General features: G+C 68.5%; 59 protein-coding genes and 1 other RNA gene. 3 read left to right on the top strand and 57 right to left on the bottom strand.

Annotated elements, in window-relative coordinates:
• Positions 1-49: 49 nt before the first annotated feature.
• The 23 genes from KL771_RS18165 to KL771_RS18055 all read right to left on the bottom strand — a co-directional run bounded on the left by KL771_RS18165 (position 50) and on the right by KL771_RS18055 (position 30,577).
• On the bottom strand, positions 50-1,096 hold the full coding sequence (locus tag KL771_RS18165; protein WP_315901510.1) for a methyl-accepting chemotaxis protein: 1,047 nt from the start codon (positions 1,094-1,096) through the stop codon (positions 50-52).
• 298 nt (positions 1,097-1,394) lie between these two features.
• Complete coding sequence (gene recN / locus KL771_RS18160; protein WP_261969937.1) at positions 1,395-3,086, bottom strand: DNA repair protein RecN; 1,692 nt, start codon at positions 3,084-3,086, stop codon at positions 1,395-1,397.
• Positions 3,087-3,282: 196 nt separating this feature from the next.
• A complete protein-coding gene (locus tag KL771_RS18155) occupies positions 3,283-4,110 on the bottom strand; it encodes an outer membrane protein assembly factor BamD (RefSeq protein ID WP_261969936.1) in 828 nt (275 codons plus the stop codon).
• Between the two features lie 800 nt (positions 4,111-4,910).
• Positions 4,911-5,861, bottom strand: a complete 951-nt coding sequence (gene lpxC, locus KL771_RS18150) for a UDP-3-O-acyl-N-acetylglucosamine deacetylase (protein WP_261969935.1) — start codon at positions 5,859-5,861, stop codon at positions 4,911-4,913.
• A gap of 304 nt (positions 5,862-6,165) precedes the next feature.
• Positions 6,166-7,998, bottom strand: a complete 1,833-nt coding sequence (gene ftsZ, locus KL771_RS18145; protein WP_261969934.1) for a cell division protein FtsZ — start codon at positions 7,996-7,998, stop codon at positions 6,166-6,168.
• A 139-nt stretch (positions 7,999-8,137) separates the two neighbouring features.
• Entirely contained in the window at positions 8,138-9,424 is a 1,287-nt protein-coding gene (gene ftsA / locus KL771_RS18140) for a cell division protein FtsA (protein ID WP_261969933.1), read from the bottom strand.
• Between the two features lie 32 nt (positions 9,425-9,456).
• A complete protein-coding gene (locus tag KL771_RS18135; protein ID WP_261969932.1) occupies positions 9,457-10,371 on the bottom strand; it encodes a cell division protein FtsQ/DivIB in 915 nt (304 codons plus the stop codon).
• Positions 10,368-11,291, bottom strand: coding sequence for a D-alanine--D-alanine ligase (locus KL771_RS18130; protein ID WP_261969931.1), 924 nt, complete (start codon positions 11,289-11,291; stop codon positions 10,368-10,370). The genes KL771_RS18135 and KL771_RS18130 overlap by 4 nt, the downstream gene beginning before the upstream one ends.
• A gap of 80 nt (positions 11,292-11,371) precedes the next feature.
• Positions 11,372-12,319: a UDP-N-acetylmuramate dehydrogenase gene (murB, locus tag KL771_RS18125; RefSeq protein WP_261969930.1), complete on the bottom strand. Its 948-nt coding sequence runs from the start codon at positions 12,317-12,319 to the stop codon at positions 11,372-11,374.
• A gap of 11 nt (positions 12,320-12,330) precedes the next feature.
• Positions 12,331-13,767, bottom strand: a complete 1,437-nt coding sequence (murC, locus tag KL771_RS18120) for a UDP-N-acetylmuramate--L-alanine ligase (protein WP_261969929.1) — start codon at positions 13,765-13,767, stop codon at positions 12,331-12,333.
• A 131-nt stretch (positions 13,768-13,898) separates the two neighbouring features.
• On the bottom strand, positions 13,899-14,993 hold the full coding sequence (gene murG / locus KL771_RS18115) for an undecaprenyldiphospho-muramoylpentapeptide beta-N-acetylglucosaminyltransferase (protein ID WP_261969928.1): 1,095 nt from the start codon (positions 14,991-14,993) through the stop codon (positions 13,899-13,901).
• Entirely contained in the window at positions 14,990-16,171 is a 1,182-nt protein-coding gene (locus KL771_RS18110) for an FtsW/RodA/SpoVE family cell cycle protein (RefSeq protein ID WP_054357600.1), read from the bottom strand. The genes murG and KL771_RS18110 overlap by 4 nt, the downstream gene beginning before the upstream one ends.
• A gap of 254 nt (positions 16,172-16,425) precedes the next feature.
• The gene (gene murD, locus KL771_RS18105) at positions 16,426-17,823 is read right to left on the bottom strand and encodes a UDP-N-acetylmuramoyl-L-alanine--D-glutamate ligase (protein WP_261969927.1); all 1,398 of its coding nucleotides are present in this window, start codon (positions 17,821-17,823) and stop codon (positions 16,426-16,428) included.
• A 4-nt stretch (positions 17,824-17,827) separates the two neighbouring features.
• Positions 17,828-18,910: a phospho-N-acetylmuramoyl-pentapeptide-transferase gene (gene mraY, locus KL771_RS18100; protein ID WP_054357602.1), complete on the bottom strand. Its 1,083-nt coding sequence runs from the start codon at positions 18,908-18,910 to the stop codon at positions 17,828-17,830.
• 20 nt (positions 18,911-18,930) lie between these two features.
• Complete coding sequence (locus KL771_RS18095; RefSeq protein WP_261969926.1) at positions 18,931-20,358, bottom strand: UDP-N-acetylmuramoylalanyl-D-glutamyl-2,6-diaminopimelate--D-alanyl-D-alanine ligase; 1,428 nt, start codon at positions 20,356-20,358, stop codon at positions 18,931-18,933.
• A complete protein-coding gene (locus KL771_RS18090; protein WP_261969925.1) occupies positions 20,355-21,812 on the bottom strand; it encodes a UDP-N-acetylmuramoyl-L-alanyl-D-glutamate--2,6-diaminopimelate ligase in 1,458 nt (485 codons plus the stop codon). Before KL771_RS18090 ends, KL771_RS18095 begins: the two co-directional genes overlap by 4 nt.
• A gap of 61 nt (positions 21,813-21,873) precedes the next feature.
• Positions 21,874-23,616, bottom strand: coding sequence for a peptidoglycan D,D-transpeptidase FtsI family protein (locus tag KL771_RS18085; RefSeq protein ID WP_261969924.1), 1,743 nt, complete (start codon positions 23,614-23,616; stop codon positions 21,874-21,876).
• 15 nt (positions 23,617-23,631) lie between these two features.
• Positions 23,632-24,099: a cell division protein FtsL gene (gene ftsL / locus KL771_RS18080; RefSeq protein ID WP_261969923.1), complete on the bottom strand. Its 468-nt coding sequence runs from the start codon at positions 24,097-24,099 to the stop codon at positions 23,632-23,634.
• A complete protein-coding gene (rsmH, locus tag KL771_RS18075; protein WP_261969922.1) occupies positions 24,096-25,166 on the bottom strand; it encodes a 16S rRNA (cytosine(1402)-N(4))-methyltransferase RsmH in 1,071 nt (356 codons plus the stop codon). The genes ftsL and rsmH overlap by 4 nt, the downstream gene beginning before the upstream one ends.
• Entirely contained in the window at positions 25,163-25,615 is a 453-nt protein-coding gene (locus KL771_RS18070) for a division/cell wall cluster transcriptional repressor MraZ (RefSeq protein WP_261969921.1), read from the bottom strand. The genes rsmH and KL771_RS18070 overlap by 4 nt, the downstream gene beginning before the upstream one ends.
• A gap of 397 nt (positions 25,616-26,012) precedes the next feature.
• Positions 26,013-27,269 carry an ATP-binding protein gene (locus KL771_RS18065; RefSeq protein WP_261969920.1) on the bottom strand — a complete coding sequence of 419 codons (1,257 nt, stop codon included), beginning with the start codon at positions 27,267-27,269 and terminating at the stop codon, positions 26,013-26,015.
• 174 nt (positions 27,270-27,443) lie between these two features.
• An RNA gene (gene rnpB / locus KL771_RS18060) (RNase P RNA component class A) lies at positions 27,444-27,838 on the bottom strand.
• 33 nt (positions 27,839-27,871) lie between these two features.
• Complete coding sequence (locus KL771_RS18055) at positions 27,872-30,577, bottom strand: cation-translocating P-type ATPase (RefSeq protein ID WP_261969919.1); 2,706 nt, start codon at positions 30,575-30,577, stop codon at positions 27,872-27,874.
• Between the two features lie 204 nt (positions 30,578-30,781).
• On the opposite strand from KL771_RS18055, the gene KL771_RS18050 reads away from it, so the two are divergent.
• Both KL771_RS18050 and KL771_RS18045 read left to right on the top strand, forming a co-directional pair.
• A complete protein-coding gene (locus KL771_RS18050; protein ID WP_261969918.1) occupies positions 30,782-32,542 on the top strand; it encodes a cation:proton antiporter domain-containing protein in 1,761 nt (586 codons plus the stop codon).
• A 211-nt stretch (positions 32,543-32,753) separates the two neighbouring features.
• Entirely contained in the window at positions 32,754-33,767 is a 1,014-nt protein-coding gene (locus KL771_RS18045) for a PfkB family carbohydrate kinase (protein ID WP_261969917.1), read from the top strand.
• Positions 33,768-33,906: 139 nt separating this feature from the next.
• On the opposite strand, the gene KL771_RS18040 is transcribed toward KL771_RS18045, so the two are convergent.
• The 6 genes from KL771_RS18040 to KL771_RS18015 form a co-directional block, all read right to left on the bottom strand.
• Positions 33,907-34,092, bottom strand: coding sequence for a hypothetical protein (locus tag KL771_RS18040; protein WP_261969916.1), 186 nt, complete (start codon positions 34,090-34,092; stop codon positions 33,907-33,909).
• A gap of 113 nt (positions 34,093-34,205) precedes the next feature.
• Complete coding sequence (locus KL771_RS18035) at positions 34,206-35,270, bottom strand: methylenetetrahydrofolate reductase (RefSeq protein ID WP_261969915.1); 1,065 nt, start codon at positions 35,268-35,270, stop codon at positions 34,206-34,208.
• Entirely contained in the window at positions 35,267-35,785 is a 519-nt protein-coding gene (locus KL771_RS18030) for a methylenetetrahydrofolate reductase C-terminal domain-containing protein (protein WP_261969914.1), read from the bottom strand. Before KL771_RS18030 ends, KL771_RS18035 begins: the two co-directional genes overlap by 4 nt.
• A gap of 93 nt (positions 35,786-35,878) precedes the next feature.
• On the bottom strand, positions 35,879-36,178 hold the full coding sequence (locus KL771_RS18025; RefSeq protein WP_261969913.1) for a virulence factor: 300 nt from the start codon (positions 36,176-36,178) through the stop codon (positions 35,879-35,881).
• 13 nt (positions 36,179-36,191) lie between these two features.
• The gene (locus tag KL771_RS18020; RefSeq protein ID WP_261969912.1) at positions 36,192-37,262 is read right to left on the bottom strand and encodes a hybrid-cluster NAD(P)-dependent oxidoreductase; all 1,071 of its coding nucleotides are present in this window, start codon (positions 37,260-37,262) and stop codon (positions 36,192-36,194) included.
• 7 nt (positions 37,263-37,269) lie between these two features.
• Positions 37,270-38,526, bottom strand: a complete 1,257-nt coding sequence (locus KL771_RS18015) for an aromatic ring-hydroxylating oxygenase subunit alpha (protein ID WP_261969911.1) — start codon at positions 38,524-38,526, stop codon at positions 37,270-37,272.
• 313 nt (positions 38,527-38,839) lie between these two features.
• Between KL771_RS18015 and KL771_RS18010 the strand changes: the two genes are divergently transcribed.
• A complete protein-coding gene (locus KL771_RS18010; RefSeq protein ID WP_261969910.1) occupies positions 38,840-39,223 on the top strand; it encodes a hypothetical protein in 384 nt (127 codons plus the stop codon).
• 116 nt (positions 39,224-39,339) lie between these two features.
• Here the strand turns inward: KL771_RS18010 and rplQ are convergent, their stop codons facing one another.
• The 28 genes from rplQ to KL771_RS17870 all read right to left on the bottom strand — a co-directional run.
• Positions 39,340-39,750: a 50S ribosomal protein L17 gene (gene rplQ / locus KL771_RS18005; RefSeq protein WP_261969909.1), complete on the bottom strand. Its 411-nt coding sequence runs from the start codon at positions 39,748-39,750 to the stop codon at positions 39,340-39,342.
• Between the two features lie 254 nt (positions 39,751-40,004).
• Positions 40,005-41,027, bottom strand: a complete 1,023-nt coding sequence (locus KL771_RS18000) for a DNA-directed RNA polymerase subunit alpha (protein WP_054357621.1) — start codon at positions 41,025-41,027, stop codon at positions 40,005-40,007.
• Positions 41,028-41,277: 250 nt separating this feature from the next.
• A complete protein-coding gene (rpsK, locus tag KL771_RS17995) occupies positions 41,278-41,667 on the bottom strand; it encodes a 30S ribosomal protein S11 (protein ID WP_054357622.1) in 390 nt (129 codons plus the stop codon).
• A gap of 105 nt (positions 41,668-41,772) precedes the next feature.
• Positions 41,773-42,141: a 30S ribosomal protein S13 gene (rpsM, locus tag KL771_RS17990; protein ID WP_261969908.1), complete on the bottom strand. Its 369-nt coding sequence runs from the start codon at positions 42,139-42,141 to the stop codon at positions 41,773-41,775.
• Between the two features lie 297 nt (positions 42,142-42,438).
• Positions 42,439-43,020, bottom strand: coding sequence for an adenylate kinase (locus KL771_RS17985; RefSeq protein ID WP_261969907.1), 582 nt, complete (start codon positions 43,018-43,020; stop codon positions 42,439-42,441).
• Positions 43,017-44,351, bottom strand: coding sequence for a preprotein translocase subunit SecY (gene secY / locus KL771_RS17980; protein WP_261969906.1), 1,335 nt, complete (start codon positions 44,349-44,351; stop codon positions 43,017-43,019). Before secY ends, KL771_RS17985 begins: the two co-directional genes overlap by 4 nt.
• A gap of 210 nt (positions 44,352-44,561) precedes the next feature.
• Entirely contained in the window at positions 44,562-45,035 is a 474-nt protein-coding gene (rplO, locus tag KL771_RS17975; RefSeq protein ID WP_261969905.1) for a 50S ribosomal protein L15, read from the bottom strand.
• A gap of 21 nt (positions 45,036-45,056) precedes the next feature.
• A complete protein-coding gene (gene rpmD / locus KL771_RS17970; RefSeq protein WP_054357627.1) occupies positions 45,057-45,248 on the bottom strand; it encodes a 50S ribosomal protein L30 in 192 nt (63 codons plus the stop codon).
• A gap of 82 nt (positions 45,249-45,330) precedes the next feature.
• Positions 45,331-45,882, bottom strand: coding sequence for a 30S ribosomal protein S5 (rpsE, locus tag KL771_RS17965; protein WP_054357628.1), 552 nt, complete (start codon positions 45,880-45,882; stop codon positions 45,331-45,333).
• A 61-nt stretch (positions 45,883-45,943) separates the two neighbouring features.
• The gene (gene rplR, locus KL771_RS17960; RefSeq protein ID WP_054357629.1) at positions 45,944-46,303 is read right to left on the bottom strand and encodes a 50S ribosomal protein L18; all 360 of its coding nucleotides are present in this window, start codon (positions 46,301-46,303) and stop codon (positions 45,944-45,946) included.
• Positions 46,304-46,315: 12 nt separating this feature from the next.
• Entirely contained in the window at positions 46,316-46,855 is a 540-nt protein-coding gene (gene rplF / locus KL771_RS17955) for a 50S ribosomal protein L6 (protein WP_054357630.1), read from the bottom strand.
• Positions 46,856-46,874: 19 nt separating this feature from the next.
• On the bottom strand, positions 46,875-47,273 hold the full coding sequence (gene rpsH / locus KL771_RS17950) for a 30S ribosomal protein S8 (RefSeq protein WP_054357631.1): 399 nt from the start codon (positions 47,271-47,273) through the stop codon (positions 46,875-46,877).
• Between the two features lie 10 nt (positions 47,274-47,283).
• Complete coding sequence (gene rpsN, locus KL771_RS17945) at positions 47,284-47,589, bottom strand: 30S ribosomal protein S14 (protein WP_054357632.1); 306 nt, start codon at positions 47,587-47,589, stop codon at positions 47,284-47,286.
• 26 nt (positions 47,590-47,615) lie between these two features.
• Complete coding sequence (gene rplE / locus KL771_RS17940; protein ID WP_054357633.1) at positions 47,616-48,176, bottom strand: 50S ribosomal protein L5; 561 nt, start codon at positions 48,174-48,176, stop codon at positions 47,616-47,618.
• Complete coding sequence (gene rplX, locus KL771_RS17935; RefSeq protein ID WP_054357634.1) at positions 48,169-48,486, bottom strand: 50S ribosomal protein L24; 318 nt, start codon at positions 48,484-48,486, stop codon at positions 48,169-48,171. The genes rplE and rplX overlap by 8 nt, the downstream gene beginning before the upstream one ends.
• Positions 48,486-48,854 carry a 50S ribosomal protein L14 gene (gene rplN, locus KL771_RS17930; protein WP_054357635.1) on the bottom strand — a complete coding sequence of 123 codons (369 nt, stop codon included), beginning with the start codon at positions 48,852-48,854 and terminating at the stop codon, positions 48,486-48,488. The genes rplX and rplN overlap by 1 nt, the downstream gene beginning before the upstream one ends.
• 36 nt (positions 48,855-48,890) lie before the next feature.
• A complete protein-coding gene (gene rpsQ / locus KL771_RS17925) occupies positions 48,891-49,136 on the bottom strand; it encodes a 30S ribosomal protein S17 (RefSeq protein WP_054357636.1) in 246 nt (81 codons plus the stop codon).
• Positions 49,137-49,150: 14 nt separating this feature from the next.
• Positions 49,151-49,339 carry a 50S ribosomal protein L29 gene (gene rpmC / locus KL771_RS17920; RefSeq protein ID WP_054357637.1) on the bottom strand — a complete coding sequence of 63 codons (189 nt, stop codon included), beginning with the start codon at positions 49,337-49,339 and terminating at the stop codon, positions 49,151-49,153.
• A gap of 12 nt (positions 49,340-49,351) precedes the next feature.
• Complete coding sequence (rplP, locus tag KL771_RS17915; protein WP_054357638.1) at positions 49,352-49,765, bottom strand: 50S ribosomal protein L16; 414 nt, start codon at positions 49,763-49,765, stop codon at positions 49,352-49,354.
• Positions 49,766-49,802: 37 nt separating this feature from the next.
• A complete protein-coding gene (gene rpsC, locus KL771_RS17910; protein ID WP_054357639.1) occupies positions 49,803-50,582 on the bottom strand; it encodes a 30S ribosomal protein S3 in 780 nt (259 codons plus the stop codon).
• Positions 50,582-50,959 (bottom strand): 50S ribosomal protein L22, encoded by a 378-nt coding sequence (gene rplV / locus KL771_RS17905; protein WP_261969904.1) that lies wholly within the window; start codon positions 50,957-50,959, stop codon positions 50,582-50,584. Before rplV ends, rpsC begins: the two co-directional genes overlap by 1 nt.
• Positions 50,960-50,962: 3 nt before the next feature.
• Complete coding sequence (gene rpsS / locus KL771_RS17900; RefSeq protein WP_054357641.1) at positions 50,963-51,241, bottom strand: 30S ribosomal protein S19; 279 nt, start codon at positions 51,239-51,241, stop codon at positions 50,963-50,965.
• 8 nt (positions 51,242-51,249) lie between these two features.
• A complete protein-coding gene (rplB, locus tag KL771_RS17895) occupies positions 51,250-52,083 on the bottom strand; it encodes a 50S ribosomal protein L2 (RefSeq protein WP_054357642.1) in 834 nt (277 codons plus the stop codon).
• A gap of 19 nt (positions 52,084-52,102) precedes the next feature.
• Positions 52,103-52,396, bottom strand: a complete 294-nt coding sequence (locus KL771_RS17890; RefSeq protein ID WP_261969903.1) for a 50S ribosomal protein L23 — start codon at positions 52,394-52,396, stop codon at positions 52,103-52,105.
• A 5-nt stretch (positions 52,397-52,401) separates the two neighbouring features.
• Positions 52,402-53,031 (bottom strand): 50S ribosomal protein L4, encoded by a 630-nt coding sequence (rplD, locus tag KL771_RS17885; protein ID WP_261969902.1) that lies wholly within the window; start codon positions 53,029-53,031, stop codon positions 52,402-52,404.
• Positions 53,031-53,747, bottom strand: a complete 717-nt coding sequence (gene rplC / locus KL771_RS17880; protein ID WP_261969901.1) for a 50S ribosomal protein L3 — start codon at positions 53,745-53,747, stop codon at positions 53,031-53,033. Before rplC ends, rplD begins: the two co-directional genes overlap by 1 nt.
• Before the next feature lie 102 nt (positions 53,748-53,849).
• The gene (rpsJ, locus tag KL771_RS17875) at positions 53,850-54,158 is read right to left on the bottom strand and encodes a 30S ribosomal protein S10 (protein WP_054357645.1); all 309 of its coding nucleotides are present in this window, start codon (positions 54,156-54,158) and stop codon (positions 53,850-53,852) included.
• Between the two features lie 73 nt (positions 54,159-54,231).
• The coding region (locus KL771_RS17870) for an EF-Tu C-terminal domain-related protein (RefSeq protein WP_261970155.1) at positions 54,232-54,351 on the bottom strand (120 nt) is incomplete at its 5' end.

The raw sequence follows: 54,351 nt of genomic DNA, 5'->3' as shown, positions 1-54,351 counted from the left end.
CCGCGCAGCGGACGCAAAGCGGCGGTCAGGATTCTCGCGAAGCGCCGGATCAGGGGCGCTGCTGGATCACCCCGTACCAGCCGAGGCCGCGATAGGTCTCGTAGCCGGGCGTGTGATGGAAGGCGACCAGCGTACCGTCCGGGGCGAAGAGGCTGCCGGCCTCCTGGCCCGCCGGCAGGTCGATGCGGTCGCGCAGGATGCCTTGCCGGTCGGACGCCGCGATCACGCGACGGTCCGCGTCGACCAGAAGCACCCGGGTTCGCGATTTTTCGTCCTCGGTCAGCCGCACGCCCTCGACGATCGCACGGGCCTGCGGGGCCCAGTCGAACTGGATGCCGAGGATGCCGATGAGCCGGCCGCGCGGGTCGCCGCCCTCACGCACGCCGGCCGCATAGGTGGCGACATGCGCGCCGCCGAGCAGAGGCTCGGCCGAGATGTCGGCGACCGCATAGTCGTTGCCGTCGGCCAGCCCGCGGGCCGCGGTGAACCAGGGCCGCGCGGCGACCGACTGGCCGGCGACCGGAAAGCGACCGGGCCGCCCGGATGCCACGATCTGGCCGGAGGGATCGCACAGCCAGAGATCGAGATAGACCGTGTAGGCATCCAGGATCACGCCGAGCCGGTGCGCCGCGAAGGAAGCGGTTTCGGAACCCGGACGGGCCAGGGCGTCGATCATGGCCGAGTCGGTCGCCCACCAGCGCACGTCGCAGCTGCGTTCGTAGAGATTGCGGTCGATCAGTTCGACGGCGTTGAGGGCGAGGTCGATCAGGCGGCGCCCCTGGGCGGCCGTCGCCATGCGCCGCGCAGTCTCCTCCAGCCGGGCGATCTCGCGGATCAGCTCGGTCGAGAAGTCGCCCGACAGGGCTTCGACCTCGGCCGATATGGCGCGCACCTCCTGGGCGACGACCGCAAAACCGCGGCCCTGATCGCCGGCCTGGTTCGCCTCGATCATCGCATTCAGCGCCAATATGCGCAGGCGACCGGTGACGGCGCGGATGCCGGCGATCTTGGTCTCGGTCAGGCTGCGCGCCTTCACCGCCCCCGAGACCACCATCTCGACCGATACATCCTTCTGATCGAAAGGCACTGCCGCCATGACCCATCCCCGCCCGCGAACCTGCGTTGTACACATCGCGGCGGGAATGTATCGGGATTGCCATATTCCGAAAGACTAAGTTGCAGGCAATTGATTGTTTTCACGCATCCGAAAAGATACGAATAGATGGTGCCTTCAGAAGCCATCCACAGCCGAGACTTGTGTTATCAATTCGACATCTCCGACTTTGGAATAATCCGATCATCTCGATCATGGCGGTGCCAATGCCTCATGACCCATGCGATTCACTCCAAAACGCTTTGATGTTCGAAGATTTGACAAGCAGGGTGCCGAACGATCAGGCGCCGGCCATCAGCCGCGCGGCGGCGGCGCGGGCCTCGTCGGTGACCACGGAGCCGGCCAGCATCCGCGCGATCTCCTCGCGCCGCGCCTTGGCTTCGAGCGGGACGACCCGGGTCGCGACCCGGTCCTCGGCGCCGCCGGGGACCGGCTCCTTGGCGATCAGCAGATGCGAATCCGCGCGCGCGGCGACCTGCGGCGCGTGGGTCACCGAGATCACCTGCACGCGCTCCGCCAGTCGCGCCAGCCGGACCCCGATCGCCTCGGCGACCGCGCCGCCGACGCCGGTATCGATCTCGTCGAAGATCAGGGTCGGCGCCGAGCCGCGATCGGCGAGCGAGACCTTGAGCGCCAGCAGGAAGCGCGACAGTTCGCCGCCGGACGCGACCTTGAGGATCGGACCCGCGCGCGTGCCGGGATTGGTCTGCACATGGAATTCCGCCCGGTCGATCCCGGAGGCTGCGGCCGCGCTGGGCTCCGCGGCGAGATCGACCAGAAAGCGGGCGCGTTCGAGCTTCAGCGACGGCAATTCGCCAGCGACCGCCGCTTCCAGCGCCTTGGCGGCCGTGACGCGCGCCGCCGAGAGCGTTCCCGCGGCCGCCATATAGGCGGTCTCGGCCGCCGCGGCTTCCTCTTCCAGGCGGCCGAGCCGCTCTTCGCCCTGGTCGAGATCGGCCAGATTGGCCGCCATGGTCCGGCGCAGCGCGGCGAGCGCATCCGGCGTCACATCGTGCTTGCGGGCGGCTGCCCGCAGGGCAAACAGGCGCTCCTCGGTCTTTTCCAGAACGCGCGGATCGAAATCGGCCGCCCTCAGCGCCTCGTCGAGGCCGCCGCGCGCCTCCTCCAGGAGATCGAGCGCCTGGCCGAGCGCCTTGACGACGCCGTCGAGCAGGCTCGGCGCGCCCGGGCGGCCGGGCACGCCGCCGGCCTTGCGCTCCAGCCGGCGCATCAGGCCGGCGACCGCCGGCACCGGCGAACCCGGCCCGTCGAGCGTGTCGACGGCCTCCTTGAGGTCGGCCGCGATCTTCTCGGCCTGCATCATGGCATGGCGCGCGGCCGCCAGTTCGGCTTCCTCGCCCGGGACCGGCTTCAGGGCGTCGAGTTCTTCCAGCGCGGCGCGCAGATAGTCGGCCTCACGGCGCGTGGCGTCGATCCGCGCGCGCATCTGATCGCGCTCGCGCGCCGCCTTGCGCCACCGTGTCCAGGCCGCCCCGACCGCGGCGACCTCGCCTTCGAGCCCGCCGAAGGCATCGAGCAGACGGCGGTGCTCGTGCTCGTCGACCAGCGCGCGGTCGTCGTGCTGGCCGTGGATTTCGACCAGTTGCGCACCGATCTCGCGCAGCAAGGTGGCGCTGACCGCCTGATCGTTGGCAAAAGCGCGGGTGCGCCCGTCCGCCGACTGGATGCGGCGCAGGATCACCTCACCCTGGGCGTCGATCTCGTTGTCGACCAGGACCCGGCGGACCGGATGGTCGGCGGCAACGTCGAAGACCGCCGTCACCTGTCCCTGCGTGGCACCGGCTCTGACCAGGCCGGCATCGCCGCGGCCGCCGAGAGCCAGCGACAGCGAATCGAGCAGGATGGACTTGCCCGCGCCGGTCTCGCCGGTCAGCACCGTCAGGCCGCGGACGAAATCGATCTCCAGCCGTTCGATGAGGACGATGTCGCGGATCGAAAGGGCGGCGAGCATGAAGGAACCGAGATCTCCTGAGGATCATGGCGGTCCGGAACCCGGACCGCCGCTCCGGTGCGGTTGCCGGACCCGCCGCCGGCGCCCGTCCCGGGCGGAATGCCGGGACAGCCCGCAGGATTCGAGCCTTGCATGCTTCTCTAGCAGAGTCCGGAATGGAACGGAACAGGAACCGTCCCACGGACCCGCCGACGGCTCAGATCACGTTGATCTTGCCGAGCGCCTTCGTGATCCAGCTGCCCGAGGCGACTTCCGGCTCGTAGCCGCCGCTCTTCAGGAGCGCGTAGGAATCCCGGTACCACTGGCTGTCCGGGAAGTTGTGGCCGAGCACGGCCGCCGCGGTCTGCGCCTCCTTGACGACGCCGAGCGCATAGTAGCTCTCGACCAGACGCGACAGGGCCTCCTCGACATGACGAGTGGTCTGGTAGTCGGAGACCACCTTCCGGAAGCGCGAGATCGCAGCCAGATACTGCTTCTTCGACAGATAGAAGCGGCCGACCTCCATCTCCTTGCCGGCGAGCTGGTCGCGGGCGAAGTCGATCTTCTTCTGCGCATCCTTGGCGTAGGGGCTGTCCGGATATTTCTTGATCACGTCGCCATAGGCTTCCAGCGACTTGTTGGTGATGTCCTGGTCGCGCGTGATGTCGGGGATCTGCGCATAGTAGGATTCGCCGATCAGATACTGCGCATAGGCCGCGTCCTTGTGGCTCGGATAGAGCGTCACGAAGCGCTTGGAGGCCTGGATGGCGTCCGTATAGGCACCCTTCTGAAAGTTCGAATAGGCCTGCAGCAGGATCGACTTCTTGGCCAGCTCCGAATAGGGGTGCAGCCGGTCGACATCCTCGAAGCTCTTCACCGCCGAGGTGGTCTTGCCGGCTTCGAGCTGGGCGAGGCCGGTGTTGAAGAGCACGTCCGGCGGCGTGGTCTTGTCGACGGTGTCATCGGTCGACGAACAGGCCGCCAGCGCCAGCCCGGCCGCGGCGACCGCCGCGAAGAGGCGCAGGCGGCGGACACTGCCGCCCATGCCCGCGGTGCGAGCACGATCGGATGAAAGGCGGGTCCGGCAGAGAGAAATCAACACGTCACCCATCGTTCCTGAAGCCAGGCGCGCGTTCCGGCGCATCCCTGCTCTAGAGCATGCCGCGCGCGAAGGGAAACGCAACCTGCTCTTCTCTGACACCGCGCGCCGCACCCGGAATCGGCACGAGGCCCCACCGGGTCGGCGCAAGTTCTGAGCGGCCATCCGACCCGATGCGAGATCGGATCGAAGCCCGCGGCATTCCGGTCGCCCGGTTCGCTCGAGCGCCCGCTTCGATCAGGCGCCCGCTTCGATCAGGTACCCGGTCTGATCAGGCGCCCGGTTCGTTCTGGCGCCTGGCCGGGTCCGGGTCCGACCGTCCCCGAGCCTGGCCGTCCCCGAGCCTGGCCGTCCCCAAGCCTTACCGGCCGGTTCATGCGCCTGATCCCGTGGTCCGTTTCGCCGCGCCGCCGTTGCCGGACCGATGCCGAGCAGGCGCCGGCACCGGAGGGGATTCGGCGCCGCGCACCGGAGCCTCAGCCCTCGCGCCGGAATGGTCCGAATTTGTGACCGATCCGGATTGCCGCCATGATCTCCCGCGGCTGATGCCGGAAGATCACGGATCATGCCGCCGGACGAGACGGGCCACCGGCGCCGGACCATAGAGCGGACGATGACAAAACACAAAACCGGCCGGCGCCGCACGCCAACCGGTTTCTGAACCGCCCTGCCCCGGCCACATCGACCTGCGGCCCGGAATGGAAATCGTCGGAGAAGCACGGCCACCCGGCCGGTCGGCAGTCCGCTCAGCGCACCACCGGACCGAAGGCCGGGGCCACCATCCCGGTGCCGATCTCGGCAGCCGGAGCCTCGCGCCGCGTCGGCGCCTCGACCATCGTCCAGGCGGACGGGTCCGAGAAGAGAGCATTGAGGGTCTGGAAGTTCAGGCGATGGCCGCCGCGATAGGAGCGGTAGTGGCCCAGGATCGGCGCGCCGGCCAGAGCGAGATCGCCGATCGCGTCGAGCGTCTTGTGCCGGACGAATTCGTTGGCAAAGCGCAGGCCTTCCGGATTGAGCACCCGGTCGTCCTTGATGGCGATCGAGTTTTCCAGCGAAGATCCGCGGCACAGGCCGAGCGGAAGCAGCCGCTCCAGATCGGAGACGAAGCCGAAGGTGCGGGCGCCGGCGATCTGGCGACGGAACACATCGGGTGTCAGATCGATCTCGAATGTCTGCTGGCCGATCGCCTTGCAGGCGAAATCGATCGAGATCTCGAAGCGCGAGCCGTCATAGGGCCGCAGTTCTGCGAAGCCCGCGCCGTTCTCGATCCGGATCGGCTTCAGCACCTTCACATAGCGGCGCCGGGCCACCTGCGAGATCACGCCGACCTGATCGATCGCCTCGACGAAGGCGCGCGCGCTGCCGTCCATGACCGGAACTTCGGCGCCGTCGATCTCGACCAGAAGATTGTCGATGCCGAGGCCGCGGATCGCCGCCATCAGATGCTCGATCGTGGCGATGCTGGTCTCGGCCGGATTGCCGATCACCGTGCAGAGTTCGGTCGCCGAAACGTTGCGCCATTCTGCGGCGATCTCGACATCCCGGCTGTTGCGGGCGGTCCGCAGAAAGGTGATGCCGGTATCGATATCGGAGGGATGCAGGGTGACCCGGACACGCTCGCCACTGTGAACGCCGACCCCGATCAGGCTAACCGCCTCGGCGATCGTCTTCTGGGCGTGCACCCCGTTTCGTGCCATCGTGTCCACCCGCTTGCCGTCTCGACCCCGGCTTTGCGCCTGCGATCGGATCGGAATGCCTTGGCCCTGGTTTCGCCGAATTCAGCCCGCTGACGTGAGCGACTCGATCCAGGCCCGTCCCGTTGCGAGGCAAGTTATCGACCGGACCGGCATTCACAAAATCACGCTTGGTTACACATTGTTACCACTCCGGTCACCGATAACTCGTTGACAGGATTATTGAATACGACCCACCGGAAGACACGTGGGAACCCGGGTGCGAGCACCCGGGTTCCGCCGGTTGGGACCCGCCCGAATTGTGGCGTCAGTTCGCCTGACGCCGTAGGAAGGCCGGGATTTCGAGATGCTCGTCCTCGGCGGACCGGGACGGACGCACCTGCTGGTCGTGCTGGGCCGGGGCCTGGCGGCCATGGCCGTCATGGTTGCCGGCCGGCGCACGCAGGCCCTGTTCGGCGAAGGACGGGCGCTGCGGCGGACGCTTGGCGTAGTCCTGGGCAGGCGGCTGCTGGTAGGTCGGCTGGGCCTGCGGAGCCTGGGTCAGCGCCTCGTCGTGATCCTCCCGACGCGAGCCGAAGCCGTTGGCGAGACGCTTCAGGAGGCTGAGCGGACGACGGTCGTCGTCGTGATGCTCCGCCTGCGCCTGCGGTTGGGCGACACGCTGGGCGACCGGCGGAAATTCGTCGATACGCGGCATCCGATGCGGACGCGGATCAGCGGGCCGCTCGGCGGTCGGCGGAATGTAGGGACGGCGGTCGATGGCCGGTTCGGCACGCATCGCGCGCGGCTGATCGATCTCCTGGATCGGATCCGCCATGTCGTCGTAGCGGCTGGTGACCGGCGGCTCGTAGCGCTGGATCGTGACCGCGGGATCGTCCGCCACGGCGACCGGCGCCATTTCGGTGACGATCTGGGTCGGCGCCTCGGGCAGCTGCATTTCGCGGTCGAGGCGCGCCTCGGCCTCGCTCTGGTAGGCCATCGCCGACGGCTCCAGACGCGACTGGATCACCGGCGGCTGCATGACCGGACGGAACGCCGGCTCGGCGGTCGGGCGCAGCGCCGTCTCGGGCTGCTGACGCAGGACCGGGGCCGGAGCTGCGGCCGGGGTCGCCGAGCGGATGCGCACCGGCGGCTCAGGCTGGCGATAGTCGCCCGGCATCGGCATGTCGCCGGCGACCTGGTCGATGCCGGTCGCCACGACCGACACGCGGACCACGCCTTCCAGGCTGTCGTCGAAGGTGGCGCCGAGGATGATGTTGGCGTCCGGGTCGACCTCCTCGCGGATGCGGGTGGCGGCCTCGTCGACCTCGAACAGGGTCAGGTCCTTGCCGCCCGAGATCGAGATCAGCACGCCGCGGGCGCCCTTCATCGAGGTCTCGTCGAGCAGCGGATTGGCGATCGCCGCCTCGGCCGCCTGCAGGGCGCGCTTCTCGCCGGTCGATTCGCCGGTGCCCATCATCGCCTTGCCCATGCCGCGCATGATCGAGCGCACGTCGGCGAAGTCGAGGTTGATGAGGCCTTCCTTGACCATCAGGTCGGTGATGCAGGCGACGCCCGAATAGAGCACCTGGTCGGCCATCGCGAACGCATCGGCGAAGGTGGTGCGCTCGTTGGCGATGCGGAACAGGTTCTGGTTCGGGATGACGATGAGGGTGTCGACCTGCTTCTGCAGCTCGGAAATGCCGGCTTCGGCGATCCGCATGCGACGGGCGCCTTCGAAGTGGAACGGCTTGGTCACCACGCCGACGGTCAGGATGCCCTGCTCGCGGGCCGCGCGGGCCACGACCGGCGCCGCACCGGTGCCGGTGCCGCCGCCCATGCCGGCGGTGATGAACACCATGTGGGCGCCCGACAGGTGATCGGCGATCTCGTCCATCACCTCTTCGGCGGCGGCGCGGCCGACCTCGGGCTGCGAACCGGCGCCGAGGCCCTCGGTCACCGCGACGCCCATCTGAATGACCCGGTCCGACTTGGTCAGGGTCAGCGCCTGGGCATCGGTGTTGGCGACCACGAAATCCACCCCGTGGAGGCCGGTCTGGATCATGTTGTTCACGGCGTTGCCGCCGGCGCCGCCAACGCCGAACACGGTAATCCGCGGCCGCAACTCCCGAATGTCGGGCATCTTCAGATTCAACGTCATGGCACCCTCGCCTGCTCGACGGCCCGCCGCATCAGCGGTCGCGTCCCCGTGTTCCGTTCCCGACCCGGCTGCGTTTCTCGCATCCGGAGCGGGCGCCCTCGCCTCTTCGCGCGCAACGGCCGCCCGGCCGCCGCGCGCCTTACCAACTGTCCTTCAGCCACTGACCGACGCGGGCGATGTAGCCGCCCGTTCCGGTCAGGAGCCCGCCCCGGGCGCGACTCTCGAACTGCTCGATCTGCGCGACCTGCGGATAGATCAGAAGCCCGACCGACGCCGCGAAGGCCGGCCCCTTGGCCGCCTGCGGCAGCCCGGCGATGCCGAGCGGACGGCCGAGCCGGACGTTCCGGCCCATGATCCGCCGCGCCACCTCGACCACGCCGGTCAGTTGGCTGGCGCCGCCGGTCAGCACGACCCGGCGGCCGACGCGCCCGGCAAAGCCGGAGGCGGCCAGACGGTCGCGGGTCAGCTCCAGGATTTCCTCGATGCGCGGCCGGATGATCCGGGTCAGCGAGCCGCGCGGGATGTTGATGATGTCGTGGCTGTCCTCGCCCACCGACGGCACGCCGACGATTTCGTGATCGTCCGACGAGGTCGCGAGCGCCGAGCCGTGCAGCGTCTTGATCCGCTCGGCATCGGCGAGCCGGGTCGACAGGCCGCGCGCGATGTCCATGGTGACGTGCTGGCCGCCGATCGCGATCGCGTCGGCATGGCAGAACTGGCCGTCGGCGAAGACCGCGATCGAGGTGGTGCCGCCGCCCATGTCGACGCAGGCACAGCCGAGCTCGGCCTCGTCGTCGACCAGCGTCGACAGACCCGCCGCATAGGGCGTCGCCACCATGGTCTCGACCTCGAGATGGCAGCGGTTGACGCAGAGCTCCAGATTGCGGATCGGCGCGGTCTCGGCGGTGACCACATGCATGTCGACCGACAGCTTGCGGCCGAGCATGCCGGTCGGGTCCTTGATGCCGCGCGAGCCGTCGAGCGCATAGCCGATCGGCAGCGAATGCAGCAGCGAACGGTCGTCGGTGACCGAATGCGAGCCGCCGGCCGCGAGCACGCGCTGGATGTCGCTCTCGTCGACCTCGACGCCGGCGACATCGACGCTGGCGCGGAAGATCTCGCTGCGCAGGCGTCCGGCGGTCAGGTTCACGATCAGCGATTCGATCGTCAGCCCGGCCATCCGCTCGGCGGCGTCGACCGCGAGCCGGATCGACTGCTCGGCCTCGTCGAGGTCGATCACCATGCCGGACTTCATGCCGCGCGCGCGCTGCATGCCGTAGCCGAGCACCGACAGGTCGTGGGTGCGGCCGGGCAGGATCTTGTCGGGCGTGCGCGGCGTCAGCTGCGCGATCAGGCAGGCGACCTTGGAGGAGCCGACGTCGAGCACCGAAACGACGGTCGGCCGCCTTCCGGAAAGCGGCCTCATGCGCGGAACCGATTGGCCTGGGGTCGAGCGCTTCATGTGGCAGCCCCCTTCTTCTTGGCCGAACGCAGCTTGAGGGCCTCGCGCCGCGCCGTTGCTGCCGCATCGGAAAGCTTCACATAGAGCCGGTCCGGCGAACGCAGATCGATGGCGGTGATGTCGCGGTCGAGCAGCTTCTTGGTCTCGTCGAGACGGGCGACCTGGGCGAGCGCGCCGGCCGGCGCGTCCTCGGGCAGCCGGATCTCGACGCCGTCGACGGTCACGAGATTCCAGCGCCGCTCGGCGACCAGCACCGCGGCGCGAATCTTGGCACGGATCGAGGGCGCCGATTCGATCAGGCGGGTCGCCTCCTCGGCGCGCAGGTTGGCACCGATCCCAACGACGAGCGGCAGGTTGGCGTGGCGCGGCTCCAGCGTCTCGGCCATCACGGCGCCGGTCTTGTCGACGACCCGGATGCGGCCGTCATCCTGCCAGAGCGCATAGGGCCGGCGCTCGCGCAGACTGACCACGACCTTGTTGGGGTAGATCTTCTTGACCGAGACATCGGCGAGCCAGGGGATCTCGGCGATCCGCGCGCGCGCCTTCTCGGCATTCATGAAAAGGAGCGACGAGGTCGGCGTCAGGTCGATCCGATCGACGATCTCGGTCGAATCGGATTCGGCAAGCCCGCGAATCTCGATCTGCTGGACGCCGAAGCCGGCCGCGGAGGTCAGTTCGTCGGCGACCAGCTTGTACTGACCGCCCAAAGCCATCCCGTAGCCGATCCAGCCGCCCAGGAAGGCGAGCGCCAGCACCGTGCCGTTGCGCCGGTCGAGGCTCTCTGCGATTCGCCCGACCGTACCGGAGACGCGACGGACAAGCCGGCCCGCGCGCGACCGGCGGAAGCTCGACGCCGTAGCGGCCGCTCCCTCCGAAGTCGCGGCCCGGTCGGCCCGCCCCTGTCCCGTCAACGATCGCAACTCGCGTCCTCCACGATCCATTTCGCCAACGCCGCGAAGGACATGCCCTCGTGTGCTGCCATCTCGGGCACCAGGGACGTTGCGGTCATGCCGGGCTGAGTGTTGACCTCGAGCACGATGACCTCGCCCTCCCCGTCACCCCGGTCGTCGAAGCGGAAATCGGTTCGTGAAATGCCGCGACAGCCGAGCGCCAGGTGCGCCTTCACGGACATCATTTGGATACCTTGGTAAATAAATGGTTTAAGCCGAGCCGGAAGAATGTGTTCTGAACCCCCTGGCGCATACTTGGCGTCGTATCCGTAGAAGGATTCGCTCTTCGCGATTATCTCGGTGACCCCGAGGGCCCTGTCGCCCATGACCGCGCAGGTCAATTCCCGTCCGGGCACGTAGCGTTCGACGATCACCCGGTCGCCATAGGGCCAGTCTTCGCGCAGAAGTTCCTGCGGCGGATGGGTGCGGTCTTCCTTCACGATGATGACGCCGAAGGAGGATCCCTCCGCGACCGGCTTGACCACATAGGGTGCCGGCAGGACGTGCTCGCGCGCCGCCTCGAACCGGCTGACGGTGCGGCTTACCGCAACCGGCAGCCCGACCGCCTCGAATACGATCTTGGCCTTGTCCTTCTGCATGGCCAGCGCCGAGGCCAGCACGCCCGAATGGGTGTAGGGGATGCGCAGCGTCTCCAGGAGGCCCTGGATGTAGCCGCCCTCGCCGAAGCGCCCGTGCAGGGCGTTGAAGGCCACGTCGGGGCGCAGGGCCGCCAGCTTCTCGGCGATATCGTGTCCGACATCGATCTCGCTGACCCGGTAGCCGGCCTCGACCAGCGCCGCCGCACAGGCCGCGCCCGACTTCAGCGAGACCGGCCGCTCGGAATCCCAACCGCCCATCAGCACCGCGACGTGCTTCGTCATTTCCATCCCTCCGGTCGAATCGGGATGGCCCGGCCGATCGCGGCCGGGGCACATCCGCCCAGGACACATGCGATTTCGCTTCAGATCAGACCGTGAAACGGCAGGATCTCGCGACCGGGCGCGAAATGCCCGAACCGCTTGATTTCCCATTCCAGGCGCTCGCCGGTCGCCTCGTAGACACGGGCGCGCACGGTCTCGCCGAGGGATTCCACGTCATGGGCGGTGGCGGCGCCGAGATTGATCAGGAAGTTGCAGTGCATCTCGGAGACCTGGGCGTCGCCGACCCGCAAACCCCGGCAGCCGGCCGCGTCGATCAGCTTCCAGGCGCTGTGACCGGCCGGGTTCTTGAAGGTCGAGCCGCCGGTGCGCGACCGGATCGGCTGTGCCGCCTCGCGATGCGCCGTGACCGCCGCCATGGCGTCGCGGATCTCGGCCTCCGGCGTCGGCACACCCTCGAACAGGGCGGAGGTGAAGATCAGATCGGCAGGTGCGGACGAACCCCGATAGGCATAGCCCATATCGGCATTGGAAAGGACGTGCAGCTGGCCCTGCCGGTCGACGGCACGCACCTCGACGACGCGCTCGCGCGTCTCGCCGCCATTGGCGCCGGCATTCATCCGGAGCGCGCCGCCGATGCCGCCCGGGATGCCGAAATAGAAGGCGAAGCCGCCGAGCCCGGCGGCGAGCGCGGCCTCGGCCAGCTTCTTGTCCGGCACCGCCGCGCCGGCTCGGAGCCGGTTCGGCGCGACCGGCTCGATCTGGCCGAAGCCGCGCGCCGACAGCCGGATGGTGACGCCCGGAATGCCGCCCTCGCGCACCAGGAGGTTGGAGCCGAGGCCGATCACCGTGACCGGCACGCCGGCCGGCACCCGCCCCATGAAGGCGGCGAGATCGGCCTCGTCGGCCGGCTGGAACAGAAGCTCCGCCGGGCCGCCGACGCGGAACCAGGTCAGCCCGGCGAGGTCGTAGCCGGGCTGCAGGGCGCCGCGGATGCCGGTCGTGTCGATCTGGGCGAGGAGGTCGCTCATGGCCGGGCCGCTCACGCCACCGTGCCGGGCGCGTCGAGCGCGGCCAGCTGCTTCGGCAACGCGTAGGCCCACTGCGTGATGTTGCCGGCGCCGAGGAAGACCACGTAGTCGCCGGGCTGGAGCCTGCCGCGCAGGAGGTCGGCAATCTGATCGGCGCCTTCGAGCGCGAGCACGTTGCGATGGCCGCGCGCGCGCAGGCCACCGACTAGGCCGTCACGGCTGATGCCCGGGATCGGCGCCTCGCCGGCCGCATAGACGTCGGCGACGATGACCGTGTCGGCATCGTTGAAGGCCTGGCAGAATTCCTCGAACAGCGAGGACAGCCGCGAATAGCGGTGCGGCTGCATGATGGCGACGACCCGCCCGCCCCGGCCCTCGCCGGTCACCGATGCGCGCGCCGCCTTGAGCACGGCCATGATCTCGACCGGGTGGTGACCGTAATCGTCGAAGATCTGCACGCCGTTCCATTCGCCGGTCAGCGTGAAGCGGCGCTTGACGCCCGCGAAGCCGGCCAGCCCCTTGCGGATCGCCTCCGGCTTGATGCCGAGCTGGTCGGCGACCGCGATCGCCGCGGTGGCGTTGGAGACGTTGTGGATGCCCGGCATGTTGACGACGAGGTCGTCGATGGTCTTCTCCGAACCGGTGACGCGATCGCGGATGACGACCGAGAACTGCGACGCGCGCCCCTTGGACTCGACCTTCTGGTAGCGCACGTCGGCCTGCGGATTGGTGCCGTAGGTGATCACGCGCCGGTCCTCGATGCGGCCGATCAGGGCCTGCACCTCCGGGTGGTCGAGGCACATCACCGCGAAGCCGTAGAAGGGCACGTTCTCGACGAACTGCTTGAAGGCGTTGCGCAGCGGATCGAAGGTCCCGTAGTGGTCGAGATGCTCGGGGTCGATATTGGTGACCACCGCCACGTCGGCCGGCAGCTTGACGAAGGAGCCGTCGGATTCGTCGGATTCGACCACCATCCACTGGCCGCCGCCGAGCCGGGCATTGGTGCCGTAGGCATTGATGATGCCGCCGTTGATGACGGTGGGGTCCATGCCGCCGGCGTCCAGCAGGGCGGCGACCATTGAGGTCGTGGTCGTCTTGCCGTGGGTGCCGCCGATGGCGATGGCCGACTTGAAGCGCATCAGCTCGGCCAGCATCTCGGCGCGGCGAACGACCGGCAGCAGCCGGTCGCGCGCGGCGGTCAGTTCCGGATTGTCGCGCCGGATCGCCGAGGAGACCACCACCACGCGCGCCTCGCCCAGATTGGCGCCGTCATGGCCGACCGAGACCGGGATGCCCTTCTCGCGCAGGCGCAGCACATTGGCATTCTCGGCCACGTCCGAACCCTGGACCTTGAAGCCGAGCGTGTGCAGCACCTCCGCGATGCCGCTCATGCCGATGCCGCCGATCCCCACGAAATGAACGGGGCCGATCGTGGAAGGCATCTTCATGGGTCGTCTCTCCTGTGCGGCCCCTTCTGGGGCATGTCTGTCCGATGGTCCGGGCGGACCGTCCGGTTCGCGCACCCTCTCGGGATGAGGCGCCAACCGCTTGTGGTATCGGGCCTTTCGACCCCGCGAAATCAACCCTGCGCGACCGCCTCGACGAGGTCGGCGAGCCGGGCGACCGCATCCGGGCGCCCCTCAGCCCGCGCCGCCGCAGCCGCCGCGGACAGCCGTTCCGGGGCGCGCATGAAGCCCGCCAGGGTCTCGGCAAGGCGCTCCGGCGTCAGGTCCGCCTGCCGGATCGTCCAGCCGCCGCCGGCCTCCTCGAGCACGCGCGCATTCTCGGCCTGGTCCTGGTCGAGCGCATGCGGCAGCGGCACCATCAGGCCCGGCCGGCCGATCACGGCCAGTTCGCCGACCGTCGACGCGCCGGAGCGGCACAGCACCAGATGGGCCTCAGCGATCCGGGCCGGCAGGTCGACGAAGAAGGGCGCCGTCTCCGCCGCGATGCCGAGCCCGGCGAGCGCCGCCCGGGTCCTGTCCATATCCTCGGCGCGGACCTGCTGGACGAGCTTCAGCCGCGCGCGCAGGTCGGCCGGCAGCAGGGCCAGGGCCGGCGGCACGGCGTCGGAGAAGAAGCGTGCGCCCTGACTGCCGCCGAAGACCAGGAGACGGAACTCGCCCCCGGCGACCGGCGGATCATACGGGATCGTCGCCGCCTCAATGACCATGTCGCGCACTGGATTGCCGGTATGGACGTATTTCGCGGCGAAGGGCTCGGCATGGCGGGTGTGCGCGAAAGACAGCGCGATCCGGGTGACATGCTTGGCGAGGCCACGATTGGCGCGGCCCATGACGGCATTCTGGTCATGAAGGACGGTCGGGACATGGCGCATGACCGCCGCGAGCAGCGGTGGCACAGTCGGATAGCCGCCGAAGCCGACCACGGCCGCCGGATTGAGGCCGGAGATCAGCTTCCAGGACTGCCGCAGCCCGCGGATCATATGCCAGGCGGTGCGCATCACGGCGATCGGCGACCGGCCGCGATAGGTCTCGGAGTCGATGATATGGATCGCCCGGGCCGGGAAGGCCCGGCCATATTTGTCGGCGCGCTCGTCGGTGGCCAGATCCACCGTCCAGCCGCGCCGGCCGAGTTCGGCGGCGAGCGATTCGGCGGGAAAGAGATGGCCGCCGGTCCCTCCGGCGGCAACCAGGATCGTGCCGCTTCTCACGCCAGGGCCTCCAGGGGCTGCTCGTCATGGATCGAACGCGCGATGCGCGTGGTCTGCGCCCGGCGGCGGGTCAGCGCAAGCAGCCAGCTCATGCCCAGCGCGACCGCGATCAGCGACGAGCCGCCATAGGAGATGAAGGGCAGCGTCATGCCCTTGGAGGGGACCAGATGCAGGTTCACGGCGAGGTTGATGGCGCTCTGCACCCCGAACAGGGTGACGAGCCCGGTGACGGAGAAGCGGATGAAGGGATCGTCGGTGGCGAGGGCATGCCTCAGGCCGCGCAGCACCACATAGGCGATCACCGAGGCGAGGATGAGGCAGGCCAGGATACCGAATTCCTCGCCCATCACGGCCGCGATGAAGTCGGTGTGGCTGTCCGGCAGGATCCATTTGACCGTGCCCTCGCCCGGGCCGCGGCCGAGCCAGCCGCCGCTGGCGAAGCTGTCCAGCGCCTTGTCGGCCTGGAACGCGGTCGAGTTCGCCTTGGCGCCCTCCATCCCGTTGAACTTGGCCAGGAACTTGTTGATGCGCGCGGTCACGTGCGGCAGCATCGTATAGGCCGCGTAGATGCCGCCGACGCCGGCCGCGCCGAGCACCATCACCCAGAAGATCGGCACGCCGGCGACGAAGAAGATCGATCCCCAGGCGATCACCGTCAGCATGGTCTGGCCGAAGTCGGGCTGCGCGACGAGCAGCCCGATCATCGCGATCAGCAGCAGGACGGCGAACAGGATGCCGGGGATTTCGGGCCTACGCTGGCGCTCCGCGAACAGCCAGGCGACCACGATCACGAAGGCCGGCTTGACGAATTCCGACGGCTGAACGGTGATGCCGGCGATCGTCAGCCAGCGCCGCGCGCCCTTGATCTCCTGGCCGAAGAACAGCGTCGCGGCGAGCAGCGCGATGCCGCCGATCAGCGTGACCAGCGCCATGCGCCGCACCAGGCGGGGCGTGAAGAAGGAACCGACGAACAGCACCAGCAGGGCCGGCAGGAAGAAGGCCGCGTGCCGCTTGACGAAATGGAACTGGTCGGCGCCGATGCGTTCGGCGACCGGCGGGCTCGCCGCGAAGGACATCACCAGCCCCGTCACCATCAGGGCAACGAAGGCGGCGAGCAGCGAGCGGTCGATGGTCCACCACCATTCCGCAAAGCTCGAGCGATCCGTACGGGCGACCATGATCTCTCCCCTGCGAGAAGCGGCCGGGCAGCGCGGCGAAGCACCTGCGGGACGCATCGGCAGACCAATAAAGTCTTAACCTTTACACTTCGTTAGCCAGGCGCTTCGAACGGCGCCGGACGTCTCGGAATACGCTTGGACGCGACTGGAAACCGATAGCCGGCCTGAAACCCGCCGGCGACGCAGCGAATGCCCGACGTGAGGACGCCCGGTCATCCGCCTGGAACCACGGACTTTCCCCGGCAGACACGCATCTATGCCCCCTCGCGCAGGACGAGCCCGTCGATCTGACGCACGAGGCTGCGGAAATGATCGCCGCGGACCTCGAAATTCTTGAACTGGTCATAGGACGCACAGGCCGGCGACAGGAGCACGACCGATTCCGGCGCGCCGTCCTCGGCCGCATCACGCGCCGCCGCCTCAAGCGCGGCCGCGACGGTGCCGCTCTTCTCGTAGGCGACCTTGCCATCGAGGGTATCGGCGAACTCCTCGGTCGCCACGCCGATCAGATAGGCCTTGGCAACGCGCGGGAAGAAGCTTTCGAGCGACGTGATGCCGCCGGTCTTCGGCTTGCCGCCGGCGATCCAGTAGATGCGCTCGAAGCTGGCCAGGGCCTGGGCGGTCGAATCCGCGTTGGTCGCCTTGGAATCGTTGACGAACAGGACCCGGCCGCGCCGGCCGATCAGCTCCATGCGGTGGGCGAGCCCCGGAAAGCTGCGCAGGCCCGCCATGATGGTGCGGTGGTCGAGGCCGAGCGCGCGCACGGCCGCGACCGCGGCAGCGGCATTCTGGCCGTTATGGGCGCCGCGCAGCGCAGCGATGCCGCCGAGATCGCCCGCGACCGTCGCCGACGCTGTCGCCGCCTCGATGATGTGGCCGGCCTCGTAGTAGTAGCCGTGGGCGACCGGATTGCGGTTGGAGATGCGCACCACCCGCGTGCCGCGCTGCTCGACCCGGTCGGCGATCGCGGCTGAGAGCGGATCGTCGACGCCGACGATCGCGGTTGCCGCTCCCGCGACCAGCCGCTCCTTGATGGCCGCATAGTTGGCCATGGTGCCATGGCGGTCGAGATGGTCCTCGCTCAGGTTGAGCAGGATGCCGACGGTCGGATCGATCGACGGCGTCGTGTCGATCTGGAAGGACGAACACTCGATGACGTAGTGGCGGCCCGGCTGCGGCGGATCGAGCGACAGCACCGCACGGCCGATATTGCCGCCCATCTGAACGTCGCGGCCGGCATGGGCGAGAAGATGCGCGATCAGCGCCGTGGTGGTCGACTTGCCGTTGGTGCCGGTGATCGCGATCAGCGGCGCATCCGGACAGCGCGCGCGCCGTTCCCGGCAGAAGAGCTCGACATCGCCGAGGATCGGAACGCCGTGCGACAGGGCGAGGTCGACGCTCCAATGCGGTCGCGGATGGGTCAGCGGCACGCCCGGCGCCAGCACCAGGGCCGCAAGGCTCCGCCAATCGACATCGCGCAGCGGGTCCGTGGCGAAGCCGGCCGCCGCCGCGCGCGCCATCGCCTCGGCATTGTCGTCGGCGAGGATCGGCACGGCACCGCCGGCGCGCAGGGCCTCCGCCGTGACCATGCCCGAGCCGCCGAGCCCGACCACCGCGACCTTGAGACCTCGGAAGCTCTCGACCGGGATCATCGGCTCACCTCAGCTTCAGGGTCGACAGGCCGATCAGGGCGAGCACGAAGGCGATCACCCAGAACCGGATCACGACCTGCGGCTCCTTCCAGCCGAGCTGCTCGAAGTGATGATGGATCGGCGCCATCTTGAACACGCGCTTGCCGGTCAGCTTGAAGCTGGTCACCTGGATGATGACCGACAGCGCCTCCATCACGAAGATGCCGCCGACGATGGCGAGCACGATCTCGTGCTTGGTCGCGACCGCGACCGTGCCGAGCAGGCCGCCCAGCGCCAGCGAGCCGGTATCGCCCATGAAGATCGCCGCCGGTGGGGCGTTGAACCACAGGAAGCCGAGCCCCGCCCCGATCACCGCGCCGAGCACCACGGCCAGTTCGCCGGTGCCGGGCGTGTGGTTGATGTTCAGATAGTCGGCGAAGACGGCGTTGCCGGTCGCATAGGCAATGATGCCGAAGCTGCCGGCGGCGATCATCACCGGCACGATGGCGAGGCCGTCGAGGCCGTCGGTCAGGTTGACGGCATTGCCGGCCCCGACGATCACCACAGCGCCGAACGGGATAAAGAACCAGCCGAGATTGATCAGCGCGTCCTTGAAGAACGGGAAGGTCAGCGAGGTCGCATAGGGGATCTTGCCGGCCGACATAATCGTCCAGACCGCGACGCCGGAAATCAGGATTTCGAGGCCCATGCGCTGCCAAGCCGAGAAGCCCTTGTGCGACTGCTTCGTCACCTTCAGGAAGTCGTCGAAGAAGCCGATCATGCCGAAGCCGACCATCACGATCAGCACGACCCAGATGTAGATGTTGGTCAGGTTGACCCAGAGCAGCGTCGAGAAGATCACGCCGGACAGGATCATCAGCCCGCCCATGGTCGGCGTTCCCTTCTTCAGAAGGTGTGACTGCGGCCCGTCCGCGCGGATCGGCTGGCCCTTGCCCTGCTTGACGCGAAGCGTGTTGATGATCGCCGGTCCGAACAGGAAGACGAACATCAGCGCGGTCAGGATCGCCCCGCCGGTCCGGAAGGTGATGTAGCGGAAGACATTGAGCGCCGCGAGCTTGTCGGAGAATTCGCCGAGGAGATAGAGCACGTTCGGTTTCCTCCCCGGGGTCAGGCCCGTTCCGGTTCCGTTTGGGCCGCGAAGCGCGCCTTGAGCGCGTCCACGATCGGGATCATGCGGCTGCCGAGCGATCCCTTGACCATGACCACGTCGCCGGACCGGATCTCGCCGGGCAGATTCGGTTCGAGACCGGCCGACGTTTCCGCATAGGCCCCGTGCAGGGTGTCCGGCAAGGCCTGCCAAAGTGCATGCATCAACGGTCCGCACAGATAGGCCCGGTCGATGCCCGCCTCGGCGAGCGGTCCGGCGAGCGCGGCATGAAGTTCGGCGCCGGTCGGCCCCAATTCGCGCATGTCGCCGAGCACCGCGATGCGGCGTCCGCCCGGACCGGGGCGAGACTGGCCGAGCAGCGCGATCGCCGCGCGCATGGAAGCCGGATTGGCGTTGTAGCTCTCGTCGATCAGGGTCGCGGCCCCGTCCGGCAGGGCGAGCGTGAAGCGGGCGCCGCGCCCCTTCGGCGGGGCGAGCCGGACCAGCGCCGCGGCGGCGCGGTCGAGATCGGCGCCGAGCAGCACCGCGGCGGTCAGGATCGCCAGCGCATTCATGGCGATGTGCCGGCCGGGCGCGCCGATTTCGGCCGTCACCGTGCGGCCGAGGATGCTGGCGGTCAGCGTGCTGTCGCCGGGGCGCAGGTCGACCGCGATGAGCCGGCTTTCCAGCCCCTCGCCTTCGCCGAAGCGATGCACCGCGGCGCCGCAGCGGCGGGCGGTCTCGATCAGGATCGGCGCGGTCGGGATGTCGCCGTTGACGACCGCATGGCCGCCCGGTTCCAACCCCGAGAAGATTTCGGCCTTCGCCTCCGCGATCTTTTCGACCGAGGCGAAGAATTCCAGATGCACCGGCGCGACCGTGGTGACGACGGCGACATGCGGGCGGACCATGCCGGTCAGCGGCGTGATCTCGCCGGCATGGTTCATGCCGATCTCGAACACCCCGAACTCGGTATCGGCCGGCATGCGCGCCAGCGTCAGCGGCACGCCCCAATGGTTGTTGAACGAGGCGACCGAGGCATGCACGCGGCCGTGCTCGCGCAGCACCATGGCCAACGCCTCCTTGGTCGAGGTCTTGCCGACCGAGCCGGTCACCGCGACGATCCGCGCCGTCGTACGGCCCCGGGCCGCGATGCCGAGCCGGACCAGCCCGGCGAGTACGTCGTCGACCACGACATAGCGCCCGTCCGCCGGCAGATCGGCGAGCCGCGCCTCGGCCACCACCGCGAAGGCCGCGCCGCGTTCCAGGGCCTTGGCGACGAAGTCGTGGCCGTCATGCAGGTCGCCCTTGATGGCGAAGAAGGCCTCGCCGGGCGCGATCGTGCGGCTGTCGATGGAGATGCCGGTCGCCGCCGCGCCGGCCGGGCCGACCACGCGGCCGGCCATGGCGGTCGCCAGGGCATCGAGGGTCCAGAGCGGCGCGGTCATGCGGATACCTCGGCAAGCGCCGCGCGGGCGGCCTCGTGGTCTGAGAAGGGCAGCACCCGGTCGCCGACGATCTGGCCGGTTTCGTGGCCTTTGCCGGCGATGACGAGAATATCCCCGTCCTTCAGCAGGCTGACCGCCCGGCGGATGGCCTCGGCCCGGTCGCCGATCTCGATCGCACCGGGCGCGGCGGCCAGGATGGCCCGGCGAATCGCGGCCGGATCCTCGCTGCGCGGGTTGTCGTCGGTGACGATCGCAACATCGGCGAGGCGGCCGGCGATCTCGCCCATGATCGGCCGCTTGCCGGGATCGCGGTCGCCGCCGCAGCCGAACACCGCGACCAGACGGCCGCGCGCGAAGGGCCTGAGCGCCTCCAGCACCTTCTCCAGGGCATCGGGCTTGTGCGCGTAGTCGACGAAGACCGGCGCGCCGGCCGCGGTCGTGCCGACCAGATCGAGCCGCCCGGAGGCCCCCGTCAGGCCCTCGAGCGCTCCCAGGGCGTCGGCGACCGGCGTGCCGGTGACGATGGCGAGCCCGGCGGCGACCAGCGCGTTGGAGACCTGGAAGGTGCCGAGGAGCGGCAGGCGGACGGTGTGGGTCTCTCCCGCGACCGCGACCGTCACGATCTGGCGGAAGCCGTCCGGCTCGGCGGCGAGTACCTTGAGGGCGGTGCCGGCCTGCCCGACGGTCATGAGGTCGAGCCCGCGCCGGGTCGCGTGGTCGGCGGCGCGGCGGCCATGCTCGGTATCGACATCGACCACCGCACCCTGCCCGGGCGCCAGCAGCTCGTCGAACAGCCGCATCTTGGCGGCGAAATAGTCTTCGACGGTCGGGTGGTAGTCGAGATGGTCGCGCGACAGGTTGGTGAAAGCGCCGGCGCCGATGCGGACGCCGTCGAGCCGGCGCTGGTCGAGCCCGTGCGAGGACGCTTCCAGCGCGACATGGGAAACGCCCTCGGCGGCGAGGCCGGCAAGGGTCCCGGCAAGGTCGACCGGATCGGGTGTCGTCAGGCTGCCGTAGAGCGCGCCCTTCGGGCCGACCACCCCGATCGTGCCGATCGAAGCGGCCGCCTTGCCGGTCGCGGCCCAGATCTGGCGGACGAAGGCGGCGATCGAGGTCTTGCCGCTGGTCCCGGTGACGGCGACGACCGTGCCCGGCTGCGGGCCGGCGAGCCGCGCGGCGGCGATGGCCAGCGCGCGGCGCGGATCGGTGGCCGTGATCACCGGAACCGGAAGGCCGCCCAGGCCGGCACCATCCGCGGCCAAGACCGCAACGGCACCGCGAGCCACCGCATCACCGGCGAAGCGGGCGCCGTCCGCCTTGGCACCGGCGAGCGCCACGAACAGGCCGCCGGGAACGACCTTGCGGCTGTCGGACGTGACCGCAGCCACCTCCACGCCGCCGAGGCCATCCGGCAGGCCCGGCGTCAATTCGTCGAGGAGTGCGTCGAGGCGCATGATCGTCCCGATCCTTCGGTCGAAAACTCGAACCCGCGGGTAGCGGAACGCAACGAAACGGTCAATTGGAGGCGAGCGTCGCCGGGGCCAGATCGAAGCGCGGCGGCACGTTGAGCATCGGCGCGATGCGCTTGACGATCGCCGCCACCGTCGGGGCGGCGTTCAGTCCCGCGGTCGCCGCACCGACGTCCTTCTCCGCCTTCGGTTCGTCGATGGTCACCAGCACGACATATTGCGGATCGTCGATCGGGAAGGCAGCCAGATAGGAATTGAATCGCTTGTTCGCGACATAGCGGCCGTTCTCGATCTTTTCGGCCGTGCCGGTCTTGCCGCCGACCCGGTAGCCGGCCACGTCGGCGCGTGTGCCGGAACCGATCTGGCCGTTGAGCTTGAAGAGATATTTCATCTTCTCGCTGGTCTCGGGCTTGACCACCTGCACCGCCATGGCATCGGCCTCGGCGCGAGTGCGGACGAAGAAGGTCGGCGGGATCATCTTGCCGCCGTTCATCAGCGGGATGGTTGCGGCAGCGGTGTGCATCGGCGAGACGGAAATGCCGTGGCCGAAGGACTGGGTCGCCGAGGACACTTCCGAAAGGCGCTTCGGCCACAGCGGCATCGCCACCTCGGGCAGTTCCGTTTTCAGCTTCGAGTGGAAGCCGATCTTGGTGAAGAAGTCGTACTGACCTTGCGGACCGACCTTCAGGGCCATCCGGGCGGAGCCGATATTCGACGAATAGATGAAGATCTCCGGCACGCTCAGGATGCGATTCTTGCCGTGGAAGTCGGAGATGCGCTGGCCGCCGAAGGCGAGGCCGCCGCGCGCGTCGAAGCTGTCGTTGAGGCTGACCCGGCCGGAATCGAGCGCCATCGCCGAGTTGAAGGTCTTGAATACCGAGCCCATCTCGAAGACGCCGGCGGTGGCCCGGTTCATCCGGTCCTTCTCCAGCGCCTCGGACGGATTGTTCGGGTCGTAGTCGGGCAGCGACGACATCGCGATCACTTCGCCGGTATGCACGTCGAGCACGATGCCGACCGCGGCCACCGCATGAAAGCGCTCCTTGGCAGCTGCGATCTCGTCGCGCACCACATGCTGGACGCGCAGATCGAGCGACAGCTTGCGCGGCTTCAGGCCGCGATCGTGAACGATGCCGAGCTTGTGCAACTCGTTCAGGTTCATCTCGTCGTCGATATACTTCTCGATGCCGGCAATGCCCTGGTTGTCGACATTGACGTGACCGACGACGTGGCTGGCCATGCCGCCGCCCGGATAGAAGCGCTTATTCTCGTCCAGGAAGCCGATGCCGGGAATGCCGAGCCGGTGGATGCGGAAGCGCTGCTCAGGGGTGATCTCGCGCTTCAGCCAGACGAAGCCGGCGCCGCTCTTCAGCTTGTGGCGCACAGACGGCTCGCGCATGTCCGGCAGCACGCTCGACAGGGCTTCGATCGCCTCGTCCACGTCGATGATCCGGCGCGGCTCGGCGAACAGCGAGGAGGTCTTGATGTCGGTCGCCAGAACTTCGCCGTTGCGGTCGAGCAGATCCGGGCGCGGCGAGGACTGCACGATGGCGGCGCCGAGGGTGTTGCTGTGCTCAGGCCCCTTCAGGCCGAGATAGACCAGCTTGCCGGCGATGGCGCCGTAGATCGCCACGAAGCCGAGCATCGCCACCTTGACGCGCGTCCGTCCGGCCGCGGTAGCCGAGCGCCGGGCCTTGCCACGGGCGGGCGCCTGGGCCGGTGCGTGGGTCGCCTCCTGGGCCGGGTCGCGGAAAGTGTCGGCGGGGAATGCGTCCATCGTGGTGCTCACGGTCGTCACTCCCGCCTATCGGATGATGGTGTTCAGGAGATCGTTCGGCTTCGGATCGACCCCCTTCGGTTCGGGCTTGTCGGCCTTGCCGACCCGATCGGTCGACTTCTTGATGGTGCCGGTATGCTCGATCGGCTTGACCCCGGCGAAGAGGCGCTCCGGGCCCTTGCCGCCGGCCGTGCCGCCGTCGGGCATGACCTGTCGGAACGGGATGTCGTCGAGGGTCGCGACCTGGTTCGGGTCGAGCGGCTCCAGCTCCAGATAGGTGTGATAGCGGTCGGCCATCTCCTGCAGCCGCTTGGGCTGGTTCAGGAGGCTCCATTCGGCCCGGAGCGTCGCGATCGCCTCGCGCTCCTGCTGGATCTGCCGGCTCAGCTGGGCGACGCGCGTGGTGGCGTGCTCGGCCTCGTATTTTAGGAAGTAGACCACGCCGGCGCCGGCCATCATGCCGCCGATCAGGATGATGTTGACCGTCCGCATCATGCGCGTGCCCTCCCCCGTCGCGGCGCCGGATCCGGCACGCCGAGTGCTTCTGCGTCGATGGCGCGGGCCGGCGCGGCAGTGCGCCGCGCGGCCCGGAGCTTGGCCGAGCGCGCCCGCGGATTGACCGCCGTCTCGGCCTCGCCCGGCTCGACCGCCCCCTTGGCGACGAGCACGAAGGTCGGCTCCGGCACGGCCGTCTCCGGCGCATGGCGCGAGCCGCCGGCCCGCTCGCGGCTGCGGTCGGCGAGGAAGCGCTTGACGATGCGGTCCTCGAGCGAGTGGAACGAGACCACCACCAGCCGCCCGCCTTCGGCCAGCACCGCCTCGGCGGCGCCGAGCGCGCGCGCCAGTTCGTCAAGTTCGCCGTTCACATGGATGCGCAGGGCCTGGAAGGTGCGTGTCGCCGGATGGATCTCGTGCGGCTTCTTGGCCCGCCCGAGCACGGCCTCGCACAGATCGGCGAGCTCGCGCGTGCGCTCGAACGGCCGTTCGGCACGGCGGCGGACGATCGCGCGCGCGATCGGCCCGGATTTGCGCTCTTCGCCATAGACCCAGAGGATGCGGGCGATCTCGTTCTCTTCGGCGCCGTTGACGATGTCGGCCGCGCTCGGCCCCTCGCCGCCCATGCGCATGTCGAGCGGCCCGTCGAAGCGGAACGAGAAGCCGCGCTCGGCCTCGTCGAACTGCATCGAGGAGACGCCGATATCGAGCACGACGCCGTCGACGGTGTCGCGACCGGTTGCCCGGACATGGGCATCGAGATCGCCGAACCGCCCCTCGACCAGCGTCAGCCGTCCCTCGGCGGCCTCCGCCAGGGCGCGGCCGGCGCGGATCGCGCTCGGATCGCGGTCGACGGCGATGACGGAAGCCCCCGAGCCCAGGATGGCGCGCGTATAGCCTCCGGCGCCGAAGGTGCCGTCGAGATGGACCTCGCCCGGACGCGGCGCCAAATGCGCCATCACTTCGGCGAGCATGACCGGGCGGTGGCGCGGATCGGGCGCGAAGGGACCGGCATCCGCCTGAGCCGAGACCGCGGTTTCGGTGATGTCATTGCGGGAGCCGCTCATACCCGCGCCTCCCGTCCGCGCGCCAGAAGCTCCGCCGCCGCGGCCCGCGCCTTGGCCTCGAAGGCCTTGAAGGCTTCCGGGGCCCAGAACTGGAATTTCTGGCCGAGCCCGACGAAGACGATCTCGTCCGTGATGCCGGCGGCCTCGCGGATCCAGTCCGGCACCACGATGCGCCCCTCCCCGTCGATCGACAGCGTATCGCCCGCCCCCATCAGGGTGGCGGCGAGGTGCAGATGCTCGGGCGAGAAGCCGTCGTAGCCGGAGACCGCGGCATCGATCTGCGCGATCAGCGCGTTGCCGCCGGCCTCCACGGCCGGCTCCCACAAGGCCCGCACGCAAAAGAGCCCCTCGAAGCCGTCGCGGCCCAGCACGGCGCGGAACGGCGCCGGGATCGAAACGCGACCCTTCGCGTCGATCTTCTTCGGGTGCCGGCCGAGAAACCGCTCCATGCCCTGACCCGCACCGCCCACCCTGGAGGCCCTGCCCCATGACACAGCCCCAGCTTCGAAATGCCGAAGGGCGGCTCAGCCCTTCGGCCCTGCCCGCAGATCGCGAAGCCGCCGTCGGACAACGATCCGCAGCGACCCGCCTGGCCGCGAACGACCTCGGCGGGTTCGACGGGCTGCCCTGCAACTCGCGAACGGGATGATTTGGGATAGCATGGGATGGCATGGGGGTCAATGGAATCAGCCGATACGCACAGCTCCTATTGACGCCCGATCAAGGTTAACATTCCGTCCACGCGGAATGTTCAAAGCGATTGATCCGATTAGGAATCCGGCAAGAAATGTGGCGTCGGCTCGCGCCCCCGGCCCTCCGCTGCGGCAACCGTCGAGTAGCCTCGCGCTACCAGGTCCAGAGGCTGGAAATCGGCACCGCGGTCAGCCTTTCGCCGAAGGGGATGACCCGGTCATGGTCGAACAGCACCAGCCCGCGCAGGAACCGGTCGCCGGCCGCCTCCTGCAACTTGCGCAGACCCTTGAAATCGTCGTCTCGCACGGTTGCCGACGCCTTGACCTCGATACCGATCAGCCGCCCACGGCGGTCCTCGATGACGAGATCGACTTCGTCCCCGTCCCGGGTCCTGAAATGCGAAAAGCTCAGGCGGCGGTCCGACCAGGCGGCGAGCTTCAGGATTTCGGAAAAGACGAAGCTTTCCAGCACGGCCCCGAAGACGGTCCGGTTGGCTGCGATCAGGTCGGCATCGAGCCCACGCAGGGCCGCAAGCAGGCCGCTGTCGAGGAAGTGCAGTTTCGGCGACTTGACCAGGCGCGACAGCCGGTTCGACGACCAGGGCACGAGGCTGCGGACCAGGAACAGCCGCTCCAGGATGCCGACATATTTCTGCGCCGTGACGGATGACAGCCCGAGCGCGGCGCCGTAGCTCGCATGATTGACGAGTTGGCCGGCATGCTCGGCGAGCACGGCGAGAAGACGCGGCAGCCGTTCGAGCTGATCGATCCGGGCGATGTCGCGCACGTCGCGGTCGAGGATGAGAGCGACATAATCCTCCAGCCAGACCCGGCGGCGGTCCGGCGAGCGCCGTCGGACCGCCTCGGGATAGCCGCCGGCCAGCACGCAGTCGACGAGGGCGTCGCCGGTCACCGTGCCGTCGGCCGACCAGACGGTCTCTCCCGCGAAGATCAGGTCGAGGAAGCGGCCCGGCGCCTCGCGCAGTTCGGCCTGGGCGAAGGGCAACAGCGGCACCACGGCCATGCGTCCGGCCAGGGAGTCCGCCACGGCCGGCACCGTCGCGAGGTTGGCCGATCCGGTCAGCAGGAAGCGGCCCGGTGCGGGATCGCGGTCGACGGCTTCCTTGATCGCCAGGATGAGGTCGGGCGCGCGCTGGATTTCGTCGATGGCGGCGCGATCGAGCCCGCGCAGGAACCCGACCGGATCGGCGCGGGCCGCCGCCAGGGTGCCGATGTCGTCGAGGGTCAGATAGGTCCGCTCCGGCCCGGCCAGGTGCCGGAGCAAGGTCGTCTTGCCAGCCTGTCGCGGCCCCGTCAGAAGGACCACGCGGGTATCCGCCATGGCGGTCTCGATGCGCGCGACGACGCGACGCCGGACATAGCCGCCAGAGGGAGAAACCGCTGTACCCATGCGGCAGATCTTAAGCAGACGGCCGGCTAATTTAAAGTGAATGGCCGGCAGATTTAAAGTGGGAAGACGTCCAATCTAAAGCGACGGCCTGTCAGATCGAGAGATCACGGGCGCATACGGCCGGGCCGGCCGGCCTTGCGGCGGGCTCGGCCGGGGTGCGGGCGGGTGGGGAGAAGTGCCAGTCGGCCTATAAGCCGGGTTCTGTAAGGCCGGGGTTTCCCCCGACGCGGCGGCCATTCATCTGGGACGCCCGTTGCCGGACGCCTCGCGCAACCGACCCGGGCGACTGGTCCGGAACGGACTGGGTCCCCGCCGAAGCGAGAAGCCCGCGTCGCCCCTATTTGGTTTTGCTCCCGGTGGGGTTTGCCATGCCGGTCCCGTTGCCGGTCCCGCGGTGCGCTCTTACCGCACCTTTTCACCCTTGCCGCGGACGCATCCGCGGCGGTTCGTTCTCTGTGGCACTGTCCCTGGGGTCGCCCCCGCCGACCGTTAGTCGGCACCGTTGTTCCGTGGAGCCCGGACTTTCCTCCCTTCCCCGCGAGGGGAAGAGCGGCCGCCCGGCCGACTGGCGGCGTCCTTCTCCCCCGAACCGCCGGTCCGGGTCAACCGCCAAATGGCATCAGCCGGCGCAGCACCGCCTTTTCGGCTTCGGCGACGAAGAACACCGCGACCGCCACCGCCGCGATCGTCAGCATCTGGCGTCCGTCCAGCGCCGCCGTCCCGAACAGGGCCTGCAGGGGCGGCCAGACCGTGAAGGCGACCTGCACGCCGATCAGCACCGCCGCCCCCAGAAGCGCGAGGCGGTTGCCCAGGAAGGCCTCGGCATGCAGCGACGAGCCGGCCGGATGACGGGCATTGAACAGGTAGGCGATCTCGGCGGCGACCAGTGCGTTGACCGCGACCGTGCGGGCGACCGCCAGATCGGCGCCCTGCGCCCGTTCCCAGAGAAAGAGCCCCGTCGAGGCCGCGCCCATCAGGGCCGAGACGAACAGGATGCGCCAGAGCAGCAGCGGCGTGACCAGCGGGGCCTTCGGGTCGCGCGGCGGCCGGCGCATCACGTTCGGCTCGGCCGGATCGAAGGCCAGCGCCAGCGACAGCAGGCTCTCGGTGACGAGATTGATCCAGAGCAGTTGCAGGGCGGTCATCGGCAGGTCGAAGCCGACCAGCACGGCGGCGATCAGCCCGATCGCCTCGGCACCGTTGGTCGGCAGGATGTAGAGGATCGACTTGATCAGATTGTCGGTAACCACGCGCCCGGCCCGTACCGCGCCGACGATGGTCGAGAAGTCGTCGTCGGTGATCACCATGGCGGCCGCCTGCCGGGCGACTTCGGTGCCCTTGGCGCCCATCGCGATGCCGACATCGGCCCGCTTCAGCGCGGGCGCGTCGTTGACGCCGTCGCCGGTCATGGCGACCACCTCGCCCTGCGCCTGCAGGGCCTCGACCAGACGCAGCTTGACCTCCGGCGTCGCCCGCGCGACCACATCGGCGCCCGCCGCCGCCCGGGCGAAATCCTCCCGCCCGAGCCCGTCGAGCGTGGTGCCCTCGATCACCTTCGCGTCGGCCGGCAGCCCGACCCGCAGCGCCACCGCGCGGGCGGTCGCGGCATGGTCGCCGGTGATCATCACCACCCGGATGCCGGCACGCCGCGCCGCCGCCACGGCCGCCGCGCTCTCCGCCCGTTCCGGATCGCGCATGCCCGCGAGACCCAGAAACACGAAGCCGCCGCGTTCGAGACCCAGGTCCGTCTCGCCGGGCTCAGGTCCGCCGTCGATCCGCTCGGCGAGGGCGAGAATGCGCAGCCCCTTGGCGGCCATGTCGTCGAGCGCATCGAACCAAGCCTCGCGGCGGATCGGGCGGTCGGCGCCGCCGACCCGCTCGCGGTCGGCCAATGCCAGCAGCCGCTCGGGTGCGCCCTTGACGGTCACCCGGCGCATGCCCGACGGCTCGCGCAGCGCCACGATCATGATCCGTGCCGCCGGATCGAAGGGCACCTGATCCTCGCGCCGATGGTCGCGGCGCAGCGCCTCCGGATCGAGCCCGCTCTTCAGCGCCAGCGTGATGAGCGCGGCATCGACCGGATCGCCGAGCGCCGCATAGCGGCCGTCGCTCTCGTCCAGGCTCGCGTCGTTGCACAAGGCCGCCGCACGGATCAGTGCGGCCACCTCCTGGCTGTCGCTGTCGCCGCGTTCGGCCGTCAGTTCACCGACCGGCGCATAGCCGATGCCGCCGATGGCGATCCGGTCGGAAGCGGTGACGATCCGCTCGGTGGTCATCTCGTTGACGGTCAGCGTGCCGGTCTTGTCCGTGGCGATCACCGTCACGGCGCCGAGCGCTTCGATCGCCGGCATGCGCCGGATGATCGCCCCGCGCGCCGCCATGCGCTCGACCCCGATCGCAAGCCCGACCGTGACGATCGCCGGCAGGCCCTCCGGGATCGCCGCCACGGCGAGCCCGACCGCGGCCATGAACATCTCGGCCGGCGGCATGGTGCCGCCGAGCCAGCCGACCAGGAACAGCAGCGCGGTCGCCGCCAGCACGATCGCGGTCAGCCAGCGGCCGAAGACCAGGAGCTTGCGGAACAGCGGCGTGTCGAGCGCTTCGACCGTCTCGATCATCCGGCTGATGCGGCCGATCTCCGTCGCCGAACCGGTGGCGACGACCAGCCCGCGTGCCCGGCCGGTCACAGCGAAGGTGCCGGCATGGGCCATCGAATGCCGGTCCGACACGATCGCTCCCTCCGCGGCCGGGGCGATGTCCTTGGCGACGGGGGCGGATTCGCCGGTCAGCGCCGCCTCCTCGGTGGAGAAGCGAACCGTCTCGACGAGGCGCAGGTCGGCCGGGATGCGGTCGCCGGCCTCCACGGCGACGAGGTCGCCCGGCACCAGCGTCTCGGCCGCCACGATCCGCTCGCGCCCGTCGCGCACCACCCGCGCCTCGGCCGACAGCATGTGCCCGATCGCCGCCAGCGCCCGCTCCGCCCGTCCCTCCTGGACCAGCCCGATCGCCGCATTGGCGACCACCACGGCCATGATCACGCCGGCGTCGAGCGCCTCCCCGATGGCGAAGGACACCGCCGCCGCGGCGACCAGAACCAGCACCAGCACGTCGCGGAACTGGCCGGCGATGCGGGCCGCCAGCGTCCGGCCTGCGGCCGGCTTCAGCCGGTTGGCGCCGAAGCGGGCGAGCCGGGCTTCGGCCTCCACCTCATCAAGCCCGCGATCCGCGTCGGCATCGAGGCGCAGGGCGGCTTCGGCGGGGGGCAGCCGATGCCAGGGGGGAGCGGTGGCGACGTCTTCGATCGGCATTCATGACACCCGGCTGACAAGCCACTCACCATCGCCGCCCCGGCCCGATGGCGCCATCCGGAAGACCCCGCGTCGATGCTATCCGTGCATGACCGGGCCGATCGCGCCGACGGCGGCTTTCAAATCGATTGCAACCGGACCTGCGCCCTTTCAATCCGGCCGGCCGACCTGCGAAACTCGACACCGGGCGGCTTGGAGAATCGGATGGCGGGACAGGTGGATCTCACGCATTTCAAGGACGCCCTGCTGGTGCTCGGCACGGCGGGCGTGGTCGTGCCGATCGTCCACCGCCTGAAGGTCAGCCCCATTCTCGGCTATCTTGCGGCCGGCGCGGTCCTCGGCCCGAACGGCCTCGGGCAGTTTCACGCCCGCGTCCCCTATCTCGAATGGGTGACGATCCAGAAGACCGACGAGATCGCCGGCATTGCCGAACTCGGCATCGTCTTCCTGTTGTTCTTCATCGGCCTGGAACTGTCGTTCGGGCGCCTGGCCACCATGCGGCGCTACGTCTTCGGGCTCGGCCTGCTGCAGGTCCTGATCAGCGGCGCGGTGCTGGCCGGCCTGGCGGGCTTGTTCGGGCTGAAGCCGGACGCTGCCATCCTGATCGGCGCCTCGCTGGCGCTGTCCTCGACGGCGATCGTGGTCGAACTCCTGGCGACGCGCAAGCGCCTGACCTCGACCACCGGCCGCGTCACCTTCGCGATCCTGCTCTTGCAGGATCTCGCCGTGGTGCCGATCCTGTTCCTGGTCGAGACGCTCGGCGCCGGGCAGGACGGCTCGCTGGTTGCCGGGCTCGGCTGGGCGCTCCTGCAGGCGGCGGTCGCCATCGCGCTGATCGTCGGCCTGGGCAAGCTGGTCCTGTCGCCGCTGTTCCGCTTCGTGGCCGAGACGCGCGACAACGAGCTGTTCATCGCCACGACGCTGCTGGTCGTGGTCGGCACCGGCGTGGCCAGCGCGGCGGCGGGTCTCTCCATGGCGCTCGGCGCCTTCGTGGCCGGGCTGCTGATCGCCGAGACCGAGTATCGCCGGGCCGTCGAGCATACCATCGAGCCGTTCAAGGGACTGCTCCTCGGCGTCTTCTTCTTCTCGGTCGGCATGTCGATCGACTTCGGCCGCCTGATCGCCGATCCGATCCTCATTGTCGGCCTCGCCGTCGCGCTGGTCGCCGCCAAAATGCTGATCTGCACGCTCCTGGCGCGCGGCTTCGGCGTCGCATGGCCGGCCGCGATCGAGACCGGGGCGCTGATCGGCGCCGGCGGCGAGTTCGCCTTCATCGTCATCGGTCTCGCCGTGACCACCGGCATCGTCGACCGCGTCGCCGGCTCGATCGCCCCGACCGTGGTGGCGATCACGATGGCGGCCCTGCCCGCCATGGCATCGCTCGGCCGCCGTCTCGGCCGCCGCCTGGAGCAGGCCCTGCCGGCCGATCCGGAAACCCTGGTCGCCCCGCCCGAGGAGGCCGGCGGGCGCACCATCGTGGTCGGCCACGGCCGCGTCGGCGCGCTGGTCGGCACCATGCTGGAGCGGCACCGGCAGCCCTATATCGCCATCGACCGCGATCCGACCACCGTCACGCTGGCGCGCCGCAAGGGCAAGCCGGTCTATTTCGGCGACATCACCAAGCCCGATTTCCTGCGCGCCTGCGGCCTCGACAGCGCCCGCGCCGTCGTGGTGACCGTGAATTCGCCGACACTCGTCGACGACATCGTCACGGTCATCCGGACCCTGCGCCCGGACGCCGTGATCGTCGCCCGCGCCCGCGACGCCACCCATGCCACCAAGCTCTACGCGATGGGCGTCACAAACGCGGTGCCGGAGACCATCGAAGCCAGCCTGCAACTGTCCGAGGCCGCCCTGGTCGGCCTCGGCGTTCCGATGGGACCGGTGATCGCATCGATCCACGACAAGCGCGACGAATATCGCCAGATGTTGAAACAGTCGCGCACGACCGCGCCGCAGCCGTGACGGGCCGCCCGGCGTCACCGACGGAGAGCAGCCCGCCGGTCCGGGCGCCGATGCGGGCGGCACGCCGCCGATCGGGACGCCACCTCCTGCCCGGCCGCGAGACGCCTGCCGGGAGCCGGCGGGCGCGGCCGGCGTGGCGGGCGCGGCCATGCCACCCGAAGGCCCCTGGTGGTCAAATCCCGACACTTGCGTCCCGCAAATGTCGGATCGAATGGACCACGCAATCAACAAGTTCGTGGTGCAGATTCACGAGACGGACGAGAACCATCCGTCTCGATCGAACCGCCAGACTGGGACCATGACCGCGCCGCCCGCTGCCGATCGACGCCCTCGCCTCGCCGTGGCGGGGGCCGCCGGACATGACCTGATCTATCGCGTCGACGCCTTCCCGGCGCGCGGCAGCAAGACGATCGCGGCGGATTTCGCCTCGGTCGGCGGCGGCAGCGCGGCCAATGCGGCGGTCGCCGCGCAGCGCCTGGGGGCCGCCGTACGGCTGGTCTGCCCGCTCGGCGACGACATGGTCGGCGCCATGATCGCGCGCGATCTCGCCGCCGAGGGGATCGATCTCGCGGCCGTGGTGATCGCCGGCGGCCATTCGCCGGTGACCACGGCCATCGTCGAGCCCGACGGCGAGCGCACCGTGCTGTCCTGGCGGACGCCGGGCGGGCCGCCGCCGCCGATCCTCGATCCGGACGGTCTCGCCGCCGGGTCCGACGCGGTCCTGGCGGACGACCGCTTCCTCGATTTCGTCGAGCCGCTTCTCGCCGCCGCGCGGCGCCGCGGCCGCCCCGCCGTGCTCGATGGCGACCGCGCCGACGGGCTGCCGCCGGCCGCGCTGGCCTGGCCCAGCCATGCGATCCTGTCGGCGGCCTGCCTCGCAGCGACGACCGGCCAGCGCGACCCGGCGGACGGTCTGAGGGCAGCGGCGCGGACCACGGACGCCTTCCTGGCGGTGACGCTCGGCGCGCGCGGGGTCGTCTGGCTGGACCGTGCGGGCACCATCCGGCATCTCGCCGCACCGGCGATCGCTGCCGTCGATACGCTCGGCGCCGGCGACGTGTTCCACGGCGCCTTCGCGCTCGCATTGGCAGAGGAACGGGCGGAGGCGGAGGCGCTCGGCTTCGCCGCCGTGGCGGCCGCCCTCAAATGCCGACGCTTCGGCGGCCGTGCCGGTGCTCCGACGCGGGCTGAACTGGACGCATTCCTTCAGGATCGGGCGGATTGAACGGAGCGGCGCGGGGTCATGCCAACGGCCCACGATGCTGACGCATCGGGCCGTTGAAGCAACGTGAATTTCTCATATGCGTCAGAGGCATGAGAAATTCGCGTATCGAATACCGACGTTCATTCCATGACCGTCGGTATCAGACCCGGCGCGGCAGCGGCCCCTCGGTCATGCGCCGCAGCCGCGGCGGCGGGGCGTCGAAGGGCAGGTTGGCGTCATCGACATCCTCGTCGAGGAAGCAAAACCAGACGCGCCCGACGGGCCATTCGGGGGCAGCCTTTTCCGACGCAGAAGGATGCGACGGACCGTTGAACGCACCGGCCATGAGACTCACCGACTGAGGAGGCACCGGACGGGTGCCCCCCGGCCTCGTCCTGTCGCAATCCTCGGCCGGAACGGTAAATTTTCCCTTCCTGGACACGGATCGCCGCCGGCCGGCTATCCCTCCCCGGCCCGCGCCAGGTTTTCGGTCAGGCGCTGGTCGAGGTCGAAGCCGGGGCGGGTCAGGTCGCGGCGCCAGGGCTGGCGGCCCTTGAGGACGCCGGATTCGTGGACCATCTCGGCGACATATTCCTCCTGCCGGTAGGCCATGACATGGACCCCGGCGACGCCGGCGATCTCGCGCACCTGCTGGATGATCTCGACGCAGATGCGCTTGCCCTCGGCCTTCTGGTCCTTGGCCTTCTCAAGGCGCTCGATGATCGCGTCCGGGATATGCACGCCGGCGACGTTGGAGCGCATCCAGCGCGCCGTCTTGGCCGAGGCGAGCGGGCCGACGCCGACCAGGATGAAGCAGTGCTTCTCCAGTTCCATGTCGCGCACCCGCGCCATGAAGCGTTCCAGCAGCGGCACGTCGAAGCAATATTGCGTCTGGATGAACTGGGCGCCGGCCCGCACCTTCTTGGCCAGCCGCAGCGGACGGAAATCGTAGGGCGGCGCGAAGGGGTTCTCGGCCGCGCCCATGAAGACCGGCGGCGGCGTGGTGATCTTGCGGCCCGACAGGAACTTCGCCTCGTCGCGCATGCGCCGGATGGTGGCGAGCAGCGAGGTCGAATCCAGGTCGAAGACCGGCTTGGCCTCCGGGTGGTCGCCCGACTGGACGCCGTCGCCGGTCAGGCACAGCACGTTGTTGACGCCGAGCGCGGAGGCGCCGAGCACGTTGCCCTGGATGCCGATCCGGTTGGTATCGCGGCAGGAGATCTGTAAGACCGGCGAGAAGCCGATCCGGGTCAGCAGCGCACAGATGGCGATCGACGACATGTGGCAGTTGGCGCCCGAGCCGTCGGTGGCGTTGATCGCGTCGACCCAGCCCTCGAACACGGCCGCGCGCTTGTAGACATCCTCGGCGAGCGCCGAATCGGGCGGATTGAGCTCGGCGGTGACGGCGAACTCGCCGCGCCGGAGCACCCGCTCCAGACGGCCGCGCGAGGTGTGGCCCGGCAGCGCGGGCAGCGGATCCCACGGATTCTCGCCGAAATCCTCCGGATGCAGGCGCGGGTTCATGCCGCCCCTCCCGTGCCGGACTTCTCCTGCGCCACGGCGAGCCAGCTCGACCGGCCCTTCAGGCGGTGGTCGATCGGCGGCTGCACGTCGCCGATCCGGTCGCCCTCGGCCATCAGCCGCGAGCCCTCCCAGGCCTTGACCCAGACGCAGGGCATCTCCGGATAGACCTCGCAATTGCCGTCGCCGCGCACGCCGCCGCAGGGGCCGTTGCGCAGGTTCTTCGGGCAGTTCATCGGGCAGGACATGCCGGTCGAGGACAGCACGCACTGGCCACACATGCGGCAGTCGAACAGCGCGCCCTTGACGGTCCGCTCGACCGCCGCGACCGGCCGTTCCAACCGCGTCCAGCCGAGCCTCGCGGCAAGCGGCGCGGCGGCCACGAGCGCGCGCTCGAAGGCGGCATAGAAGCGCGCCAGCCCGCCGGCATGGCGGATCGACCAGAAGCGCAGCGCGAAGCGGTCGCGCGGCCGGGGCGGCTTGCCGGGGGGTTCGAAGGCGGCGGGAACGCGCAGCATGGGGCCTCGCGGCAGGCTCGGCGCGAGGCGCACGGCCGGTTCGGGACGGGGTTCGGCTCCGGACCGCGCCGCAGGATGGGTCGGCGGGTCCGCTCAGGCTTCCTTGCCACCGGCCTCGACCAGCCGGCGCAGGCGCTCAGCATCGTATTCGGCCTCGATCCGCGCCGTCACATTTGCGACCATGGCTTCCGGATCGGCGCCATCGGCGGGCATCGGCGCGCGTCGCCAGTCGGCCAGATAGGCGTCGGTCTCGCGCGCGCCGCCGCGCATCGCCGCCATGTCGATGGCGACCTGGAAGCGCTCGGGCAGTTCGCGCTTGGTCGCGCGCCGGCCGGAGCCGTGCAGCACCTGGGCGGGAATGTCGCGCCAGTAGATGATCGTCACCTCGCCCATGGCCGCTCGGGTCCTATCGCTCGATGGTCACGTCGGAGCGCGGCCGTGAGCAGCAGAGCAGCACCTGGCCGGCCTCGATCTCGCGCGGCCGGATGCCGCCCGCATGCTTCATCTCGACCTCGCCGTCGAGCTTCTTCGATTTGCAGGTGCCGCACAGGCCCTTGGTGCAGGAGGACGGCAGCACCACGCCGGCCTTGCGGGCCGCGGTCAGGATCGGCGTCGTGCCGTCGCACAGCACGACCTTGCCGCTGCGCGTGAAGGTGACGCGCCAGGTCTTCTCCGCCGGATCCTCGGGCACGGTCGGCGTCTCGGCCGACGCATCCGCCCCGAAGGTGAAGCTCTCCTCGTGGTGCCGGCCCATGTCGAAACCGGCCTCGGCGAGGACGCCACGCACCGCCGCCATGAAGCCGTCCGGGCCGCAGACGAAGACCTCGCGGTCCCGGAAATCCGGCGCGATCGCCTCGATCATCGCCCGGGTCGGCCGGCCGCGATGGCCGGCCCAGGGCTCGGCGCCTTCGCCGGTGACGACATGGGCGAGCCGGACCGCGCGATTGCGCGCCGCGATCGTCTCGAGCTCGCGCCGGAAAACCAGGTCCTCCATCCGGCGCGCGACATTGACGAAGACGATGTCGGCGCCGCTCGCCAGATCGTCCTCGGCCCGCAGCATCGACATCAGCGGGGTCGCCCCGACGCCGGCGGCCAGGAACAGATATTTCGCGGCCGGGTGGCGCGCGGTCGAAAAATCGCCGAGCGGCAGCTGCGCCTTGAGGGCGTCGCCGGGCTTCAGCCGGTCGTGCAGGTGGTTCGACACGATCCCGCCGGGGATGCGCTTGACCGTGATGGCGACCCGGTCGGGCCGGGTCGGCGTCGAGGCGAGCGTGTAGGAGCGGGTCTCAATGCCGCCGCCGCATTCGACCTCGAAGTTGGCGAACTGGCCGGGCGCATAGGCGAAGCGCCGGCCGCCCGGCGCCTCGAACACGAAGGTCTTCACGTCCTCCGTCTCGGTCAGGACCGCGCGGCAGATCAGGAGGTCGTCAGTGTCCGGATCCCACCAGGCCGGCGCGGCGGACGCACTCACGCTCATCGGCCGCTCACCCGAGATGCGCGCGCAGGCGCTCGACATACCAGGTGGCGAACTGGTCGACGAGGCCCTCGGTCAGCGGCGAATAGGGGCCGGGCTCGTAGGCCGGGCTGCGCACGCCCTGCTGGGCGAGTTCGACCAGCGCGGCATCCTGGGCGTTGGTGGCGTTCCAGACCTCGGTCAGACGGTCGAGATCGTAGTCGACGCCCTCGACCGCATCCTTGTGGACCAGCCAGCGGGTGCGCACCAGCGTGTGCTCGGGATCGAGCGGGATGGCGCAGAAGGTGACCGCGTGGTCGCCCATGAAATGGTGCCAGCTGTTCGGCTGGGTCCACAGATGCAGGCCGCCGAGCTTGGCGTCGGTCAGCCCGCCGAGCAGCTTGCGGCAGGCCGCCTTGGTGTCGAGCGTCTGGCTCTCGCCGGCGCCGTCGAGCACGATCCGCTCGGTGCGGAAGCCGGTCGCCCGGCCAGAGAGATGCTCCACCGCCACGCTCGGAAAGCCGCGCGCCTCCCAGTCGGCGACCTGCGCGGTCACCTGCGCCTCATAGGCGGCCGCCTCGGCCTGGCCGGCATGGTCGTCGGCATCGGGGACGAAGCCGACCGCATATTTGTTGAAGCTCTGGCCGAGTTCGGGATGGTTGCCCGCGCAGTGATAGCACTCGCGGTTGTTCTCCATCGTGAGCTTCCAGTTGCCCTCCTCGACGAGGTCGACCTGCTTGGCGACCTTGGCGTTGCGCAGGTCGAACGGCGCCAGCCGGGGTTCCAGCACGGCGGCGAGATCGTCGATGTCGGCAGGCGCCTCGGCGGCCATGCAGACGAAGATCAGCCCGCCGATCGAGCGCAGATGCACCGGCTTCAGGCCGTGGCAGGAGGGGTCGAAATCCTCGCCCATATGGCTGGCATGGATCAGTTCGCCGGTCAGCTCGTAGGTCCACTGGTGATAGGGGCAGACCAGCTTGCCGACGCAACCCGCCTCCTGTGTCACCAGCCGCGCGCCGCGGTGCCGGCAGACATTGTGGAAGGCGCGCACCGCACCGTCGTCGCCGCGCACGATGACGATCGAGAGATGCCCGATATCGAGCCGGGTGTAGTCGCCGGGCTCCGGCAGCTCGGCCTCGACGCCGGCGAAGATCCAGTGCCGCCCGAAGATCACCTCCAGGTCGAGATCGAAAATCTCGCGCGCACGGTAGAAGGGCGCGGCCAGCGAATAGCCGGGCCGGCGCTCGGCGATCAGGCGGGGAATGTCGAGGGGGGCTCGGGAGAGCATGGCGGATCCGGGAGAGTCAGGGAGGAGGAGCCGTCAGACTGCCACCGGACACCGGCCCCGAGTTGTCGGAATGCGACGCGGGCAGTCGCATGCGGACGCAGTGCAGCAAAGCCTTCGGGCTCCGGCCCGGGACGACGGTCAGGCCGGCGATCAGGCCGCCAATCGTACCGCGCGGCGGCCGGAAAAATCACGATTAACGGATCCTGCACGCCACTCTCAGAGCCGGTTCAGCGGCGACGCAATAGTCTCGAAACATCAGCGGACGGGACGAAACAAACCGCCGCCCTCCTCCAGACCCCCGCGAGAAACGACCATGCTGACCCTGCGCTCCGCTTCCCTCGCCGTCGCCGCCGCCATCCTGGGCGGTCTCTCGATCTTCGCCGCCGCCGGCCCCGCCGCGGCCGCCGGTGCCTACGGCCCGGACACCTGCAAGCCGGGCTATGTCTGGCGCGAGTCCTTCGTCGGCGATACCGTCTGCGTCACCCCGGCCGAGCGCGCCCGCGCCAAGGCCGACAACTTCGCCGCCAAGTATCGCGTCAACCCGTCGGGCGGCGCCTATGGCCGCGACACCTGCCGCAACGGCTACGTCTGGCGCGAGGCCTTCCCGGGCGACCATGTCTGCGTCACCCCCGCCCAGCGCGCCCGCGCCCGCCACGACAACGCCCGTGCCAACGGCCGCTACGAGAACAGCTACTGACAGCCGGGTCACCGGCAGCGCGCGGTCGGTCCGTCAGCACTCCCGCCGACAAGGCGCCAAAAAACAACGGGCGGCCCCGAGGCCGCCCGTTGGCATGTCCGGAGACCGGAAATCGATCACCCTTCGGCGGCCTCGGCGCGGGCGCGGTCCTCGGCGCCCTTGGCCGACACGTCGCGATCGACGAACTCGATGACGCCGACGGCGGCGTTGTCGCCATGCCGGAAGCCGGCCTTGAGCACGCGCGTATAGCCGCCATTGCGATCCTTGTAGCGCGGACCGAGCACGTCGAAGAGCTTCTTCACGGCCTTCTCGTCGCGGATCTGCGCAACCGCATTGCGGCGCGAATTCAGGTCGCCGCGCTTGGCCAGCGTCACCAGCTTCTCGACGATCGGACGCAGGTCCTTCGCCTTCGGCAGGGTCGTGACGATCTGCTCGTGGGTGATCAGCGACGACGCCATATTGGCGAACATGGCCTTGCGATGCTCATGAGTGCGGGCGAACCGACGGCCGGAATTGCCGTGACGCATGGAAGTCTCTCCTCGGGTATCCCGGCCCGGCCGGGCGGCGCCTTAAGCGCCTCGCTTGGGAACCGGGGACGCGCCCCGGAGCCCCGGCCCTCCCCGTGGAAAGGCCGTCGCACCCCCGGGCATGCGTCATCCGGGTTTCGATAGTCCTTGTCGCCGGGCCTTGGACCCGCCGTCTTCCAGATGCGATCCCGTCCGGGACCGGCCCGATCGGGCGCCGTGCGAGACCGCGACGGCGTCCGATCGGAAAAGGCGGATCAGAGCTGGTGATCCTCGTAGCGCTTGGCCAGCTCTTCGATGTTCTCCGGCGGCCAGTTCTGGACTTCCATGCCCAGGTGCAGGCCCATCTGCGCGAGAACTTCCTTGATCTCGTTCAGCGACTTGCGACCGAAGTTCGGCGTGCGGAGCATCTCCGCCTCGGTCTTCTGGATCAGATCGCCGATATAGACGATGTTGTCGTTCTTCAGGCAGTTGGCCGAGCGGACCGAAAGCTCGAGCTCGTCGACCTTCTTCAGAAGCGCCGGCGGGATGCCGATCTCGGGCAGACGCTCTTCGACCTCGGCCTTTCGCGGCTCCTCGAAATTGACGAAGATCGCGAGCTGGTCCTGCAGGATGCGCGCCGCATAGGCGACCGCGTCCTCCGGCTTGACCGAGCCGTCGGTCTCGACCGTCAGGGTCAGCTTGTCGTAATCGAGCACCTGGCCTTCGCGAGTGTTCTCGACGCGGTAGCTGACCTTCTTGACCGGCGAATAGATGCTGTCGACCGGAATGAGACCGATCGGCGCGTCCTCGGGGCGGTTGCGATCGGCCGCGACATAGCCCTTGCCGGTATTGGCGGTGAACTCCATCCGGATCTCCGCGCCCTCGTCGAGGGTGCAGATGACGAGTTCCGGATTGAGAATTTCGATGTCGCCGACCGTCTGGATGTCCCCGGCGGTGACGATGCCCGGACCCGACTTGCGCACGACCATGCGCTTCGGACCCTCGCCCTGCATCTTGATCGCGATTTCCTTGATGTTGAGGACGATGTCGGTCACGTCCTCGCGCACGCCGGGAATCGAAGAGAATTCATGCAGCACGCCGTCGATCTGCACGGCCGTGACGGCCGCGCCCTGCAGCGACGACAGAAGAACGCGGCGCAGCGCATTGCCGAGCGTCAGGCCGAAGCCGCGCTCCAGAGGCTCAGCCACCACGGTGGCGATCCGGCGGGCATCATCGCCGGCCTTCACGTCGAGCTTGTTCGGGCGAATGAGCTCTTGCCAGTTCTTGTGAATGGTCATGGGTCGCACCCGATGGTTCGAGAAGGCCGTTCGGGCCTAGGAGCCGTTTCCGCCACCGGGACGGCACCCCCTCCGAACGACTCGACGGACGGTGCCGGATCCGTATGATCCGACGCCCCGTCCGCCTGGAGGATGCCCCGCATGCGGACGCGGCACCCTTTGAAATCCGATTTCCGGCCCGACCGGACCACCCGGCCGTCGCGTACAGAAATGGCCGCCCGCCCCCAGGGGGCGCCCGGCCGTCGTCGAATCAGACCCGGCGCCGCTTGCGCGGACGGCAGCCGTTATGCGGGATCGGGGTCACGTCGCGGATCGAGGTGACCATGAAGCCGGCCGCCTGCAGCGCGCGAAGCGCGGACTCGCGACCCGAGCCGGGACCGCGGACCTCGACCTCGATCGTGCGCATGCCATGCTCCTGGGCCTTGCGCGCGCACTCTTCGGCGGCGATCTGGGCCGCGAACGGGGTCGACTTGCGCGAGCCCTTGAAGCCGTTGGCACCGGCCGACGACCAGGCAATCGTGTTGCCCTGCGCGTCGGTGATGGTGATCATGGTATTGTTGAAGGTCGAATTCACGTGCGCAACGCCGGAGGAGATATTCTTCCGTTCGCGGCGGCGGACGCGCTGGGCTTCTTTAGCCATGTGGCTGATCCTCGAATTCTTTCGTGACCCGATCGGTCTCGTGCGGTCGGACCGCCGCCCCCGGATCCGGCGACGCTCACGCGCGGCCGGCGAAGGCGGTCATCCTCACTTCTTCTTGCCGGCGATCGGCTTGGCCGGGCCCTTGCGGGTCCGCGCGTTGGTGTGGGTGCGCTGACCGCGCACCGGCAGCCCGCGACGATGACGCAGGCCGCGATAGCAGCCGAGATCCATCAGACGCTTGATGTTCATCGCCACGTCGCGGCGAAGGTCGCCCTCGACCATGTAGTCGCGGTCGATCACTTCGCGGATCTGCAGCACTTCGGCATCCGAGAGATCGTGCACGCGCCGATCAGGAGCGATGCGGACCTTCTCCACGATCTCCTGGGCGTTCTTCTGCCCGATCCCATGGATGTACTGCAGCGCGATAAGGACGCGCTTGTTGGTCGGAATGTTCACGCCTGCAATGCGGGCCACGGCATTTCTCTCCAGTCGATGCGGTGTCCGGAGACGACCGCCACCATCAAGGACCTGTCTCCGGAAGGAACCGCACACAGAACGACCGACCGGGGCCGGTCCCCTCCAGGGTCCGACGCCGATCGCACGATCGTCGCGATTGAGCGTCGGGATATAGTGAGTCCGCGCAAGGCAGTCAACCCGGCGCGGACTCTTGTTTGCCACTCATCGAACCATGATCCAGAAGGATCCCGGTCCGGATCGAAGTCCCGATGCCGCCGGCTCCGCAGGGCCCCTGCCCCCGAACCCCGAACGGCGTCAGGCTCCGAGAATCGTCGCGATCTCGACCGACACCTGATCGATCGGCAGCATGCCGTCGACGGTGCGCAACTCGCCGGTTCCGGCATAGTATTTCGACAGCGGAGCGGTCTTCTCGCGATATTCCGTCAGCCGCTTCTTGAAGCTCTCCGGATTGTCGTCCGCCCGGACCTGGCCGCCGGCCGCCTGGGTCTCCGCGACCCGGCTCTCCATGCGGCGGACCAGAGCCTCCTCGTCGACCTTGAGTTCGATCACCGCGTCGAGCTTCATGCCCTTCGAGCGCAGCATCGATGTCAGAGCCTCCGCCTGCGGAACCGTCCGCGGGAAGCCGTCGAGAATGAAGCCCTTCGCGCAGTCCGCCTCGTCGATCCGGTCGGCGACGACACCGATGACGATATCGTCCGACACCAGTTGCCCGGCATCCATCACCGCCTTGGCCTTGAGGCCGATCTCGGTGCCCGCCTTGACGGCCGCGCGCAGCATATCGCCGGTCGACAGCTGCACGATGCCGTACTTCGCCACGAGCCGCGACGCCTGGGTGCCTTTGCCGGCGCCCGGCGGCCCGAGCAGAATCAGTCTCATCGCCTTCCCCCTTTGAGCTTCGCCCGCTTGATCATACCTTCGTATTGATGGGCGAGCAGATGTCCCTGGATTTGCGACACCGTATCCATGGTCACCGAGACCACGATCAACAGCGACGTACCACCGAAATAGAACGGCACGCCGGTCCAGGAAATGAGGAATTCGGGTAAGAGACAAACGATGGCGATGTAGATCGCACCGACGACCGTAATCCGGGTCAGCACGTAGTCGATGTACTCGGCGGTCCGCTCACCGGGCCGGATGCCCGGAATGAAGCCGCCATGCTTCTTCAGATTGTCGGCGGTGTCGGTCGGATTGAACACGATCGCCGTATAGAAGAAGGAGAAGAACAGGATCAGGGCCGTGTAGAGCAGCATGTAGAGCGGCTGTCCATGGCCAAGGATCGCCGTCACGGTCGTCAGCCAGCCACCGGCCTGCCCGGCCTGGAAATTGGCGACCGTCGCCGGCAGCAGCAAGAGCGAGGAGGCGAAGATCGGCGGGATGACGCCGGCCGTGTTCAGCTTCAGCGGCAGATGCGACGACTGCCCCTGCATGATCTGGTTGCCGACCTGGCGCTTCGGATACTGGATCAGCAGCCGGCGCTGGGCGCGCTCCATGAACACGATGAAGGCGATCACGATCACGGCCAGCACGATGATGCCGAGAATCACCGGGGTCGAGATGGCGCCCTGGCGGCCGAGTTCGAGCGTGCCGGCGATGGCGCGCGGCAGTTCGGCGACGATGCCGGCAAAGATGATCAGCGAAATGCCGTTGCCGATGCCGCGCGAAGTGATCTGCTCGCCGAGCCACATCAGGAACATGGTGCCGCCGACCAGCGTCAGCACGGCCGAGATGCGGAAGAACACGCCCGGATCGCCGACGATGCTGTTCTGCGAGCCTTCGAGCCCGACGGCGATCGCATAGGCCTGGAACACGGCCAGGATGACGGTCAGGTAGCGGGTATACTGGTTGAGCTGCTTGCGGCCGGACTCGCCTTCCTTCTTCAGCGCTTCGAAGGCCGGAAGGACGGTGGTCAAGAGCTGCACGATGATCGAGGCCGAGATATACGGCATGATCCCGAGGGCGAAGATCGCCATGCGCCCGACGGCGCCGCCCGAGAACATATTGAACAGGCCGATGATCCCGGTCTGGGCGTTCGAGAAGGCGCGCGACAGCGCCTCCGGATCGATGCCCGGCAGCGGCAGATAGGTGCCGAACCGGTAGACCAGCAGCGCGCCGAGGGTGAACCAGATCCGCTTCTTGAGTTCCTCAGCCTTCGCGAAGGCGCCCCAGTTGAGGTTAGCTGCCAGTTGTTCGGCTGCAGAAGCCATTCGCCTCACTCCGATGTTCCAGGGCGCCCGCTCGCTTCAGGGCAAGACGGGAGCAGGATCCGATCCGTCCAAAACCGAATCGGATGCCGCTCCCGCCCTCGTATCGACCGGAACCGCCCCGGCGCCAAGCTGGCACGACGACGCTTCGGGTCCGTAACGACAGGCAACCGGGGCCGCGCTGCCGCGGCCCCGGTGATGATCTCGAACCCGTCACTCCGCCGCAGCGGCTTCCGGCAGAACCAGCGTGCCGCCGGCCTTGGCGATCGCCTCGGCGGCCGGCTTCGACGCACCCGCGACCTCGAAGGTCACGGCCTTGCCAAGCTCGCCCGGGCCGAGCAGCCGCACGCCGTCCTTGACGCGACGGATGACGCCGGCGGCGACGAGCGCCTCGGCGGTCACCGTCTGGGTCGCATCGAGGCGGCCGGCTTCGATCGCCTGCGCGACGCGATCCAGGCTGACCTCGTTGTAATCGGCCCGGAAGATGTTCTTGAAGCCGCGCTTCGGCAGGCGCCGATGCAGCGGCATCTGGCCGCCTTCAAACCCGTTCACGGCCACACCGCTGCGGGCCTTCTGACCCTTCACGCCGCGACCGGAGGTCTTGCCGAGGCCCGAACCGATGCCACGGCCGAGACGCTTGCCCTTCTTGGCAGCGCCCGGATTGTCGCTGATCTCATTCAGCTTCATGGGAGGTTCCTCGAGGCCGGTTTACTCGTCCACGACGCGGACGAGATGCTGCACCTTGGCGATCATGCCCCGGACCTGAGGACTATCCTTCAGGGTGGAGCGGCGATGCCGCTTGTTGAGACCGAGTCCGATCAGAGTGGCGCGCTGGTCGCCGGGACGGCGGGCCGGGCTGCCGATCTGCTCGACCGTGACGGTCTTGTCAGTCGTCGACATGGGTCTTGACCCCTGTTGCTTCAGCTGGGGACGGAGCCGCTCTCATTCAAGCGGCCCCGGCGATTTCGAAACTCGGACCCGGTCAGGCCTCGGCGCTGGTCGCGTCGATGCCCTCTTCGCGCCGGCGGGACTGCAGCGTCGACACCTTGATGCCGCGCCGCGCCGCGACGGAGCGCGGGCTGTCCTCGTGCTTGAGGGCGTCGAAGGTCGCCCGGATCATGTTGTAGGGGTTCGACGAACCGAGCGACTTGGCGACCACGTCCTGGACGCCGAGCGTCTCGAACACGGCGCGCATCGGGCCGCCGGCGATGATGCCGGTACCGGCCGGAGCCGCGCGAAGGATCACCTTGCCGGCGCCGTGATGGCCGTTCACGTCATGATGCAGCGTGCGCCCCTCGCGGAGCGGAACGCGCACCAGGCTGCGCTTGGCCGCCTCGGTCGCCTTGCGGATCGCCTCGGGGACTTCGCGGGCCTTGCCGTGGCCGAAGCCGACGCGGCCCTTCTGGTCGCCGACAACGACCAGGGCGGCGAAGCCGAAGCGCCGGCCGCCCTTCACCACCTTGGCGACGCGGTTGATGTGAACCAGCCGGTCGACGAATTCGCTGTCGCGTTCTTCACGCTCGCGGGTTGCCATAGTCAATCATCCTTGCCGCGCTGCACCGACGAAGGCGCGCGCTTGAGATCCCCGGAATGCCTCAGAAGTCGAGGCCGCCCTCGCGCGCAGCCTCCGCAAGCGCCTTGACGCGCCCGTGGTAGATGTAGCCGCCGCGATCGAACACGACCTGCTCGACGCCGGCCGACTTGGCCCGCTCCGCCAGGAGCTTGCCGACGACCTTGGCGGCTTCCACGTCGGCGCCCGTCTTGAGGGACCCCTTGAGGTCCTTCTCGAGCGTCGACGCCGAAGCCAGGGTCGCCCCGGCCACGTCGTCGATGATCTGGGCGTAGATGTTCTTCGAGGACCGGAACACCGAAAGGCGCGGACGACCGTTGGCCGCGGCCTTCACGGCACGGCGAACGCGGGCGCGACGGCGCTCCGTAGTAGACGCATGAGCCATGATGACCGCTCCTTACTTCTTCTTGCCTTCCTTGCGGAAGATCTTCTCACCGGCATACTTGACGCCCTTGCCCTTGTAGGGCTCGGGGCCGCGGAATTCGCGGATCTCGGCAGCCACCTGGCCGACACGCTGCTTGTCGATGCCGGAGATGCTGATCTGATCCTGCTTCTGGCCGGCGACCGCGATCGTGATGCCTTCCGGCACCGGATAGATCACGTCGTGGCTGTAGCCGAGCGAGAGATTGAGGTTCTTGCCCGCGAGCGCCGCCTTGTAGCCGACGCCGTTGATCTCGAGCTTCTTCTCGAAGCCCTTGGAGACGCCGACGATCAGGTTGGAGATCATCGTGCGCGACATGCCCCAGAGCGAGCGTGCCTGCTTGGACTCGTCGCGCGGCTTCACCGCGATGCCTTCGTCGCCCTTGGTGACCTCGACGAGGTCGTGCACCACGAACGACAGAGCGCCCTTCGGGCCCTTCACGTTGACGGTCTGGCCGGCAACCTCGGCATTGACGCCGGCGGGAACCGGGACCGCCTTCTTTCCGATACGAGACATGGATAAGGTCCTCTCCCGATCAGAACACGGTGCAGAGCACTTCGCCGCCGACATTCGAGTCGCGCGCGGCGTGATCGGCCATGACGCCCTTCGGGGTCGACAGGATGGTCACGCCGAGGCCGTTGGCGACCCGCGGAATGTTGGCAACGGACGAATAGACGCGGCGACCAGGCTTCGAGACGCGCTGGATCGAGCGGATCACCGGTTCGCCGTCGTAATACTTGAGTTCGATCTCGAACTCCGACTTGCCGCCGTCGACATCCACGAGCTCGTAGCCGCGGATGTAGCCCTCGGTCTTCAGAACGTCGAGCACGTTGGCGCGCAGCTTGGAAGCCGGGGTCAGAACCTTCGACTTGCGCCGCATCTGCGCATTGCGGATCCGGGTCAGCATATCGCCCAGGGGATCGGTCATGGTCATCGGGCGCTCCTCACCAGCTCGACTTCACGAGGCCCGGAATCATGCCCTGGTTGCCCAGTTCACGAAGCGCGAGACGCGACATCTTCAGCTTGCGGTAGAAGGCGCGCGGGCGGCCGGTCACTTCGCAGCGATTGCGGATCCGCACCTTGGCGCCGTTGCGCGGCAGCTGGGCGAGCTTCATCACCGCCTGAATGCGCACTTCCGGCGACGTCTCGCGGTCCATGACCACGGACTTCAGCTCCGCCCGCTTCTTGGCGAACTTGGCGGTCATCTTGCGACGCCGGTTGTTCTTCTCGATCGAACTCGTCTTGGCCATTTTGTCCTATCCTCTGCCGTAACGGCTCACTGACGGAACGGGAAGTTGAAGAGCTTCAGAAGCTCCCGAGCCTCCTCGTCCGTTTTCGCCGTCGTACAGACGATGATGTCCATTCCCCAGATCTGATCGACCTTGTCGTAGTTGATCTCCGGGAAAATGATGTGTTCCTTGACGCCCATGGCATAGTTGCCGCGGCCGTCGAAGCTCTTGGCATTGAGGCCCCGGAAGTCCCGGACGCGCGGCAGCGCGATGGTCACGAGACGATCGAGGAACTCGTACATGCGGGTCTTGCGCAGGGTGACCTTGGCGCCGATCGGCATGTTTTCGCGAATCTTGAAGGTCGCGATCGCCTTGCGGGCGCGGGTCACGACCGGCTTCTGGCCGGCGATCATCGCGAGGTCCGCAGCCGCGACCGACGGCTTCTTGGAATCGCCGGTGGCTTCGCCGACGCCCATGTTCAGGACGATCTTGTCGAGGCTCGGCACTTCCATCGGGTTCTTGTACCCGAACTTCTCGATCATGGCCGGGCGCACCACTTCGTCATAGTGCTTGCGCAGCCGCGGCGCGTAGTTGACGACCTCAGCCATCGATCAGATCTCCCGAACGCTTGGCGAACCGGACCTTCCGCCCGTCGTCCAGAATCTTGAAACCGACCCGGGTCGCCTCGCCCGACTTCGGGTCGGCGACGGCCAGGTTGGAGAGGTGAATCGGCGCTTCCTTGCGGATGATGCCGCCCTCGTTGGCGCCCTGCGGCTTGGTGTGGCGCTGCACGACGTTGACGCCGCGCACCACGGCGCGGTCCTCGGTCGGCATCACCTGCAGGACCTCGCCGGTCTTGCCCTTGTCGCGGCCCGAGAGCACGACGACCTTGTCGCCCTTCTTGATCTTCGCGGCCATCACAGCACCTCCGGCGCGAGCGAGAGAATCTTCGTGTGGTTCTTCGCGCGCAGTTCGCGCGGAACCGGTCCGAAGATGCGGGTCCCGATCGGTTCCTTCTGATTGTTGATCAGTACGGCGGCATTCCGGTCGAACCGGATCACCGAACCGTCGGGACGGGCGATGTCCTTGGACACACGCACCACCACCGCCTTCATCACGTCGCCCTTCTTGACGCGGCCGCGCGGGATCGCCTCCTTGACCGAGACGACGATGATGTCGCCCACGGTGGCGTACTTCCGCTTCGAACCGCCGAGGACCTTGATGCACATGACCCTCTTGGCGCCGGAATTGTCGGCGACATCGAGGTTAGTTTGCATCTGGATCATGACCGAACGCCTTTCTGATTATCTGAACGTGACGGCTCAGCCGGCCGCGCCGACCGGGCCGAGCACGACCCAACGCTTCTGCTTCGACATCGGCCGACCTTCCTCGATGGAGACGATGTCGCCCACCTTGTACTGATTGGTCTCGTCGTGCGCATGGTACTTCTTGGACCGGCGGACGGTCTTCTTCAGCAGCGGGTGGGTGAAGCGACGCTCCACCTCGACCACGATCGTCTTGTCGTTCTTGTCGGAGACGACGACGCCCTGCAGGACACGCTTCGGCATGGTTTCGCCCTCCTTCAGACGCGCTTCTCGCGCAGCACCGTGTTGATCCGGGCGATGTCATGCCGGACCTCACGGACGCGCGCGGTATTCTCGAGCTGCCCGGTGGCCTTCTGGAAGCGAAGGTTGAACTGCTCTTTCTTCAGACGGGCGAGCTCGTCGCTGAGCTCGTCGGTCGTCTTGGTACGGATATCGGACGCTTTCATGGCTCTCCCCAATCAGTCGGCGATGCGGGCCACGAAGCGGGTGCGGATCGGGAGCTTCGCCGCGCCGAGGCGGAGCGCCTCTTCGGCAGTCTCCAACGGCACGCCGTCGATCTCGAACAGGATGCGCCCGGGGGCGACGCGAGCCGCCCAGAATTCCGGTGCACCCTTACCCTTGCCCATGCGGACTTCGGTCGGCTTGGACGAAACCGGAACGTCCGGGAACACGCGGATCCAGACGCGCCCCTGGCGCTTCATCTGACGCGTGATCGCGCGGCGCGCGGCTTCGATCTGACGGGCGGTGACGCGCTCCGGCTCGAGGGCCTTCAGGCCGAACGAGCCGAAGTCAAGGTTGAAGCCGGCCTTCGAGGTACCGCGGATGCGGCCCTTGAACTGTTTCCGGAACTTCGTGCGCTTCGGTTGCAGCATCGTCGTTCTCTCTCGATTTCCTGTTCAACCGAAGCCGTCAGCCGGCCCGTTCGGCATCGCGATCGCCACGGTCGCGGCCACGGCCACGTCCCCGGCGGTCGTTGTCGCGATCCCGATCGCGACCGTCGCCGCGCTCGCGGCGGCCGGTCTCCGGCTCGGAGGCGCGACGTTCCGAGGCCATCGGATCGTGCTCAAGGATTTCGCCCTTGAAGATCCAGACCTTGACGCCGCAGGTGCCGTAGGCGGTGATCGCCGTGGCCGTCCCGAAGTCGATGTCGGCACGCAGCGTATGCAGCGGCACGCGGCCTTCGCGGTACCATTCGAGACGCGCGATCTCGGCGCCGCCGAGACGGCCCGAGCAGTTGATGCGGATGCCTTCGGCTCCGAGCCGCATGGCCGACTGCACGGCGCGCTTCATGGCGCGACGGAAGGCGACGCGACGCTCGAGCTGCTGGGCGATCGACGCGGCGACGAGGGTCGAATCCGTCTCGGGCTTGCGCACCTCGACGATGTTGATGTGCACCTCGCTGTCGGTCAGGGCGGCGACGCCCTTGCGCAGACGGTCGATGTCGGTGCCCTTCTTGCCGATGACCACGCCCGGACGCGCCGAGTGGATGGTGACGCGGCACTTGCGGTGCGGACGCTCGATGACGACCTTGGAGACGGCGGCCTGCTTCAGCTCGGTCATGAGATACTTGCGGATCTTCATGTCTTCGTGGAGCAGCTTGCCGTACTCGCCCTTGCCGGCGTACCAGCGCGAGTCCCAGGTCCGGTTGATGCCGAGCCGCAGCCCGATCGGGTTGACCTTCTGTCCCATCAGGCGGACTCCACTTCGCGAACGACGATCGTCAGATGCGAGAACGGCTTCTCGACGCGGCCAGCACGACCGCGGGCGCGGGCATGGAAGCGCTTCATCACCATGGCCTTGCCGACGAAGGCCTGGCTCACCACCAGGCTGTCGACATCGAGGTCGTGGTTGTTTTCGGCATTGGCGATCGCGCTCTCGAGCGTCTTCTTGACGTCGATGGCGATGCGCTTGTGCGAGAAGGTCAGCTCCGCCAGTGCGGTGGCGACCTTCTTGCCGCGGATCATGGAGGCGACGAGGTTGAGCTTCTGCGGGCTGACGCGGATGTTCCGCGCGACCGCCTGAGCCTCGTTGTCCTTGAGCGCGCGCTCGGCTTTCGGCTTGCTCATCGGTTACTTCCTCTTCGCCTTCTTGTCGGCCGCATGACCGTAGTAGGTCCGGGTCGGCGAGAACTCGCCGAACTTGTGGCCGACCATGTCTTCCGACACCAGCACCGGAATATGCTTGTGACCGTTATAGACGCCGAAGGTGAGCCCGACGAAGTGCGGAAGGATGGTGGAGCGACGGCTCCACATCTTGATAACTTCCGCCCGGCCGGAGGCGCGCGCCTTCTCGGCCTTCTTCAGGAGGTAACCGTCGACGAACGGGCCTTTCCAGACAGAACGAGCCATGGTTTAGATCAACCCTTCTTGGCGTGGCGCGAGCGGACGACGTACTTGTCGGTCGCCTTGTTCGAACGCGTCTTCTTGCCCTTGGTCGGCTTGCCCCAGGGCGTGACCGGATGCCGGCCGCCCGAAGTGCGGCCTTCGCCGCCGCCATGCGGATGATCGACCGGGTTCATCGCCACGCCGCGGTTGTGCGGGCGACGACCCAGCCAGCGCTGCCGGCCGGCCTTGCCGATCGAGGTATTCATGTGGTCCGGGTTCGAAACCGCACCGACGGTGGCGAGGCAGGTGCCGTGGACCAGGCGCTGCTCACCGGAGTTGAGGCGCAGGATCACGTAGCCCTGGTCGCGGCCCACGATCTGAGCGAAGTTGCCGGCCGAACGGGCGACCTGGCCGCCCTTGCCGGGCTTCATCTCGACATTGTGGACCAGCGTGCCGACCGGCATGTTGCCGATCGGCATGCAGTTGCCCGGCTTCACGTCGACCGACGGGCCCGACACGACCGTGTCGCCGACCGCAAGACGCTGCGGCGCCACGATGTAGCTCAGCTCGCCGTCCGCATAGCGGATCAGCGCGATGAACGCGGTCCGGTTCGGGTCGTACTCGAGCCGCTCGACCGTCGCCGGCACGTTGAACTTGCGCCGCTTGAAGTCGATGATGCGGTAGGACCGCTTGTGGCCGCCGCCGCGGAACCGGACCGTGATACGGCCGAGGTTGTTGCGGCCGCCCGTCTGATTGAGGCCCTCGGTCAGGGTCTTGACCGGCTTGCCCTTGTACAGGCTCGACCGGTCGACGATCACCAGCTGGCGGAGGCCGGGCGTGACGGGCTTGAAAGTCTTGAGCGCCATTGTGCGATACCCTTTTGGCTCAGAGGCCCGTCGTGACGTCGATGCGGTGCCCCTCGGCGAGGGTCACGATCGCCTTCTTCACGTCGTCCCGCTTGCCGACGAAGCCGCGGAAGCGCTTCACCTTGCCCTGCCGGACCAGCGTGTTGACCGCGGTCACCTTCACCTTGAACAGCGCCTCGACGGCGGCCTTGATCTCCGGCTTCGTCGCGGTGATGGCGACGTTGAAGACCACCTTGTTTTGCTCCGCCGCGATCGTCGCCTTTTCGGTGATGACCGGAGAACGGATGATGTCGTAGTGAGCGAGATTGACCATGATGCTCACGCCTCCACCCGGAACCGGGCCTCGATCGCGTCGACGGCGTCCTTGGTCAGGACCAGGGTCTGCCGGCGCATGATGTCGTAGACGTTGATGCCCTGGACGGGCAGCACGTCGACGTTCGGAATCGCGCGGGTGGCGAGGCCGAAATTGGTGTCGACCTCCGCGCCCGTGATGAACAGGGCATTGGCGAGACCGAGCTTGTCGAGCTGCGCCTTGACCGCCTTGGTCTTCGGAGCCTCGGCGGCGGCAGCCGCCAGGACCACGATGGCGCCCGTGCCCGCCTTGACCGAAAGCGCGTGCCTCAGGCCGAGGGCGCGGACCTTCTTCGGCAGGTCATGGGCGTGGCTGCGCACGACCGGACCGTGCGACCGGCCACCGCCGCGGAACAGGTTGGCGCGCGCCGAGTGATGGCGGGCCGAACCGGTGCCCTTCTGCTTGTACATCTTCTTGCCGGTGCGGGCGATTTCCGCACGGGTCTTGGTCTTGTGCGTGCCGGCCTGGCGCTTGGCGAGCTGCCAGCGCACGACGCGCTGCAGGAGGTCGACGCGCGGCTCGAGACCGAAGATCTCGTCCGACAGAGTGATGGTGCCGGCGTCGGCGCCCTCGAGAGTCTTGACCGTGATTTCCATCACTCGGCCCCCTTCTCGGCAGTGGCCTCGGCGGCCGCGGTGGATGAGCGGAAGGCGCCCGGGAGCGGCAGGTTGGCAGGCGCAGCGCGCTTGACCGCGTCGCGCACCAGGATCCAGCCGCCCTTCGAGCCCGGAACCGAGCCCTCGACCATGATCAGGCCGCGCTCGACATCGGTCCGGACGACCTTCAGGTTCTGGGTGGTGACCCGCTCGTTGCCGAGATGGCCGGCCATCTTCTTGCCCGGGAAGGTACGACCCGGGTCCTGACGGTTGCCGGTCGAACCCGGCGAGCGGTGCGAGACCGAGACGCCGTGCGTTGCACGCAGACCGCGGAAGTTCCAGCGCTTCATGACGCCGGCGAAGCCCTTGCCGATCGACGTTCCGGTCACGTCCACGAACTGACCGACGACGAAATGGTCGGCGGTGATCTCCGCGCCCACTTCGATCATCTTGTCGGCATCGACCCGGAACTCGACGACCTTGCGCTTCGGCTCGACCGAGCCGGCGGCGAAGTGGCCGCGCATCGGGCGGCTCGTGTTCTTCACCTTGGCGAGGCCGGCACCCAGCTGCAGGGCCGTGTAGCCGTTCTTCTCCTGGGTCCGATGAGCCACCACCTGACAGGCGTCGAGCTTCAGGACCGTCACCGGCACCTGCTCGCCCGATTCCATGTAGATGCGGGTCATCCCCAGCTTCGTTGCGATCACACCTGAACGCATGGCGTTCTCTCTATTGTTGCCGGAAACGTCACTGAACCGTGATGTCCCGTGTGTACGTCATCAGAGGCTCCGACCGGGTTCGCCCAGAAGGAGCTTGGGGTCTCAGAGCTTGATCTCGACGTCGACGCCGGCGGCGAGGTCGAGCTTCATCAGCGCGTCCACGGTCTGCGGGGTCGGGTCGATGATGTCCAGGAGCCGCTTGTGCGTCCGGATTTCGAACTGCTCGCGGCTCTTCTTGTCGATGTGCGGCGACCGGTTCACCGTGAACTTCTCGATCCGCGTCGGCAGCGGGACCGGACCGCGGACATGAGCGCCGGTGCGCTTGGCCGTCGAGACGATCTCGCGCGTCGAGGCGTCCAGCACCCTGTGGTCGAACGCCTTGAGGCGGATTCGGATGTTCTGACCGTTCATTTCGGTATCCTCGAAGGTTCAGACGGGAAGCGGGGCGCGGCGGAACCGCGCGCCCCGCATTCCCGAACCGACATCAGGCGATGATCTTGGCGACGACGCCGGCGCCGACGGTGCGGCCGCCTTCACGGATGGCGAAGCGGAGCTTCTCCTCCATGGCGATCGGCACGATCAGCTCGACGACGAGCTTCACGTT

The sequence above is a fragment of the Prosthecodimorpha staleyi genome (genome assembly GCF_018729455.1).
GTDB lineage: Bacteria > Pseudomonadota > Alphaproteobacteria > Rhizobiales > Ancalomicrobiaceae > Prosthecodimorpha > Prosthecodimorpha staleyi.
Note: the sequence above shows the minus strand (reverse complement) of the source record. Positions and strands in the feature narration are given on the sequence as shown.

What these genes read in the sequence shown, in the direction of transcription:
- KL771_RS18165 (WP_315901510.1), bottom strand. Translation starts at nt 1,096, where the DNA reads ATGGCGGCAGTGCCTTTCGATCAGAAGGATGTATCGGTCGAGATGGTG.
- KL771_RS18130 (WP_261969931.1), bottom strand. Translation starts at nt 11,291, where the DNA reads ATGACGAAGCACGTCGCGGTGCTGATGGGCGGTTGGGATTCCGAGCGG.
- rpsE (WP_054357628.1), bottom strand. Translation starts at nt 45,882, where the DNA reads ATGGCAACCCGCGAGCGTGAAGAACGCGACAGCGAATTCGTCGACCGG.
- KL771_RS18040 (WP_261969916.1), bottom strand. Translation starts at nt 34,092, where the DNA reads ATGGCCGGTGCGTTCAACGGTCCGTCGCATCCTTCTGCGTCGGAAAAG.
- rplC (WP_261969901.1), bottom strand. Translation starts at nt 53,747, where the DNA reads ATGCGTTCAGGTGTGATCGCAACGAAGCTGGGGATGACCCGCATCTAC.
- KL771_RS18045 (WP_261969917.1), top strand. Translation starts at nt 32,754, where the DNA reads ATGGACCACGCAATCAACAAGTTCGTGGTGCAGATTCACGAGACGGAC.
- KL771_RS18030 (WP_261969914.1), bottom strand. Translation starts at nt 35,785, where the DNA reads ATGCTGCGCGTTCCCGCCGCCTTCGAACCCCCCGGCAAGCCGCCCCGG.
- KL771_RS18010 (WP_261969910.1), top strand. Translation starts at nt 38,840, where the DNA reads ATGCTGACCCTGCGCTCCGCTTCCCTCGCCGTCGCCGCCGCCATCCTG.
- recN (WP_261969937.1), bottom strand. Translation starts at nt 3,086, where the DNA reads ATGCTCGCCGCCCTTTCGATCCGCGACATCGTCCTCATCGAACGGCTG.
- rplQ (WP_261969909.1), bottom strand. Translation starts at nt 39,750, where the DNA reads ATGCGTCACGGCAATTCCGGCCGTCGGTTCGCCCGCACTCATGAGCAT.
- rplV (WP_261969904.1), bottom strand. Translation starts at nt 50,959, where the DNA reads ATGAGCAAGCCGAAAGCCGAGCGCGCGCTCAAGGACAACGAGGCTCAG.
- rpsC (WP_054357639.1), bottom strand. Translation starts at nt 50,582, where the DNA reads ATGGGACAGAAGGTCAACCCGATCGGGCTGCGGCTCGGCATCAACCGG.
- KL771_RS18035 (WP_261969915.1), bottom strand. Translation starts at nt 35,270, where the DNA reads ATGAACCCGCGCCTGCATCCGGAGGATTTCGGCGAGAATCCGTGGGAT.
- KL771_RS18110 (WP_054357600.1), bottom strand. Translation starts at nt 16,171, where the DNA reads ATGGTCGCCCGTACGGATCGCTCGAGCTTTGCGGAATGGTGGTGGACC.
- KL771_RS18065 (WP_261969920.1), bottom strand. Translation starts at nt 27,269, where the DNA reads ATGGGTACAGCGGTTTCTCCCTCTGGCGGCTATGTCCGGCGTCGCGTC.
- rplN (WP_054357635.1), bottom strand. Translation starts at nt 48,854, where the DNA reads ATGATCCAGATGCAAACTAACCTCGATGTCGCCGACAATTCCGGCGCC.
- rpsN (WP_054357632.1), bottom strand. Translation starts at nt 47,589, where the DNA reads ATGGCCAAGACGAGTTCGATCGAGAAGAACAACCGGCGTCGCAAGATG.
- rplX (WP_054357634.1), bottom strand. Translation starts at nt 48,486, where the DNA reads ATGGCCGCGAAGATCAAGAAGGGCGACAAGGTCGTCGTGCTCTCGGGC.
- rplO (WP_261969905.1), bottom strand. Translation starts at nt 45,035, where the DNA reads ATGAAGCTGAATGAGATCAGCGACAATCCGGGCGCTGCCAAGAAGGGC.
- KL771_RS18070 (WP_261969921.1), bottom strand. Translation starts at nt 25,615, where the DNA reads ATGGAGCGGTTTCTCGGCCGGCACCCGAAGAAGATCGACGCGAAGGGT.
- ftsZ (WP_261969934.1), bottom strand. Translation starts at nt 7,998, where the DNA reads ATGACGTTGAATCTGAAGATGCCCGACATTCGGGAGTTGCGGCCGCGG.
- rpsQ (WP_054357636.1), bottom strand. Translation starts at nt 49,136, where the DNA reads ATGCCGAAGCGTGTCCTGCAGGGCGTCGTCGTCTCCGACAAGAACGAC.
- rplB (WP_054357642.1), bottom strand. Translation starts at nt 52,083, where the DNA reads ATGGCGCTCAAGACTTTCAAGCCCGTCACGCCCGGCCTCCGCCAGCTG.
- KL771_RS18025 (WP_261969913.1), bottom strand. Translation starts at nt 36,178, where the DNA reads ATGGGCGAGGTGACGATCATCTACTGGCGCGACATTCCCGCCCAGGTG.
- KL771_RS18015 (WP_261969911.1), bottom strand. Translation starts at nt 38,526, where the DNA reads ATGCTCTCCCGAGCCCCCCTCGACATTCCCCGCCTGATCGCCGAGCGC.
- murD (WP_261969927.1), bottom strand. Translation starts at nt 17,823, where the DNA reads ATGATCCCGGTCGAGAGCTTCCGAGGTCTCAAGGTCGCGGTGGTCGGG.
- rpmD (WP_054357627.1), bottom strand. Translation starts at nt 45,248, where the DNA reads ATGTCGACGACTGACAAGACCGTCACGGTCGAGCAGATCGGCAGCCCG.
- KL771_RS18050 (WP_261969918.1), top strand. Translation starts at nt 30,782, where the DNA reads ATGGCGGGACAGGTGGATCTCACGCATTTCAAGGACGCCCTGCTGGTG.
- KL771_RS18095 (WP_261969926.1), bottom strand. Translation starts at nt 20,358, where the DNA reads ATGACCGCGCCGCTCTGGACCCTCGATGCCCTGGCGACCGCCATGGCC.
- rpsH (WP_054357631.1), bottom strand. Translation starts at nt 47,273, where the DNA reads ATGACCATGACCGATCCCCTGGGCGATATGCTGACCCGGATCCGCAAT.
- KL771_RS18155 (WP_261969936.1), bottom strand. Translation starts at nt 4,110, where the DNA reads ATGGGCGGCAGTGTCCGCCGCCTGCGCCTCTTCGCGGCGGTCGCCGCG.
- murC (WP_261969929.1), bottom strand. Translation starts at nt 13,767, where the DNA reads ATGAAGATGCCTTCCACGATCGGCCCCGTTCATTTCGTGGGGATCGGC.
- murB (WP_261969930.1), bottom strand. Translation starts at nt 12,319, where the DNA reads ATGAGCGACCTCCTCGCCCAGATCGACACGACCGGCATCCGCGGCGCC.
- secY (WP_261969906.1), bottom strand. Translation starts at nt 44,351, where the DNA reads ATGGCTTCTGCAGCCGAACAACTGGCAGCTAACCTCAACTGGGGCGCC.
- rplR (WP_054357629.1), bottom strand. Translation starts at nt 46,303, where the DNA reads ATGGCTCATGCGTCTACTACGGAGCGCCGTCGCGCCCGCGTTCGCCGT.
- rplP (WP_054357638.1), bottom strand. Translation starts at nt 49,765, where the DNA reads ATGCTGCAACCGAAGCGCACGAAGTTCCGGAAACAGTTCAAGGGCCGC.
- rpsK (WP_054357622.1), bottom strand. Translation starts at nt 41,667, where the DNA reads ATGGCTAAAGAAGCCCAGCGCGTCCGCCGCCGCGAACGGAAGAATATC.
- KL771_RS18000 (WP_054357621.1), bottom strand. Translation starts at nt 41,027, where the DNA reads ATGACCATTCACAAGAACTGGCAAGAGCTCATTCGCCCGAACAAGCTC.
- KL771_RS17985 (WP_261969907.1), bottom strand. Translation starts at nt 43,020, where the DNA reads ATGAGACTGATTCTGCTCGGGCCGCCGGGCGCCGGCAAAGGCACCCAG.
- rplF (WP_054357630.1), bottom strand. Translation starts at nt 46,855, where the DNA reads ATGTCTCGTATCGGAAAGAAGGCGGTCCCGGTTCCCGCCGGCGTCAAT.
- rsmH (WP_261969922.1), bottom strand. Translation starts at nt 25,166, where the DNA reads ATGAGCGGCTCCCGCAATGACATCACCGAAACCGCGGTCTCGGCTCAG.
- rpsS (WP_054357641.1), bottom strand. Translation starts at nt 51,241, where the DNA reads ATGGCTCGTTCTGTCTGGAAAGGCCCGTTCGTCGACGGTTACCTCCTG.
- rplD (WP_261969902.1), bottom strand. Translation starts at nt 53,031, where the DNA reads ATGGAAATCACGGTCAAGACTCTCGAGGGCGCCGACGCCGGCACCATC.
- KL771_RS18090 (WP_261969925.1), bottom strand. Translation starts at nt 21,812, where the DNA reads ATGCGCCTCGACGCACTCCTCGACGAATTGACGCCGGGCCTGCCGGAT.
- KL771_RS18020 (WP_261969912.1), bottom strand. Translation starts at nt 37,262, where the DNA reads ATGAGCGTGAGTGCGTCCGCCGCGCCGGCCTGGTGGGATCCGGACACT.
- ftsL (WP_261969923.1), bottom strand. Translation starts at nt 24,099, where the DNA reads ATGATGCGGACGGTCAACATCATCCTGATCGGCGGCATGATGGCCGGC.
- rplE (WP_054357633.1), bottom strand. Translation starts at nt 48,176, where the DNA reads ATGGCTGAGGTCGTCAACTACGCGCCGCGGCTGCGCAAGCACTATGAC.
- rpsJ (WP_054357645.1), bottom strand. Translation starts at nt 54,158, where the DNA reads ATGAACGGTCAGAACATCCGAATCCGCCTCAAGGCGTTCGACCACAGG.
- rpmC (WP_054357637.1), bottom strand. Translation starts at nt 49,339, where the DNA reads ATGAAAGCGTCCGATATCCGTACCAAGACGACCGACGAGCTCAGCGAC.
- KL771_RS17890 (WP_261969903.1), bottom strand. Translation starts at nt 52,396, where the DNA reads ATGGTCAATCTCGCTCACTACGACATCATCCGTTCTCCGGTCATCACC.
- lpxC (WP_261969935.1), bottom strand. Translation starts at nt 5,861, where the DNA reads ATGGCACGAAACGGGGTGCACGCCCAGAAGACGATCGCCGAGGCGGTT.
- ftsA (WP_261969933.1), bottom strand. Translation starts at nt 9,424, where the DNA reads ATGAGGCCGCTTTCCGGAAGGCGGCCGACCGTCGTTTCGGTGCTCGAC.
- KL771_RS18055 (WP_261969919.1), bottom strand. Translation starts at nt 30,577, where the DNA reads ATGCCGATCGAAGACGTCGCCACCGCTCCCCCCTGGCATCGGCTGCCC.